Below are 57,671 nucleotides of genomic sequence, written 5' to 3'. Positions count from 1 at the left end.
AGCAGAACAAGAAGCGAAACAAAAAGAATCTGACGAGAAAGGTAGTGACCAATAATGAAACGAGTTGTAGTAGATCCAGTGACCCGTATTGAAGGTCACTTGCGTGTAGAAGTTAGTGTTGATGAAGGAACAGGCCAAGTACAAGATGCCCTATCTAGTGGTACGGCTTGGCGTGGGATTGAATTAGTAGCTAAAAATCGTGACCCTCGAGATGTATGGGCCTTCGTGCAACGCATATGTGGAGTATGTACCTCTACGCATGCCTTAGCAGCTCTTCGTGCTGTAGAAGATGCATTGGGGATTCAAATTCCTAAAAATGCCAATTATATTCGTAATATGATGCATAGTTGTTTAGATGTGCATGACCATATTGTGCATTTCTATCACTTGCATGCCCTTGACTGGGTAAGTCCAGTAGAGGCATTGAAAGCAGATCCTAAGAAAACAGCAGAATTGCAACAACAAGTCTTAGACACATACAATGTGAGTGGATTACAACCAAAAGATTTGGAATCTGGCACATCTGCATACCCTAAGGAGTTCCCTAAAGGAAATGCTACGTATTATGCAGCGATCCAAACAAAAGTGAAAAAAATTGTAGAAAGTGGTCAATTAGGTATTTTCTCCGCCCAATGGTGGGATCACCCAGACTATCAATTATTGCCTCCAGAAGTGCATTTGATGGCCATTTCCCACTATTTGACAATCTTGGATCGTCAACGTGATATTGTGACACCACATGTTATTTTCGGTGGCAAAAACCCACATCCTCATTACATTGTAGGTGGTATGCCTTGCTCTATTTCCATGGATGATATGAATGCACCTGTCAATGCGGCTCGTTTGGCAAGTGTAGATGAATCTATTTCCTTGGCAAAAGATTTGGTGAACTATTTCTATTTACCAGATTTACTAGCTATCGGCCATCTATATGTAAAAGCTGGCATGGTAGACGGCGGCGGATTGGCGAAAAAACGCGTGTTAGCTTATGGTGGCTATCCAGATGATACATTCACTGGCATCAGCAACGGAGATTATTTCAAAAAAGCGCTGGTGCGTGCAAACGGTGTAGTAGAAAACTTTGAGCTTGGCTGGGAAAAAGCAACATTTACAGCACTAGAAGGGGAAGATTTGATGAACCCTGACTTCTTGTCAGAAGAAATCAATCATTCTTGGTTTGAATATCCAAATGGTGAAACATCCTTGCATCCAACAGAAGGTGTGACAAAACCTGCTTTCACAGGTCCTAAAACGGGAACAAATAAAAAATGGGAATTCTTGGATGAAGAGAAAAAATATTCTTGGATTAAATCTCCTACATTCAAAGGAAAAGCCTGCGAAGTGGGCCCATTGGCAAAATATATCGTTGTCTATGTAAAAGTAAAACAAGGCATCATCAAAGACCCAACTTGGGCTGAGAAAATGATGGTGGACCAAATTGATGCTGTATCCAAAGTGCTAGGCGTACCAGCGCATGTGTGGATGTGTTCCACAGTGGGCCGTACCGCAGCTCGTGGTTTAGATGCACAAGTGGCAGCGAATTTGAGCCAACATTTCTACAATCGCTTGATTGAAAATATCAAAACCGGTGATACTGTAGTGGCGGACACGCGTAAATTCGATCCTAATACTTGGCCAAAAGAGGCAAAAGGTGTAGGTGTATTAGATGCACCTCGTGGTGGCTTAGGTCATTGGTGTGTCATCAAAGATGGTCGTGTAGACAATTATCAATGTATCGTACCAACGACTTGGAATGCATGCCCTAAAACGATTGCTGGCGAACATGGTGCATATGAAGCAAATATGATGGATACAAAAGTTAAAATTGCAGATAAACCATTGGAAATTTTAAAAGGGATTCATTCCTTTGACCCTTGCTTAGCATGTGCGACGCACTTGTACAATAAAAAGGGTGAAAAAATAGTGTCTGTCAATACAGATGCCCTATGTAAATAGGAGGAGGCTATCTATGTTACCGTTAAATAAAAAGCCCTATCGCGTATTTAGTTTATGGCTTCGTATTTTCCATTGGACTATGGTGCTCTGTGTAACGGCTCTATTCTGGACTGGCTTGTATATCGGGAATCCAGGATTCCAAGCTACACCAGGTAGTGTGGAACCGACTATTGCTGTAGGCGGTTGGTTCTCTATGGAAATGATTCGTAAGATTCACTTCATTGCAGCCTTTATCTTAATTGCATCTTTTGTATTCCGTATTTACGGAGGCATTCGCTATCGAGGGGATCGCTTATTCCCAAGATTTCATAAAAAAAGTTATTGGGTTGGTATATGGGATACCATGAAGCATTACATGATGTTGCCACAACAACGGGAGCATCGTTTCTTGCGTAATTCTTTAGCGCGTACTAGTTATGTGGGCGTCTATGTAATGATGTTCTTAGAAATTTCTACAGGACTTGCTATGTATGCCCAAGTGTATCCTGATACATGGGTGGCACAAATTTTTAATCCAGTGAACTTATTATTTACGGAATATCAAGTGCATATGATTCATCATTATATTGCTTGGGGATTCTTGTTATTTACAATTATTCACGTATATTTGGCATTCCGTGAAGATGTTATGGAAGAATCTGGAGAAGTATCTAGTATGGTTTCAGGTATGAAATTTTATCCTACAGATCCAGAAGATATAGAGGACTTATATGGACCAAATAAAAAGTAATCCCATTGTATTATTAGGGGTAGGCAATATTTTGCTTACTGATGAGGGATTCGGTGTCCATGTGGTGAACCAATTACAGGAGGATTATGTATTTAATCCTCCTATTACCATTCTAGATGGAGGCACCATGGGCATGGAATTGCTTACGTATATGCGGGGTATGACAAAACTATTATTAGTGGATGCCATCAATGGTGGTGATGTGCCAGGCACAGTATATGAGTTTCCTCATGAGGAAATGAATAGTTATTTTACTGAAGCTATTTCTGTGCATGAAGTGGGGATGCAAGATATTTTACGTATTCGTGCATTACAAGAAGATCCTTTAGAAGATGCCGTTGTCATCGGTGTAGAACCTGAAAGTTTAGAATTAGGCCTTACCTTGAGTGATTCCACACAAGCTGCGGTAGCAGAAGTGAAAGAACGAGTGCTGAGGGTTTTATCTAATTGGCATGTAACAGCTAGTCCTGTGAGTGGAAAAGAAGAATAGACTGCTACATACTATAAACTGTAATAATTTGATAAGGAGATTCTATGCAAAATGAATTTGGCCGTGTAAAAGCGGTGTTTCAAGAATTGAAAAATGCTATGCAGCACTTGCGTCAAACAGGAGAAACCTATACGATTTATGTGGAAAATACAGGTCTCACTATGGAAGAGCAAGTGGAAGTATTGGAAACATTGGGACGTGGTGATGTGACGATCCATCTGAAAGATACAGATCAACCAGTAGAATGGTATGAGTCTACGATTCGTGGTGTATGGATTGGCACCTTCCGTAATGGTCGCGATGAAGCGATACTCTATACGATTGAAGTATGTCGTTACCCAGAGTTAGCAGGCGCTTATGATGAAGATATCATTGGAGGAGAAGCCGATTTACAAGAGTGGATAGAAGCAGCTGACCTATAGTGGGTATGATTGTCTATAATAAATGTTACATATATGGCTGGAAATAACCTATATTTGCTATATCAATAAATCATAGGTAGCACTATTTCCATAAGAAAATATATAAAATAGCATAAATAAAACTCTCTTATTATGATTTAATGAGAGAGTTTTTCAGTTTATAGAGGTATATTTTGTGTGTAAACATAGTAGTTTTTAGTAGGAAATAATGTATTGAGAAGATTAAATATATGTGTATTTTAAATGGTTTATAAAGGGTGGATATTTGTCCATATAAGGAATGAACCATGGGATTTAAGAATACCTTAGAAATAGAGAACTATATGCATTTACCATTAAATGATAATAAATTCTATCATAATAAACAGTTATAGTACCTATTCTTAAAGAATTGAAAAAGATAAGGTAATGGTGATACAATAATACACAAGAGAAAGGTCTCTGTTTTAAGTTGAGGAGGGATTACTTTGCGTAACATTCACGTTGAGAAAGTAACAGAAAAGGTAGCAGAATTATGTATGAATGCAGCATATCATCTTCCAAAAGATATGTATAATGCATTGAAAAAAGGCTATGAGAGTGAGAAATCTCCAGTAGGTAAAGGCGTATTGGATCAAATCATCAAAAATGCGGAAATCGCTGATGCTGAAGATCGTCCAATCTGCCAAGATACTGGTCTTACAATCGTATTCTTAGAAGTTGGTCAAGATGTACACTTCGAAGGTGGAGATCTTGAAGAAGCTATTCAAGCTGGTGTAGCAAAAGGTTATGTGGACGGATATCTTCGTAAATCCGTAGTAGCTGAACCTTTGTTCAACCGTGTAAACACTAAAAATAATACTCCAGCAGTTATTTACACTAAAATTGTTCCAGGCGACAAAGTTGACATTAATGTAGAGTTAAAAGGCTTTGGCTCTGAAAACAAATCTGGCGTAAAAATGTTGGTTCCTGCTGATGGCGTTGAAGGCGTAAAAAAAGCAGTTCTTGAAATCGTTAAAAAAGCTGGCCCTAATCCATGCCCTCCAATGGTACTAGGTATTGGTATCGGTGGTACTATGGACTACGCAGCATTCCTTTCCAAAAAAGCTCTTCTTCGCTCTGTAGAAGAACGTAATGCACATCCTGAATATGCAAAATTGGAAGAAGAAATCAATGCAATGGTTAACAAAACTGGTATCGGACCTCAATTAGGTGGTTCTACAACAGCAGTTTCCGTTAATATCGAGTGGGCAGCAACACATATCGCTGGTCTTCCTGTAGCAGTAACTATCTGCTGCCACGCTAGCCGTCATGCTCACGGTGAAGTTTAAGAGGGGGAATAACCATGGCAGAACAAATTCGTATTCAAACACCTTTAACAGAAGAACAATCCCGTAAATTAAAAGCTGGTGATATGGTTCTTATTTCTGGTAAAATCTACAGTGCTCGTGACGCTGCTCATAAAGTAATGACTGAAGCATTAGCACGTGGCGAAGAATTACCAATCGATTGGCATGACAAAATCGTTTACTATTTAGGACCAAGCCCAGCTAAACCAGGAGATCCAATCGGTTCCGCTGGTCCTACAACATCTGGTCGTATGGATGCTTACACACCAACAATGCTTGATCAAGGTATCAAAGGCATGATCGGTAAAGGTTCCCGTAAACCAGAAGTTATCGAATCTATGAAGAAAAACGGCGTAACTTACTTTGCAGCCGTTGGTGGTGCAGCAGCTTTAATTGCTAAATCCATTAAAAAATATGATGTTATCGCTTATGCTGACTTAGGTCCAGAAGCTTTGGCAGAATTAACAGTAGAAGATTTCCCTGCAATCGTTGTTATCGATAGCGAAGGAAACGATTTCTACGAAATCGGTCAAGCTCCATACCGCGAAGACGTTTAATCACTAAACAATTAAGAGGCTTTCTTTAGAAGGCCTCTTATTTTATTATATATAGGCTAAAGAGGAGAATAAAGATGACAGAATCTAGCTTTTTCATCTTTTATATAAAGAGATTGTGATATAATACAGATAAAGAGATAGTAAAGAGAAAGGAGACGCTATGATAGGACTTTTAGTAAGTGGTATTATTTTGCTCCTCATCGAAATGATGATACCAGGATTTGGTATATTTGGTCTAACAGGCTTGTTGCTATTCCTATGGGGTATCTATGATTGGATGGGAGGAGGACCTATGGCAATAGTTACTGTCACCTCGCTTTCAGTAGTGGGCGTACTATTGTTGTGGTGGATTATCTCTGTATTTCCTAAGACAGCTTTAGGAGAACGATTGACATTGCACCTAACATCTACTAAGGAAAAAGGATATGCTACACATCCAGACCCAAATTGTTGGTTGGGCAAGATTGGATATACAAAAACGGTGTTGCGACCAGCAGGGACCATCGTTGTGGAAGGAACATTCCTCGATGTAGTCACTGATGGTGAATTTTATGAACCAGGCACAGAAGTGGAAATTATTTCTGTTACTGGTGGTCGTATCGTAGTGAGAACTACAAATAGATAGGAGGACATATGGAAACAATTATTGGAACGGTAGGATTTATCATTTTTCCGATTATTCTAATTATCGGCATTTCTTTATTTTTACATTTCGTCCCATTAGGGCTATGGGTATCTGCTCTAGCAGCAGGCGTGAACGTCAGCATTATGACTTTGATTGGTATGCGTCTTCGTCGTGTATCTCCATCTCAAATCGTACTTCCTTTGGTGAAAGCCAATAAAGCTGGCTTAGATGTGACGGTAGATCAATTAGAGGCCCATTATTTAGCGGGTGGTGATGTAGACCGTGTGGTTGATGCATTGATTGCAGCAGAACGTGCTACTATGGAGTTAACATTTGAACGATCTGCAGCCATTGATTTAGCAGGTCGTGACGTATTAGAAGCAGTACAAATGTCGGTCAATCCAAAAGTGATTGAAACGCCGATTATTTCTGCAGTAGCTAAAAATGGTATTGAACTAAAAGTTCGTGCTCGTGTGACAGTGCGTGCTAATATTGATCGTTTAGTTGGTGGCGCTGGAGAAGCAACGATTATTGCCCGTGTTGGGGAAGGTATTGTTACTACTGTAGGTTCTTCTGAAGAGCATACAGACGTGTTGGAAAATCCAGACCATATTTCTCGTACTGTATTGAATAAAGGCTTAGATGCAGGGACAGCTTTTGAAATCTTATCCATTGATATTGCCGACGTAGATGTAGGACGTAATATTGGCGCCCAATTGATGACAGATCAAGCGGAAGCGGACAAAAAAATTGCCCAAGCTCAAGCAGAAAAACGTCGAGCTATGGCGGTGGCACAAGAACAAGAAATGCGTGCCCATACCCAAGAAATGCAAGCAAAGGTAGTAGAAGCTCAAGCGGAAGTACCAAAAGCATTATCTCAAGCGTTACGTGAGGGTAATTTGGGTGTTATGGATTACTATTCGATGAACAATATTATGGCGGACACTAAAATGCGTGAAAGCATTTCTGAAGGTGATTATGCGTCTACCATCGATGGTAAAGGTACACATGAATAAGGTAGAGGAGGTATCCGATTATGGAAATAGGGATACTCATTCTGATTATTTTAGGGTCCTTTATATTTAAAAAAGGAACATCTAACGAGGAATCGTCACAAAAACCAGTTCCGACTAAGGATATGACTTGGGAGGAAATGGAAGAGTATTATGGTATTACACTTTCACGGGACCCGAAGGAATCTGTGAATATGGATCCTGATGTAATGGTGGGAAACACCTCCGAAGGGACTGTGAATACAAGCAATCCAGTGAATGTAGATAGATATGAGAAGCCAGTAGACTCACCGAGATATGACGCAGAGGAAATGCGTGCTACAGTCCATGAACGAATAGAGGATAAACGAAGGAAATCTGCAAACATATCTGTTAACGAGGTAAGGAAAGACAGACCTATTTATTCTGGTACGTCTAAGAAGGAAGCCTTACGATTGGCAGCTAGACATGGAATGGTGTGGTCAATGATTTTAGAAGCACCAAAAGGGGCGCGTATGTTAGGTCGTTATCGTCGATAGTATGTTAGTAGAATCGATAGGTAATACCCAGATATAATGATGTGATTGTACTTATACATCCTCTGTGTAGATTTATTTGCTATCAGATATAGTAATGCATATATTACCTGTAAAAATGAGCTATCAAGTTGGGAATGTCCCTTCATGATAGCTCATTTTGTATATGTTACAAGGAATTTACAGTTACACTCTATACTAAATATTGGGTTATACTAAAACTAGATTCATCAATAGTATTATTAATTGTTTAGATGTATACATAAAAAGCGACTCTACACAGTAGAGTCGCTTGTATTGATTATAAAGTTTTAATATCTGTTTCTGCTAAGGAAGCAACGATGGAATCTGCTAATTCTTCAAACAATGGTAATTGTTCATTGTGTAATGCGCCTTTAATATCTAGTGGAGTACCAACAATTTCCATGTTTTTAAATTCATTTGTAAAGTAATCAACCATGCGTTTCATCGCGCCGGATGCCCAGGAATGGTTACCTACGATAGAAACTTTATGGTTATGGAAGTTTAATGCATGTAACTCATGTAATAAGTTTTCCATAGTCAAGTATAAGCCTAAGTTGTAAGTTGGTGCCATACATACTAAGTGGCTATATTTCCATGCATCAGAAATGATGTAAGATGGATTAGTTTTAGATACATCATAAATACGGATATCTGTTACACCGCGTAAAGATAGCAACTTCGCTAATTGCTGAGCCATTTCAGCAGTGTTACCATACATGGAACCGAAAGCAATGACAACGCCTTTTTTCTCTGCATTGTAAGTGCTCCAATGCATGTATTTACTGATGATATAAGAAATGCTATCAGGAGTTCTCCAAATTGGTCCATGAAGAGGTGCAATGATATTTACATTCAAGGAAGATGCTTTTTTCAATGCATTTTGTACTTGTGCACCATATTTGCCTACGATATTTGTGTAATAACGACGAGCTTCATCTTCGTATACACGATCAAAATCTAATTGATCAGCGAAGATATTGCCGTTGATGGTGCCAAATGTACCAAACGCATCAGCAGAGAATAAAGTGCCTGTTGTTGATTCGTAAGTACAGGTTACTTCTGGCCAGTGAACCATTGGCATGGTGTAGCTGTGAAGCTTATGATGACCAAGATCGATGGTGTCGCCTTCTTTTACTTCGTAGTAGTTGTCAGGAGCTGGACGACCATAGAACTGCTCAAAGAATCGGAAGGTAGTTTTATTGCCGACCATTTTCACATTTGGGTAACGGTCTAGCAATTCTACTAATGTAGCACAATGATCAGGTTCCATGTGATTTACGATTAAATAATCTAACTCACGACCATTTAACAAATGTTCTACATTGTCAAAGAATTCTTGACGAATGCTATCATCTACAGAGTCAACAATACAAGTTTTTTCGTCGTCAATAAAATAGGAATTGTAGCTTACCCCATTTGGAATTGGAAACAAGTTTTCAAAACGTTCTGTACTCCAATCGTTGCTACCAATCCAATAAATATGATCAGTCAATTTTTGTGCGCAATGCATAGTTAAATTCCTTTCATACATACGGGGGGATTGTTATGCCCCAGATTTTCTTATCAAATATATATTACTAGTTTATAAGCTAGAACGCAACCATTTTATATAGTTTTATTACAAATAGATAGATAAAATTCTATTTGTATTTTTGCAGTTTGACAATAGTAATGAATATAGGTAAACTTATAAGTATATATAATAGTAAAGTAATAGTGGAAGTGAATTACTTTCATAGAAAATTTGAGGTTATTTATGTCTGTGTCTGCAGAATTACTGCGTGCCTTTGTGGGAGTAGGATTGCACTTATCTTTTTCCAAGGCAGCGAAAGCGAATGGTGTCTCACAATCGGCCATTAGCCAGAGTATTAAGCAATTAGAAAAAGATTTAGGAATTCCTCTATTTGAAAGGACAACAAAATCAGTAGCTTTTACAAAAGCAGGTCGTGAACTCTTTGAAACAGCTGTAGAAGCATTTTCCATTTTAGACAATGGGATTGTAAAACTACAAGAACGTGTATCTAGGGATTATAAGAGTTTACACTTAGCAGCTACAGATACATTGAGTAAGTATTTTTTGTTACCTACTTTCAAAAGTTGGCAAGAAAAACAGCTAGATATTAGTTTACGTGTTACGAATCGACCATCCCGTGAATGCGTAGGAATGCTTGAATCGGGAGAGGCTCAAATCGCTGTGGTTCATGCCTATGATGGACTCTATGATAATAATCTTTTAGAAATCCTAGATTTAGAGCCTATGCAAGATATATTTGTAGGAGGCACTATATACAAAGATGAGTCGAAGGTTTGGTCCATTGATGAAATTATGGCAGAGCCATTATTATTGCTTACGATGGGGGCGAGCAGTCGTACTTTTTTTGATACGGTTACCTATAATCGATGTACGAGCCCAGCTTTTGAGCTAGGTAGCTTGGATGTACTTATGGATTTGGTTGAAATTAACTTAGGGATTTCTTTAGTGCCAGAATTAGTGGCTAGAGAAAAAATAAAAAAAGGTTCTTTAATCGAATTAAAAACAAACTTACATATTCCAGAGCGTCGTATTGTATTAGTACGATCAAGAATGGATGCATTAACAGAAGGTGTTTCACAATTTATTAATATATTGAAAGACAGAAAACAATAAGGAGGATCATCGTGGAATTATTAAAACAGCGTATTGATGCAGAAGGTATTGTATTAAACAATCGAGTGTTAAAAGTAGATGGATTTTTAAATCATCAAATTGATCCTAAATTGTTTGTTCAAATCGGTAAAGAAATTGCGAAACAATTTGAAGGACGAGGTATTGAACGTATTGTTACGATTGAAGCCTCTGGTATTGCAATCGCATTACAAGTTGCCATTGAATTAGATGTTCCTTTAGTATTTGCGCGCAAGAAAAAATCCATTTTGATGACAGATGATGTATATCACTCTGTGGTATATTCTTATACCAAAGAAGAGAACTATGATGTAACAATCTCCAAAAAATTCTTACCTGCAGGAGAGAAAGTATTAATTATTGATGATTTTTTAGCTAGCGGTGAAGCGGCTATGGGATTAGCTAAGCTTGTAGAAAGCGCAGGAGATACGGTAGAAGGAATTGCTATTGTCATTGAAAAATCATTCCAACCAGGTCGTGAGCGTTTAGAAAAAGCAGGGTATGAAGTACATTCTTTAGTGCGAATTGCACGCTTTGAAAATGATCGTTGTATTTATAAAGAAGATGAATCTTGTTAATCCATTGAAATCATATCTCATTGTGTGTTATCATTATGGTAATGAGTTTTAATTTTAAACGTATTTGGAATGGAGTTAAGACAGTGAACAAAAAAGCAGAATTATTTCAACAGTTTATTGAACAAAATGAATTAACAAATCTTTTTACTCTTCGTGAGATTGAAAATGATCAATATAATACAGCGATATTCGATGCGAGTATTGAGTATAATGATATTGTGTTCCCATTGTTTGTAGTATTGGATGATACGCCATTTGGTTTTGTGCGTTTAGAAATTGCAGGTGGTCGTTTCACTCCAGAACAACGAAAAGCTACAGTGGAAGTGCTAAATCAATTGAATAGTGAATTTAAATGTTTCAAACACTATCTAATGGAAGAAGATGGCTACGAAGCAATTCTTTTAGATGTAAGCTTAATGAGTGGAGATAATTTTGAGCCAGAGTTAGTAGCATATACTATTTTTGAGGTCTTGTATCCACATACACAAAAAGACTTAACTCGTATTATTGCAGCAGTAGAAAGTGTTAAAGTAGAAAATACTGCAGTAGAAGAAACGGCTACTAAAAAAGAAAGTAAACCGCGGAAAACTACAAAATCTAAAAAGGATTAAGACTGATAGAATAAAATTATATGGGCATTGTGACAAGCAATGCCCTTTTTTTTAACGAGGTGATACCTATGAATGAAAAGGCGAGATTATTTGAAAAATTTCTCATTGATGAACAATTGACATGCTTTGAAAAGCGTGAAGTTGGCGATGAAGATCATACGGTTGTATTTAGATCCTATGTACAAACAGAATTAGGAGATATTCCAGTATTTTTATTGTTGGATGATACAATTTATGCTACAATTCGATTATTGATGGGGGCAGGTGTTGTTACTAAGGAAAATCGTCAAGATATTCTGACTTTTATCAATCGTGAGAACAGTACATATAAAAGCTTCAAATATTATATTGAAGAAGATGATGATAGTGTATATTTAGATTGTATTAATCAAAGCGCAAATTCTAATTTTGATCCACGATTGTTATATGTATTGATGACACAGATTGTTGAATACATTCCTGGAAAAATTCAAACTATAGGTGAGGTATTCCGAGTTGAACAATTACCGCCACCAGAACATGCACACGAATAATATAAATAATTTATGAGTAAAAACGATTAAAATAGAATGAAATCTATCAATTCTGATTAAAATATAATCAAAAATACGCATGCGCAGTTGGGATAAACAATTCAATTCGTGTAATACAATTCAAAAATGCTAAAAAACATAGAGAGATACACAATTCGTGAGATGTGGGATAGTGGTTTTCTATAGCATATCTATTGTATCTCATGCTATAATAGAGATAGGTTATTTATACTATAGATTCACGTAGTATAAGGGGTGATACAATGGCATTAGGTGAAAATTTAAGACATGCCCGTAAACGGATTGGGCGGAGTCAATTAGATGTGGCTCGGGATATTGGTATTAGTAATGCTGCCCTGTCAAATTACGAAACAGGATATCGAGAGCCTGATTTGGAAACCTTAAAGCGATTGGCTAATTATTATGATGTAACAATTGATGAATTAGCAGGCAATGCAAGCATGGCTAGAGAAATTCTTTACGATTTGAGTAGCATTGTAAAAAATGGGCGCATCGCACATAATGGTGTAGAATATGTATTAAGTGATTCACAACGATTAAAATTGAGACGCCAAATTGCACATGCATTTGAAATGTTCAATGAAGGAAAATCCAATTGGTAGGATAAACATGTTATTCTAGGAACGTTTGTGGAATAGCATATCATCGTATAGAAAGCGTAGAAGCTCTCGGGTACGTTTGAGAGTGCAAGTTACCGTATCTACAAATAAAAAGCACAGTTCTATGAAAATAGGACTGTCTTTTTTATTGTCCAAAGGAGATGTGATATAATTTACAAAAGAGGTATTTATAACGATGACTAGCAATAGTCAAGAGTGGATAATATAACATAATACTTATAGGGTAGATACATAGGATACATGAAAGTGAGGTAAAAATGAATAAACCAATAGTAGTAGTACCGGGTCTAGTGCGTAAAGATGTAGTCGCTTATTTAAGTGAACATGTGACAGTGCGTCAGTGGACAGAAAAAGAAAAAATGCCAAAAGAGCTGCTAAAAGAATGGCTTCGTGATGCAGATGGATTATGGAGTATTAATCATTTTACTGTGGATGAAGAACTAGTTAAAGATGCGCCAAATTTAAAGGTAATTGCACAGGCTTCTGTGGGCTATGATAATATTGATATCGATGCGTTAACAGCACGTCATATACCTTATGGCAATACACCTGATGTATTAACAGAAACCACAGCTGAGTTAGCATTTACATTGATGGCAGCTGCGAGCCGTAGAATTTATGAAAATGCTCAGTTCGTTAAGGAGGGTAAATGGGTTGAACGTCCTTCAAATATTAAAGGTAAAGACTTAAGCCGTATGACATTAGGCATTATAGGTATGGGTAAAATTGGTGTGTCCGTATCTCGTAGAGCTCGTGCTTTTGGGATGACTGTACAGTATCATAACCGTAATCGTCGCAATGACGATAGTTTACTTATGACAACCTATGTATCACTGGGCAAGTTGCTCACTACTAGTGATATTATTTTAGTAATGGCTCCATTGACAGAGGAAACACATCATTTAATTGATGCAGAAGCTTTTGAAATGATGAAGGAGACGGCTTTATTTGTAAATGTGGGACGTGGAAAAATTGTGGATACAGATGCATTAGTGCACGCATTAGAAACGGGTCAAATCGATTACGCGGCTCTAGATGTGGTAGATCCAGAACCAATTGGGGCAGACCATCCATTACTTAAAACTGGTAAATGCCTAGTGGTACCTCATATTGGGTCTTTCACTGATCGCACTCGTAAAGAGATGGCTATGCTGACAGCTAATAATCTGATTGCTGGTGTACATGGTAAACCATTGTTGACCTGTGTCAATGAAAGCGTTAATTACCAATCCATCGAGAAATAAATGGTAGAGAGAGCTGATATGAAAATTGCTGGTTTCATTCATAAGAAAACGGTGAAACATAGCTGTTCCTGTGGTATAATAAAGAGAATGTGCAGAACGTGCACTTGTGTATAATCAATCTAAGAGAGGAAGAATCACATGGAATCGAAAGAGACGATGATGAGTACAGAAGAAACAACGCCTCAAACTGTTAATTTTATTGAAGCGATTATTAATACAGACAATGAAGAAAATACCTATGGAAAACGTGTTCATACGCGATTCCCACCTGAGCCAAATGGGTATTTGCATATTGGACATGCAAAATCTATTTGTCTTAACTTTGGTCTTGGCAAATCGTATCATGGCTTAACAAACTTGCGTTTTGATGATACAAATCCTGTGAAAGAAGATGTGGAATATGTAGAATCCATTGAAGAAGATGTAAAATGGTTAGGCTTTGAATGGTATGGGGATGTACATTATGCATCTGACTATTTTGGTAAATTATATGAATATGCCCAAGTATTGATCAAAAAAGGTAAAGCCTATGTAGATGATCAAACACCAGAAGAAATCCGTGCTACTCGTGGTGATTTTACAACTCCTGGCACGAATAGTCCTTATCGTGACCGTAGCGTGGAAGAAAACTTACGTCTTTTTGAAGAAATGAAAGCGGGCAAATATAAGGATGGAGAAAAAGTATTACGTGCCAAAATTGATATGGCAGACCCTAATATCGTAATGCGAGATCCTGTATTGTATCGTATTTTACATGCTGACCATCATCGTACAGGTTCTGAATGGAATATTTACCCTATGTATGACTATGCCCATCCAGTATCTGATGCGATTGAACGTATTACCCATTCTGTATGTACCTTAGAATTTGAAGTGCATCGACCACTCTATAATTGGGTGTTGGAAGATTGGGAAGATACAGAAAAACCAAAACAGATTGAATTTGCTCGCTTAAATGTGACGAATATGGTCATGAGTAAACGTAAATTGCGTCAATTAGTTGAGTTAAATCTTGTAAGTGGTTGGGATGATCCTCGTATGCCAACGATTTCTGGTTTACGTCGTCGTGGTTATACCCCAGAGTCCATTCGGGATTTCTGTGAACGTATTGGTGTAGCCAAAGCAGATAGCATGGTAGAAGTAGGTCTATTAGAGTTCTGTATCCGTGAAGATTTGAAATTAAAAGCGCCACGGTATATGGCAGTACTAGACCCAGTAAAAGTTGTCATCACAAATTATCCAGAAGGGCAAACGGAGACATTAGTGATCGAGAACAATACAGAAAATGAAGCAATGGGCACACGTGAAGTGACATTTGGTCGAGAAGTGTACATTGAGCGTGGTGATTTTATGGAAGAGCCAGTGAAAAAATTCTTCCGTTTAGCACCTGGCAAAGAAGTACGCTTAAAAGGTGCCTACATCATTGAATGTCAATCTGTATTAAAGGATGACAATGGCAATATCACTGAAATCCATTGTACCTATGATCCAACTACAAAATCTGGAACAGGCTGTCAAAAGAAAGTAAAAGGTATCTTACATTGGGTAGAAGCCTCTACAGCGGTAGATATGGAAGTGCGCTTATACGATTATTTATTATCTGCAGAAGATGACGAATCGGCAGATAAGGATTTCTTACAACAGTTGAATCCAAACTCCTTAGAAGTAAAATCTGCTAAAGGTGAAGCAGCATTCCATAATACACAAGTGGGTGATCATTATCATTTCTTGCGCACCGGTTATTTTGTAACAGATAAGGATAGCACGCCAGACCATATTGTGATGAATCGAACTGTAGGTATGCGTGATACCTGGGCGAAAATGCAAAAGAAACAAGGTTAGGCGGATATAATGAATAGAAAAATAACATATTTTGTATGGCTATGTACGCTTGTGTGTATGCTAGTTGGCAGCAAGATTGGTGTGGAAGCATCCAATACGGTATCAGATAGATGGCCGGCTACTATGCTTGTGCAAGCAGGGAGTAGTGCTAGTATTATTTCTAGTGGTATGCCACAGTCATTGGAAGAGGGACTACGACAAATTGGTATTGATACAAGTGAGTCCTACATGCTGATGGATAAACAAAATAACAATTATTACTATGCCCGTTATGGTGAAGGCACCTTGCTATATGGATTTGGTCCTAAGCAAGGTGGTTGGAATCCTACATCAGCCCCTGTAGGGTTTAAATATACAGTCGCTATGATTCAGGACTATGATTCATATGTAAAAGAACACCCTGAATCATTCCAAGTGATTGTCCCATTTCGAGAAGTAAGAAAACATGTATATGCAGGTGAAATCATTGTAAATACATGGTTTAAGCAAGTGGAATATCCTATGTATCTGCAAATTACATTCTTGTCAGATAGTACAGGAGCCCCACGAGTGAAATATGTCATGACGAATGTGCAAGATGCAGCACTGAGAAAACAATTACAGTATTTATTATAAAGAAAAGTTGCAAACTTTGAAGAATAGTATTGACTATGAGTAGTATGAAATACCTATCTTTCAAAGAGTGCAACTTTTTTGCTTTAAATGAAAAAACTTCTCATGCTTATTGACATATAGTAGGATTATTTGTATTAAAATAATAGAAATAATTTTCATTATTTTGATTCATCTTTCGAGATGATATATATCCGGATTATCTATTTGCTGTGAGAGCAAGTGTTCTCCCCAAAATAAGTAAAAAGGCAGGTACAACAAATGGAATCCATCGAGCAGATTATCGGTTACCATTGTGCGCCCGCGATTCGAGGTATTAAAGTGGCAAATCTTGTTGCTTTACCTCAGCATTTAGGGGCTAAGATGGTAGAAAAAACACATGAGTATAATGATAAATTTAATCAAAAAGGTCTATTCTTTTATGAATTGTGCCATTGTGATAAACGAAAATTATTACTCGTATTTCGTGAACGTATGCTTGAGGACTATTTGCGACAACCTGAGGTGCTAGCATTTTTACAAAATTATGGATATGAATCCTATGAAACTTTGGCAGATTGGTTATTACATTTGCGTGATCGTATTGAAATGAGCGACGTATTTCCTCATGAAATCGGTGTGTTTTTAGGATATCCATTAGAAGATGTAAAAGCGTTTATCCAATTCCGCGGAGCAGGCTATAAAGTCTGTGGCGACTGGAAGGTGTATGGAAATCAAGCGTCAGCTATGCACGCATTTCATTGTTTTCGAATGTGTCGTGACTATTGTCATGCACAGTTGAATAAAGGAAAATCTTTAGAGTCTTTGGTTGCCGTAACGGCATGCTAGGAGGTAACATTATGATCGCTGTAATTTATTGGTCTGGAACAGGTAATACAGCTGCAATGGCAGAAGCTGTAGGTAAAGGCATCGCTGATGCTGGTCAAGAAGTGGTAGTAAAATCCGTTTCTGAAATCACTGCTGATGAAGCTGCTAATTATGAAAAATTAGCATTAGGTTGCGCTGACATGGGTGCTGAAGAATTGGAAGACGGTGAATTTGCACCATTCTATGAAGCATTAGAACCTAAATTGGCAGGTAAAAAAGTAGTATTGTTTGGCTCCTATGGTTGGGGTGGCTCTTGGTTAGATGACTGGGCTGGTCGCGTAGAAGGCGCGAATGGCGTTGTAGTTGACAAATTACCAGTTATGGGAGAACCTGATGATTCTGGTAAAGAACAATGTGAAGCATTAGGAAAAGCATTAGTAAACGCATAAGCCAACTATACGGCATATGATAACTCAATATACTAGCTCTTAATCATAAGAGGTGGATAGTACATCTATTCACCTCTTATTTTATTTTTGCAACCCTATTGCTAATTCGGAATCACTCACACATTGACCGTGCACGTTAAACTTTACTATAATAAAGAAATAGTTATAGTTATTAGTATAGGAGGTATTGTATGCAAGTATTACAAAACTGGAAATTACATGCATTGGCTCTTGTGATTACCATCATTGCAGAAATGATCGGAATCCAACGATTTGGAGCTGTGGTATTCTTACCACTTCTCTACGCGTTGATTATGGGTTTGTTTGTATCCATTCCATCATTCAAAATTTTAACAGTAGAAACCATGGAAAAATCAGCGGATTATCTTGGGATTGCAGTGATGCTCTTAATGGTTAAAGTAGGCTTAGGGATTGGTCCTAATTTAGAAATTCTTTCTACTGCTGGGTTGGCTCTTATGTTACAAGAGTTAGGCCATTTCTTTGGTACTATTTTATTCGGCTTGCCAGTGGCATTATTAGTAGGAATGCGCCGTGAAGCGGTGGGTGCTTGTTACTCTGTAGACCGGGAACCTAATGTAGCGATTATCATTGATAAATTTGGCTTTAGCTCTCCTGAAGGCCGTGGCGTTATGGGCATGTATATTTGTGGCGTATTGATTGGTGCTATGTGGGCGTCTGTACTAGCAGGATTTTTTGCTCAAATGGGTTGGTTCCATCCACTGGCCTTGGCTATGGGTGCGGGTGTAGGTAGTGCTAGTATGATGGCTGCTTCTACTGCCCCTATCATTGCAGTATATCCAGAATATGAAGCTCAAATTGCAGCTTTAGCAGGGGCAGCGAATTTGCTGACTACTGTACTAGGCGTTTACTTTGGTATTTTCGTATCTTTGCCTGTGATGGAAAAAACATATAATTTCTTTACAGGTCGTACACGTGAACAAGATTTGGCAGAGGAGGGACAATAAGATGACTATGAGTGAAAAAATTACACAATTTGTCATTGTTATATGCATTGCAGCTATTATGACTGCTCTGGGTAATATCATTGATGGCAAGCATCTATTGGGCCCAAGCCTTGTAGGGGTCTTTGTGATTGCTGGGTTAGCAATTATTGGTGCGATTATTTCCTATTTGCCATTAGCTAATCGATTCCCTATGGTCTTCTGGGTGTCTTTAGTAGGTGTCATTGCCTCCTTGCCAATCATGCCAGGGCAAGCATGGATTATTGCACAAACAAAAGAAGTAACATTCTTGGCTACAACCACACCAGTATTAGCCTATGCAGGTCTCTCCTTGGGAAAAGACTTAGGAGCATTCCGTCGTCTATCTTGGAGAATTATTCCAGTAGCCTTAGCGGTAACGGCAGGTACCTTTATTTGTGCTGCTGCAGTAGCTCATTTTGTATTACATATGCAAGGTGTGATTTAAACTTGAATATAACCATATAGGTTATAGTTGAACCGAATGAAAGAGAGTTGAGGATTTTCTATCAACTCTCTTTTTGATTTCATGGTACAATAGAGTTCAAGAGTTATACATAGATATCTTTTAGTGAAAGGTATTTTCATACAATGTAAAAGGAGACCGATTATGTTAACGAAAGAAGAAGTAAAACAACGTGTATGTGATGCCATTGTGGCAGGTCAAGGTCGATTGCGTGCATTAGCTAGCGCCATTATGGATGAACCAGAATTGGGCTATAAAGAGCATAAAACATCTCAAAAAGTACAAGATATGTTTACAGAGCTAGGGATTCCTTTTACGACTGGTCATGCTATTACAGGTGTGAAAGGTCGTTTGCATGGTGGTAAATCTAAAAAAACTGTCGCCATGATCGGTGAATTGGATGCCATCGTATGTCACCGTCATCCAAAGGCAGATCCTATGACAGGGGCAGCCCATTGTTGTGGACATAATGTGCAAATTGCCAATTTATTTGCAGTAGCCATGGGCTTACAAGCGGAAGGCGTTATGGAAGCTCTTGGTGGGGATGTAGTTTTATTTGCTGTGCCAGCAGAAGAGATGATTGAAGTGGATTATCGCAATACATTGCGTGAAAAAGGAACGATTAAATACTTAGGTGGTAAACAACAGCTGATTTATGAAGGAGCTTTTGATGATATCCATATGGCTATGCAAATGCATGTGGAAACAGCGGACACACCTACGGGAGAAATGAACTTAGGTAGTACCTCCAATGGATTTGTGGCAAAACTGATTGAATACCATGGTAAAATTGCCCATGCAGCGGCATCTCCTCATGAAGGGATTAACGCATTAAATGCAGCTTTGATGGGGGTGATGGGAGTACATGCTATTCGTGAGACTTTCAAAGAGAGCGATTATTTCCGTTTCCATCCTATCATTAATCAAGGGGGAACCTTGGTCAACTGTGTACCAGATTATGTGCAAGTTGAAAGCTATGTGCGTGCTTCTAATGTACAAGCTATTGTGGATGGGAATCAACGTGTCAATCGTGCCTTGAAAGCTGGCGGAGATGCAGTGGGGGCTACTTGTGTGATTCATGATCTACCGGGCTATTTACCGATGCGTGATAATCCAGATATGAACAGTTTATTGCGGTCTAACTCAGAACCGCTATTTGGTACAGACAATGTACGTCAACGGGTGCATATGACAGCAAGTACTGACATGGGCGATGTATCCCATTTAATGCCTGTTATCCACCCTTGGGTGGGATGTATTGAAGGGGTGCTCCATAGTGCGGAATATAATATTACCGTACCAGATGTAGCCTATATTAAAACGGCTCAAGCCTTAGCCATGACTATTGTTGATTTATTATATGATGAGGCACAGGTTGCGGAAGAAATTTTAGAAAACTTTGAAGCTCCTTTAACAAAAGAAACGTATATTGGATTGTTAGATTCTATTGCCAGTGGAAAATAGTAAAAATTCTCATATCTAAAATAGTCGATGTATGATATACTATATACAAAGAATAAAGATTATCCATTGGTTTAGAAAGGATGACGTAAATGAAACAATATGATGTAATCGTAATTGGTACTGGTGGTGCTAGCTTAGTAGCTGATGCGGCATTAAAAGCAGGTAAACGTGTAGCTGTTATTGAAAAAACAGGATTTGGTGGTACTTGTTTAACACGTGGCTGTATTCCAACAAAAGTAATGGTTACGGCAGCAGATGTGGTACATGAAAGCCATGGTTGGAAAAAAATTGGTGTAGAAACTGCCACACCGACTCTTAACTGGGATGTAGTGAGTGAACGGGTTTGGAAAGCTATCAATAAAAGCAAAGGGGTTAAAGAGTTCTATGAAAGCTTTGATAATGCTGATGTATACCATGGAGCAGCTACATTTGTAAGTGATAAAGTATTATATGTAACATTGCAAGATGGTACAAAAACAGAAGAAATTACAGCACCTACTATTATCATTGGCACAGGCGGTCATTCTAAAGTGAACCATGTAGATGGCTTAGAAGAAGCAGGATACATTACCAGTGAGAAATTCTTTGGCAATGAATATCCAAAAGTACCATATAAACGACTAGCTGTATTTGGTGGTGGTCCTATTGGTACAGAATTTGCAGGCGTTTTTGCCGCAGCAGGTACGGAAGTGACGTTAATCCAGCGCAATGTGCGTTTGTTACCAAAAGAAGATGAAGCTATTTCTGCTCATATTTTAGAAGAAATGAAAGCCATTGGAGTGAACGTATTAACAGATACTGTATGTGATAATGTACGTGTGGATAATGGTGATAAAGTAATCACTGTGAAAAACCGTACTACAGGTGAAGTATCTGAAATCCGTGTAGATGAAATTTTGGTGGCTACTGGGATTGCTCCGTCTGTAGAAGATTTGCACCTAGAAAATACTCATATTGAGCAATTACCAGGTGGCTGGATTAAAACTAATGAATTTTTAGAAACATCTGTAGAAGGTGTCTATGCATTAGGTGATGTGAATGGTAATGCAGCCTTCCGTCATCGTGCCAACTATGAAGGGGATATTATCTCTCATAATTTATATCGTGCTACATCTCCAACAGACTATCGTTGGGCACGCTATGATTTGATTCCTATGGTGACGTTCACGTATCCAGAAGTAGGTCGTGTTGGTATGACTGAAGCAGAAGCCAAAGAGGCTGGTTATGATGTAGGGATTGGTATCAACCATTATTCTAACTCTGCTAAAGGTATGGCTCTTGGTATTGACAAAGGTGATGTACATGATGGATTTATCAAGGTAGTGGTAGATAAAGCTACGAATCGTCTATTAGGGGCTCATATCGTGGGACCACAAGCATCGATCTTGTTCCAACCATATGTACATTTAATGAATAGTGGTGAAGTGAAATTAGTTCCTGTTCATGAAGAAATCGGTTCTAATACAACGAAAGAACTACGTGCACAAGGTTTGACACGGTACTTGGATCCACAATCTGTTATCTCCATTGGCGAGGCTATGGCTCCACATCCAACATTGTCAGAAGTGTCTATGTGGACGCAAGTATTCTACGAACATAAATGGTAATCTATTAATAAGATATTTACTAAAAACTGTAGTGATGGGAATACTATCACTGCAGTTTTTTTGCTCTACTGCATAGTTATAATTGATATTGCTTACAGTACCTATAATCAGAATATGTTTATTCTGTATAGGCAGATATGAGTATGATGTGCTAGTAATGCTAGAGGTGTAATATAGTATAAAAAATATAGCCTACCTTATTGTATGAGTATATGACATAGGTTATAACTATTTTGAAATCAAAGATTCTCAATTAAAATTATAGTTGATAATAGTTAAATAATGGTATATAATGAGAAAGTAAATGAGAATAAAAAGCTACCTCTGTGATATAGCAGATTAGAATGGGGTAGAATTGTGAGTATATGTTAAATAGATAAAAGAGGTGTAGTATGACAGAAGTATTAATCCGTTTATTTGTAAAAAATAAAGATGAAGTCAAAGATACTAATGTACGCCAACAATATGGGATTATGGCGAGTATCACCGGTATTGTGGTAAATGTGTTAGTTTGTTTAGGGGAGTTAATCATTGGTTTTCTTATCGGCTCCATTGCCATGATTAGTGATGCTATCCATAATGTGGCTGATGCAGGGGGATCTTTAGTATCCTTTTTGAGTTTTAAATTATCTGGCCGTAAAGCAGATGCAGAGCATCCATACGGACATGGTCGAATGGAATATCTATTATCCATTGGTTTTTCTATTTTACTGTTTGTTGTAGCGGCTCAATTAGGTATTGAAGCGGTAGAGCACATTATGAATCCCGAGGTAGTAGAGTTTTCCATGTCTGCTTTGGCTGTAATGTTGGGTGCTATGGCTTTAAAGATTTGGTTATCCTTCTTTTTGCGTTCCATTGGTAATCGTATTGATTCTCCTATCTTGCGTGCCAATGGGAAAGAAGCTTTATCCGATGTATGGGCGACGGCAGCGATTGCTATTGGATTATTGTTGGGCGGTATATTCCAATTGAGCGTTGATGGGTATTTAGGCTTAATTGTGGCACTCATCATTGCCAAAGCTGGTTTTGAAGTGCTGAAAGAAGCGACAGATCGTTTATTAGGATTTGAACCTACTGCAGACCGTGTACAAGAGATTATTAATTTTGTAGAATCTAAGGCTGGTATTTTAGGAACTCATGATTTAATGATTCATGATTATGGTCCAGGCCACGAGTATGCTTCTATCCACGTAGAAGTAGATGCGAAACAAGATGCGATGACCATCCATAATATGATTGATCGTGTAGAACGACAAGCTTTGAAAGAATTACAGTTAAAATTGACCATTCATATGGATCCAATCGTTGTTAATGAGCAAACCCTAGCTTTGCAACAACGTTTAGTGGCAGTGATTCAAGCCTATGATGACAGTTTTTCTTTATACGATATTCGAATTGATATGGAACATAGAAAGATTAGTTTTGACGTACAAGTACCGCATGATGTGAAATATACGAAAGAGGAACTTTCACAAAAATTAAGCCAATTAGTAGAAGCGGTACTGCCAACATTCGTAGTGAAACCGAATGTAGTACACGGATACACTGGGGTATAAGAGGAAGTATATTATTCAGTTTGCTTTACAATATAAGTAATGACACAAATAAGAAAGGACTGGTACAGATCGTACCAGTCCTTTTTAGGGCTTACTTTCATAAGCCATATGTAATTATAAATTCTATTGGGCATCCCATACCAAAGAACAAATAGACCTTTCAAACAGTATGTGTGAAGTATACGTTTATACTTTGTCCGTTGGGTAGCCGTGACGCGCATAATCTACAGCTGCTGTAAATAAGATATCTGTAGAAGAGTTTAATGCTGTTTCGGTGGAGTCTTGGATAACGCCGATGATGAAACCAACACCTACCACTTGCATAGCTACATCATTGGAAATACCGAATAGGGAACAAGCTAATGGAATCAATAAGAGTGAACCACCAGCTACACCGGAGGCACCGCAAGCGGAGATGGTAGCGATAATGCTAAGTAAGATTGCTGTCGCTAGATCTACTTGAATACCCAATGTAGATACAGCTGCCAATGCCATAACAGTGATGGTAATAGCTGCACCGCCCATGTTGATAGTAGCGCCTAATGGAATGGAAATGGAATAGGTATCAGGTGTAATGCCTAAACGTTTTGCTAAATCCATGTTAACTGGAATGTTCGCAGCGGAACTACGAGTGAAGAAGGCTGTAACACCAGATTCACGAAGACAGCGGAATACCAATGGATATGGATTACGTTTCATAACGATAGCTACGATCAATGGATTGATGATGAGCGCTACCGCAAACATACATCCTAATAGGACTAATAACAATTTACCGTAAGTCAGTAAAGCGCCTAACCCATTTTCACCGATAGATTGAGCTACTAAGCCCATGATACCAAGAGGAGCAAATTTAATAATCCATTGTACAGCCAATGTAATCGCATCAGAGATGGAAGCCATCACATCTTTTGTTTCATTTGCTGCATGACGAAGAGCGAAACCAAATAGTAAAGCCCAACCAAGAATGCCGATATAGTTACCACTTAAAATGGCTTTCACAGGATTTTCTACAATATTAGTTAATAAAGTAGAAAGTACTGCAGTAATACCACTAGGAGGTGCTGTATCAGCTGGAGACGCTGTTAATAGCAAAGTCGTAGGGAATAAGAAACTACCTGCTACGGCGATAGCTGCAGATGCAAATGTGCCGATTAAGTACAATACGATGATGGAACGCATACCAGTTTTTTGACCGGAACGATGACGGCTGACTGCTGCGATGACTAAGAAAAATACTAATACAGGTGCTACACCTTTTAATGCACCTACGAAGATGGTACCTAATAAAGATAACTTCACAGCATTTTCTGGAGACCATACGGCAATACCAGTGCCGATTAAGAGACCTATGCAGATTTGCTGGATGAGGCTAAATCTATTGATGAATTGAAATAATGCCCTCATAGAAAACTCCTTATACTTATAAATACTTAAAATCGAGTACAAATATCTACTCATAAAAGACATAAAGACATTATAAACGGAATATATACTTTTGGCAAGAGAAAAAAATCACAAATTATGGAATATCCTCATCCATTCGTGTATAATGAATAACAGTATAAATAACTGGAGGTATATTGTGGAATTTAAAACACATGAAGATAAAAAAGCTTACGTGCAAGATGTATTCTCTCATATTGCGAAGCATTATGATGTGATGAATACATTATTGAGTTTTAACCAAGATGCACGGTGGCGTAGATTTGCTATAGAACAATTAGAATTAACGGAAGGTATGCTACTAGCGGATATTGCTTGTGGTACTTGTATGTTAACAAAAACAGCATTACAAGAAATTCCGTCTTTACATGTGGAAGGACTTGATTTTAGTCCTGAAATGTTAGCGGTGGGACAAAATCGATTAGAGAAAGAAGGGTATACAGATCGAGTGACCTTGACCCAAGGGGATGCTATGGATTTACCTTATGATAGCAATACCTTTGATGGTGCTGTATCTGGTTTTGCTTTGCGCAATGTGCCAAGCATTGAACAAACGATTCGTGAAATGAAACGTGTTGTTAAACCAGGTGGCAAAGTAGTTACTTTGGAATTGGCAAAGCCTACTATGTTTGGGTTTAAACAAGCCTATTATATATACTTTGAAAAGATTCTGCCTGTGTTGGGGAAATTGAGCCGAGATCAATCATCTTATGCATGGCTGCCAGAATCATTGCGCCGTTATGTGGGGCAAGAAGGTGTTCTTCAAATTTTTAAAGATGTGGGGCTACAAGATGCTAAGTATTTTGAACTTACAGGTGGCATTGTAGCAGTCCATGTGGGCACCGTACCAGAAGAATAGAAAAAAGCTGTCATACACAACGAGGTGATGACAGCTTTTTATTTGTTTTATTCGTGGCCAAAACGATTTGGACTTTTTAATGTTTCTTCATAGATGTGGTTCACAATCTTCCAATTCACAATGGTGAAGAAGGCATCAATATAGGTTTGACGGTTAGATGAGGGATACATGTAATCCCACATATTGATGCCTAAAATGGCAGTTTGCATATCCATAATTGGATTGTTTTGTTCTTTTGTGGACGTAATAGAAAGGGTATTGTCTGGGTTGATGACAAGCCAAGTCCAACCATTACCAATATGGGCGTGAGCCTCCTTCGTAAACTGCTGTTGGAATGTTTCGAAGGACCCAAAAGAGCGGTTGATAGCATCTTTGATTGGTCCGTTGATGGTACTTGTATTAGGGCTTGTCAACGTGTGCAAAAATAAGGTTAGATTCTTATAGGCTCCACCATAACGCTGAATATCTTGTCGAATTTCTTGTGGTACATGGCTTAGGCCTCCTAACAGACAGTCAATATGACCAAAGCGAAGGTCAGGACACTCTTCAACTAGTTCATTAAGTGAAGATATGGCATGGCTGTACACCTGGGTATACAAAAATGTGAGTGTTTCTCTGCTGATAATCGGTTCTAAGGCATGGTCAGGGTAAGGCAGTGCTTCTAATTCAAAATACTTCATGGTCACCTCCACAGTAAAACGATAATGATAGATATTATCATAGTTACTCTTATGGTACTTGATGGATTGATAAAAGTCAAGACATATACTTTGATGGATAGAATATAATATAATAGACTAAATGAATATACAATTGCTCATTGAATAAAAGAGGTACAATCTGTATAATAGGGATATAGAATGAAATACTGAAAGGAGCTTTTATATGAAAAAACAAAGTAAACGTTGGATAGCAGGAGCTGCCATATTAGGTGTTATTGCATTGGGGCAAACTGCGTATGCAGCACAAGACCCATTGATGTTGCCAGTACAAGAAGGGGTAGCTGTGATAGCTGATATGCAATCTGGTGTTTCTGTACAAAGTCCAAATTGGGAAGTAAAACAAGTAGTCAATACATTTGCAAACTATGGACAAGCACATAGTAAACAATTATTTGAATTACAAACAAACCAAGTTGTTTCTGCTGGCCAGTTGGATGTAAAGAATGCTCTGTATTATATGAATGTACGTAAAAACTTTTATATCGATAGCCATCGCTGGAAACAAGATAGCTATGGCACAACAGTATTGAATAGCCTATATATGGATTATCAAAACTATTTAAATGGACATCGCTTTGTAGCTGGTGATCAAGTGGAAACTTATAAAGCTGAGTTTTTAGGCATATTAGCACGTCATGCTGAAAAAGTACAAAATGATGAATTGCGTACATATATGAATGAGATGGTTATTTTCGGCTTAGAACAAGCTATGAAAGATCATAATCCAACTGTAAAAGGATATAAAGCTAAATAAGATATAGCCTACTCTTGATGAGTAGGCTATCTTTTTGACAAATTATATAAGTTATGATTTAATATAAAAGTATTATAATTAGCATAACTTCTTAATAAAATGTATTGAAGAATGGAGAAATGGCATGAGTGAAAGTGCTAAACAGGTGCATCCTGTTGATGAAATCTTACCCCTACCTAAGTTGTTTTCCTATGGTTTACAACATGTATTGGCTATGTATGCAGGGGCTGTAGCCGTTCCTATCATTCTGGCGAATGCCTTAGGTTTATCTACTCCAGATTTGATTCGCCTCATAAATGCTGACCTATTTGCTTGTGGTATTGCTACGTTGATTCAAACCATAGGGATAGGACCAGTGGGTGCGCGAATTCCGATGATTCAAGGAGTTACTTTTGCCTCTGTAGCACCTATGATTATTATAGGAACAGAACATGGTTTACCAGCTGTGTATGGAGCTATTATAGTGGCGGGGATATTTACCTTTTTCATCGCCCCTTATTTTAGTCGTCTCATTCGATTGTTTCCACCAGTGGTAACGGGGACTATCGTTACGATTATCGGCATTAGTTTGATGCCTGTCGCGATTATGTGGATTGCCGGCGTATCTCCAGAAGATCCTAATTACGCAAGTTCCACAAATTTATGGTTGGCAGGATTAACATTGCTCATTGTAGTCTTAGTAAATCGTTTTACTACAGGATTTTTAAGTAATTTGTCAGTTCTTATTGGCTTATTAGGTGGTACTATGATTGCGTATGCCTTAGGGGAAGTGAATTTTATTGAGGTGACTCAGTCGGATTGGTTAGGCTTAGTGACACCGCTTGCATTCGGTATGCCTACCTTCGATATAAGCTCCATTATCGCTATGCTTGTAGTTATGTCTGTATGTATGGTAGAGACTACAGGAGATGCCATTGCCATAGGTGAAATTGTAGATAAAAAAGTGGATAAGAAAACATTAAGTTCTTGTTTACAAGCGGATGGATTATCTACATGCATAGGTGGTTTTTTAAATAGTTTTCCTTATACAGCTTTTGCTCAAAATATTGGATTAATTGCAGTGACTAATGTGAAAAGCCGTTTCGTAGTAGCTACATCTGGTATGATTTTGATGGTCTTAGGACTGTTTCCTAAATTAGCAGCCGTAGTGGCATCCATTCCTAGCCCAGTGCTTGGAGGTGCAGGGATTGCCATGTTTGGCATGATTATTGCTAGCGGCATTCGCTCTTTGGGAAAGGTAGATTACGAAAATAATCATAATTTGATGATTGTAGCATTGAGTATTGGTGTGGCTATGATTCCTATTGGAGCTCCACAGTTTTATCATAACTTTCCACCAGCTGCGAAGATTATTTTTGAAAGTGGTATTACCTTTGGTAGTATTTTGGCGGTCGTATTAAATATGGTTTTTAATGGTTTAGGTCAGAGGGATATAAAAAGATAATTAGTTTAAAGAATATAAAATAAAGAGTACGTCTTTAGAAATGCAAACATATGGATTGCTTTCTGGAAGGGCGTGCTTTTTGTTATAGATTTACTATACAAACGTGATATAATAGAAACTATATAGGTAATTTTAAATATAATAATCTAAGGAGATATAATGGACGCAAAAATTATTGCTATTTCAATTAGCAGAGCAAAAGGACAAAAGAAAACAAACATCCCTGAAGCGGAGTTAGTAGTAAATCATGGTATTGAAGGAGATGCTCATGCAGGCCCATGGCATCGTCAATTGAGCTTGCTTGGTATTGAAAGTATCGAATTAATGCGTAAAAGCGGTGCTGATGTGAACCCTGGTGATTTTGCAGAAAATATTACTGTAGAAGGCTTGACTTTATTTCAATTGCCAGTGGGTACTAAATTAGCCTTAGGTAAGACTATCGTAGAGGTTACACAAATCGGCAAAGAGTGTCATCAAGGTTGTGAAATTATGCAACAAGTAGGAAGTTGCATTATGCCTACGCAAGGGATATTTGGCCGTGTGCTAGAAGGCGGAAAGATTCAAGTAGGTGATGCAGTACGTATTGTTGAGGAGCCAGTCAATGCGTGATAGCCAAGGGCGTGTCATTGAGTATGCACGTATCTCCTTAACGGAAGCGTGTAATTTTTGTTGTGCCTATTGTCGGCCTCAGGAGATTACAGAAGCTATGGCGCCTGTGTTGCCGCCAAGCTTTTGGTTGCCTTTGTTAGAGGCATTGCACTTAGGAGGCATCAAAGCTTTGCGCTTAACTGGGGGAGAACCATTATTGTATCCACATTTATATGAGTTGTTAGAGCGTATACAAGAGAGCCAATGGTTTTCCGATATTTCTATGACTACCAATGGTAGTCTATTAGAAACTCAGGCGAAACGTTTATTTACAGCAGGGGTACAGCGATTAAATATTAGTTTAGACTCTGTGGAAGAAGAGGGTTTTGCCAAAGCTGTAGGTCGCAATGGACAATTAGCTGGTGTGCTTCGTGGTATAGAAGCTGCAAAAACTGCAGGCTTTCAAAACATAAAGATTAATACTGTAGTGCAAGCGCCATTTTCTGACAAAGAAGTGGAAACCTTGTTGCATTATGGAAAAGAGTGGGATGTGGTCTGGCGATTTATTGAATATATGCCATTCCAAGGGAAACAAAGTCATGTGCCAACCTTTGGAGAGTGGAAGGAGCAGATTGAACGCATTGTGGGATCTGAGTTAACTCCAGTCACAGACCGATTGGGATTTGGACCAGCTCAATACTTCCAATTGCCAGATGGACAACGAATTGGCTTTATTTTTCCTTTGTCCAATCAATATTGTTCTTCTTGCAATCGCATTCGTTTCACTGCAGATGGATCGCTACGCTTATGTTTGTTGCGTGATGAAGATTTAGACTTGCGTGGACTTATACAAAATGGCGGTACACCACAAACTATATTGCATTGCATTGAAGAGGCATTACAAGGTCGATACGCGAGTCATGATGGAAATTCCATTGAAAAAGTGGAACGTCCTATGTGGCGTATCGGAGGTTAGGAGTTATGATGAAAGTAGAATCTTTTGGACACTTACAAACAGGCCAAGAGGCTCATGTATATACAATAGAAAATGAAGTACTACGAGTACAAATCAGTAATTATGGTGCCACCATTGTCGCTGTTTATGATAAAGTGTTGCAGCGCCATTTAGCATTGGGTTATGATTCTGCACAAGACTATGAAACAAAGCATGGACAACTGGGTGCTACCGTAGGCCGTGTGGCGAATCGTATTGCCAATGCAGCCTATACGTGGAATGGTACAGTTCATCAACTAACAGCTAACAATGGACCCAACTTATTGCATAGTGGGAAAGGAAATATTGGGCATCGTCTATGGGATGCAGTGGAGGAAAATTGTTCTGATACAGTGGTATATCTCTCTCATTCTATTACTTCTGAAGAAGATGGATTTCCAGGTGATTTCTATGTAGAAGCGGTATTCAGATTGGTAGAGCAGACGTTAGTAGTCACGTATGTGTACACAACCTCTGAAGATTCCTTTGTGAACTTAACGAATCATGTATACTTTAATCTGCATGGAGAAGGTGACTTATCGAACCATGTATTAGAATTAGGAGCCCATCAGTATATGCCATTTGGAGACCATCAAATCCCGCAATTGGAACCAGCATCAGTGGATGGAACACCATTTGATTTTAGAAATGGTATGGATCTACAAAAGGCATTGGACTATTATGCTGATGATCTAAGTCAATATAAGGGATATGACCATGATTTTGTAACGGCTCCAGTAGAGGGAAGTAAAACAGTAGATTCTGTTGTGCCTTTTGCGGTGTTACAAGGTAAGGATGTGACAGCGGTATTCCATACAGATGCGCCACACTTTCAGGTATATACAGGAAATTGGTTGGATGAAGATGGCCGAGAACGTCATTATGGCAGTCATGCAGGCATTGCCATTGAGCCACAATTTGTGCCGAATGATATCAATATGAATGGTGAAAGCAAGACTAAAGCAGATACAGTCTATGAAAGAACAATTGCCTATTCATTCTATCATCGATAGGCGTATTTAATAGTAAGGAGACAAGGGTCGAATGAAATCATTTATTTACCATAACCCAACCAAAATAGTGTTTGGCAAAGACTGTGTGAAGGAATCACTAGCAGCTGAATTAAGTCACTACGGAACACGAGTGCTACTTACTTATGGTGGAGGTAGTATTAAAAAGAATGGTATTTATCATACGGTAAAAGAAGCCTTACAACAAGCTGGTAAGGAAGTGTTTGAGTTAAGTGGGATTATGTCAAATCCACGAACTACGAAAGTGCGTGAAGGGATTGCTTTATGCAAAGAACATAATATTGATTTTATTCTAGCCGTCGGTGGTGGTTCTGTTATTGATTGCACTAAATTCATTGCAGGTGGTGCTACCTTACCAGATACGGTTGACTTTTGGCAAACTTTCTTTTTAGACCATCAGCCTGTGATGGAGGCATTGCCATTTGGTGTAGTATTAACTATGGCAGCTACTGGCAGTGAAATGAATAATGGCGGTGTTATTACAGATTGGGAAACACAGAAAAAATTAAGCGGTTATGGACCGGCTTTGTTTCCACAATTTTCTATGTTAGACCCTACCTATACCTACACGTTACCGCGAGAGCAAGTTGCCTATGGCATCGTAGATATGTTGTCCCATTTATTGGAACAATATGTATCTACACCTGATGATGATAATGTGACAGATTCTGCCATCGAGGGAATTTTTAAAAATATCGTGCGCAATGGCAGGAAATCCATGGAATACTTAGAAGATTATGAAGCTCGTTCTAACATTATGTGGGGTGCTACCTTAGCCTTGAATCGTTCCTTAGGATTAGGCAAAGATCAAGACTGGATGACGCATGCCTTAGAGCACGCCCTGTCAGCTTTTTATGATATTCCTCATGGCGCAGGTCTGGCGATTATGCATCCAGCGTATTTGCGTTGGATTTTGCCCAATGCTACAGCGCGGTTGATGCGTTTTGCTAAGGAAGTGTGGGGCATTGAACAAGGCACTATGAGTGATACAGACTATGCATTAGCTGGTATCGAAGCCTTAGAAACATATTTCAAAGAAATAGGTGCGCCATCTACTTTGGAAGAAGTAGGGATTCCAAAAGAATCCTTATCGGATATTGCTAATAGTTGTGTTCGTTATCCTACAGCATATAGTAATCTTACACCTAAGGATGCGTTAGCTATCTATGAAAGTGTCTATAAAAAATAGGGTAAACTCCATGTGTGTCGTACAAGTATAGGCTTTCACATTGACATTTACAAGAGAAGTCAGTATAATTATAGCTATTGTTAATAAGAAATTTAAGTAACTTTTTCATAAGGGAGGCAGTGTCATGTGGCACTGTTTTCTGTATATGAGGAATAGAAATGGAGAGACATACATGGCAGAGGTAAAAGAAACCTTACTTACAGCCGAAGGGTTGAAGAAGCTGGAAGAAGAATTAAATTATTATAAATCTGTACGTCGAATCGAAGTGGCAGAGCGTATTAAAATTGCTATTTCCTACGGTGATATTTCAGAGAACTCTGAATATGATGATGCGAAAAACGAACAAGCTTTCATCGAAGGTCACATTATTGAATTGGAAAATAAAATTAATACAGCTAAAATCATTGATGAAAATGTAAAAGGCGATACAGTGACAGTAGGTAGTAAAGTAACTTTGTTAGACGAAGAGTTTAATGAAGAATTAGACTACACTATTGTAGGTTCTTCTGAAGCAGATCCTTTCAACAATCGTATTTCTAATGAATCCCCTGTAGGCGTGGCGATTTTAGGAAAAGCGAAAGGTGACAAAGTAGAAGTGAATACACCAGATGGTATGGTGAGTTTCAAAATATTAAGCATTCAATAAGGGTAAAGAAGTATAAGGAGGCCCCTCATGAGCGAAGAAAAACATGTGCCAGAACAATTGGATTTAAACGATCAAATGTTGGTACGCCGCGAAAAGTTGGCGCAATATGAAGAGGATAATATCTATCCATTTGGACAACGATTTGTTGTTCAACATAAGGCACTCCAAATTAAGGATGAATTCCGTGATTTTGATGGTCAACCAGTAGTGATTGCTGGTCGATTGATGACAATTCGTTCTCATGGTAAAACAGCCTTCGCTAATTTGCGCGATTTATCTGGCGATATTCAAGTATACTTCCGTAAAGATGTTATGGGAGAAGAGGATTACAAATATGTAAAAATGCTTGATATGGGAGATATTGTAGGTATCGAGGGCCATGTGTTTAAAACACAAAAAGGCGAAATTACAGTGAAAGTCAACAAATTGACTTTATTGTCTAAATCCCTTCGTCCATTACCAGAAAAATGGCATGGGTTGAAAGATACAGAACTTCGCTATCGCCAACGCTATGTGGATTTAATTGTAAATCCAAGCGTTCGTGATACATTTGTAAAACGTACGAAAATCGTAGCGAAAATTAGAGAGTATTTAAACAGCAAGCAATTCATGGAAGTAGAAACTCCTATGATGCATGCTATTCCGGGCGGTGCGGCAGCACGCCCATTCATTACGCATCATAATGCCTTAGACATTGATATCTATATGCGTATTTCCCCTGAATTATACTTAAAACGTTTGATCGTTGGCGGTTTAGAGCGCGTATATGAAATTAACCGTTCTTTCCGTAATGAAGGCGTATCTATTCGTCATAATCCAGAATTTACTATGATGGAATCCTACCAGGCCTATGGTAACTTTGAAGATGCTATTGCATTGACAGAAGGGGTTGTTTCCTACTGTGCACAAGAAGTACTTGGTACAACAAAAATTAACTACCAAGGCATGGATATTGATTTGACTCCACCATGGAATCGCATCACTATGCAAGAAGGTATTAAACAATACACTGGGGAAGACTTTGATGCTATTGAAACCTTGAGTGAAGCACGTGCAATTGCAGATCGCTTAAATGTAGAATATGGTGAAGCCGATGGTATTGGTAAAATCATGAATTTGTGTTTTGAAGAATATGTAGAAGAAAACTTGATGCAACCAACTGTAGTATATGGACATCCAGTTGAAATTTCCCCACTAGCAAAACAAAATCGTGAGAAACCATTGACTACAGAACGTTTTGAAATCTTTATTTATGGTCGTGAATTGGCAAATGGCTATTCCGAGTTAAATGACCCAATCGATCAAAAACAACGTTTTGAAAATCAATTAAAAGAACGTGAAGCGGGTGATGATGAAGCCCATCGTATGGATGAAGACTTTGTCACAGCTTTGGAATACGGTTTGCCGCCAACTGCAGGTTTGGGTATCGGTATCGACCGTCTAGTCATGTTCTTAACGGACTCTGCATCCATTCGTGATGTATTGTTATTCCCTCTCATGAAACCAGAAGCGGTGAAAGTAGAAGAGGAAGAAACAGCAGAAGAATAATATATGTATACGCACAGGATGTTGTGAGGTGCGTAGATGGACAGCGACTAAACAGAAATGAGTTTGGTCGCTGTTTTGTTATCCTTTCAGAGATGGAGAAAGGGTAAGGGGAAATTGCCCAAGTAAATGCCTATTAAGGTAGAAAAGTAATAGCAAATGTGCTAATATTAAAGGTAGATTAATTAAGTACTTAAATGAATTCTATGAGGTCATGATTATGTTGGATTTAAAATTTGTCCGTGAGAATATTGAAACGGTACAAGAAAACTTAGATCGTCGTCATACAACAGGCGACCTAGCTAGCTTTGTGAAGTTCTACGATGAAAGACGCGCTATCATCCAAGAAGTAGAACAATTGAAAGCAGTGCGTAATGCAGTAACGGCAGAAATCAGCCAATTAAAACGCAATAAAGAAAATGCAGATGATAAAATTGCAGAAATGCAACGTGTAGGTGATGAAATCGGTGCATTGGATACTAAATTGCGTGACGTGGAAACAGAATTACAACAAGTGGCTTTGATGTTACCTAATATGTGTGATGCTTCTGTACCAGTAGGGGCTGATGAAAACGAAAATATCGAACAACGCCGTTGGGGTACACCTCGCTCTTTCGACTTTGACGTAAAAGCGCATTGGGATCTAGGAGAATCCTTAGGAATTTTAGATTTTGAAAGAGCTGCTAAAGAAAGTGGTGCTCGTTTCACTATTTACAAAGGGATTGGTGCACGATTAGAACGGGCATTGATTAACTTTATGTTAGATATGCATGGTAGTGCTGGCTTCACAGAAATGATGACGCCTTACATTGTCACTCGTGAAACCTTGACGAATACAGGTCAGTTGCCAAAATTTGCTGAAGATATGTATAAAGTGGAAGGGGAAAATTACTTCCTCATTCCGACCGCAGAAGTTACATTGACAAACTATCATGCCAATGAAATTTTGACAGCTGATGAATTGCCTAAATATTATACAGCATTTACGGCTTGTTTCCGTGCCGAAGCAGGTTCTGCTGGCCGTGATACACGTGGCTTAATCCGCCAGCATCAATTTAATAAAGTAGAATTAGTGAAATTTGCAAAACCAGAAGAATCTTTTGCAGAATTAGAAACGTTAACAGCGCAAGCAGAAAGTATTTTGCAAGCGTTAGAATTACCACATCGTGTTATTACATTGTGCACAGGTGATATGGGATTTGGTTCTGCTAAAACGTACGATATCGAAGTTTGGATGCCAAGCCAAGGGGTATATCGTGAAATTTCTTCTTGCTCAAACATGACGGATTTCCAAGCACGTCGTGGTAATATTAAATTCCGTCGTGAACAAAAAGGTAAACCAGAATTTGTACATACATTAAATGGATCTGGTTTAGCTGTAGGTCGTACAGTGGCTGCGATTTTGGAAAATAATCAAGAAGCAGATGGCTCTGTACGCATTCCAACAGCGCTTCAACCATATATGGGTGGTTTAACTCATATTCATCCAGAGGCTTAGAAAGGAGTCCGCTATGAAATTCTTCATTGATACAGCTAATTTTGATGATATTAAAGCAGCCTATGAAATGGGCTTTATTGCAGGGGTAACAACAAACCCGTCTTTAATCGTGAAAGAAAAACGTGACTTACACGAAGTGATTCAACAAATTGCTGATCTTGTAGAGGGACCAGTGAGTGCAGAGGTCATTGCTACAACAGCACCAGAAATGGTGAAAGAAGCCCATGAATTAATTAAGTTGGGTGATAATGTAGTGATTAAAGTGCCAATGACAGCAGAGGGGTTAAAAGCAGTAGCTGTGCTTTCTAAAGAGGGAATTAAAACGAATGTAACATTGATTTTCTCTGCTAACCAAGCATTATTGGCAGCTCGTGCAGGTGCTACCTATGTAAGCCCTTTCGTTGGTCGTGTAGATGATATTTCTATGGACGGAATCCAATTAATCGAAGACATTGCTGAAATTTTTATGATTCATAATATTTCAACAGAAATCATTGCAGCTAGCGTTCGTACGCCAATGCATATGACACAATGTGCCAAAGCAGGTGCACATATTGCTACAGTGCCGTTTAATGTGTTACAACAATCCTTGAAACATCCATTAACAGATGCAGGATTAGCACGTTTTCTAGCGGATTGGGAAGCAGCCAATAAATAGTAGACATAAGTGGGAGGATCAAAATGGATCGCACATTAGCCTTAGAGTTTGTTCGTGTTACAGAAGCAGCGGCATTAAAAAGTGGTCGTTTATGTGGTCGTGGAGCCAAAGATGCAGCGGATCAATTAGCTGTTGATGGTATGCGCCAAACCTTCGATACAGTACCAATTTCTGGTACCGTTGTGATTGGAGAAGGTGAAATTGATGAAGCGCCAATGTTGTACATTGGTGAACGTGTTGGGGCAGGCGGAGAAGAAGTAGATATCGCCGTAGACCCTATTGAAGGCACGAATCTAATTGCAAAAGGTCAAAATGGTGCCATTGCTGTATTGGCCATTGCACCAAAAGGCGGTTTATTGCATGCTCCAGATATGTATATGGAAAAATTGTGTGTAGGACCACGCGCCAAAGGTGTGATCGACTTGAATGAATCCATGACTGAAAATTTGCGCCGTGTAGCTGCTAAAATGGAACGTGCTATTGATGATTTAACAGTAGTTATGTTGGATCGTGAACGTCATCAAGGTTTGATGGATGAATGTCGTGCTGCAGGGGCTCGGATTCGTTTGATCACGGACGGTGATGTGAACCCAGCTATGGAATGTGGGTTAGAAGGTTCTGGCATTCATATGGTTGTGGGTACTGGTGGAGCTCCAGAAGGGGTATTAGCAGCAGCTGCTTTAAAATGTACAGGTGGCGATATGCAAGCTCGTTTAAAACCAGCTACAGATGAAGAAATTCGTCGTTGTCATGAAATGGGAATCACTGATTTGAACAAAGTATTGACCATTGATGACTTAGTAAGTGGTGATGATGTTATCTTCTCCGCTACAGCCATCACAGAAGGAAATGTATTATCTTCTCTTAAATACTTCCCAGGTGGTGCTCGTACTCACTCCGTAGTGATGCGCTATAAAACAGGAACTGTTCGTTTTGTAGATACTATCCATCGATTGGATAAGAAGCTTTCTATGAAAGTGAAATAAATAGTATACATCTATTCTAGGAAAGGCCGTCATAAGACGGTCTTTTTCTTGCGCATAAAGGAAAGATTTAGTATACTAGAGTATGAATGTTTGTCAGTCAAAACATGTTTGAAAGGTGATGAGGTATCACCATTGAACGATAACAATAGATAAGATTAGGAGGAATTCAGTTGGAAAAGCTTATTATTCAAGGAGGTACGCCTCTACAAGGTCGTATTCGTGTAAGTAGTGCAAAAAATGCGGTACTACCAATTATTGCGGCGACTTTATTAGCGTCTACTCCAAGCACCCTGCTTGAAATTCCAGATTTGGAAGATGTTCATACTATTTGTGATGTGATTGCATCCCTTGGTGTGAAAGTAACAAAAGATGGAGAAAATATTACTTTTGATGCGTCTACTATTTCTGCTACAGAGGCGCCTTATGATTTAGTGCGTCGTATGCGTGCATCCTTTTTGGTGATGGGACCTTTATTGGCGCGCAAAGGGGAAGCTCGTATTGCCTTACCAGGTGGTTGTGCTATTGGCAGTCGTCCTATTGATTTGCATTTAAAAGCCTTTGAAGCACTAGGTGCGACTATCACTATGGGAGAAGGTTTTGTAGAAGCAAAGGCTCCAGAAGGATTAAAAGGTAATTTAATTTATTTAGATTTCCCAAGTGTAGGGGCCACTGAAAATGTAATTATGGCAGCGACTTTTGCAGAAGGGAAAACAATCATTGAAAATGCTGCAGAAGAACCAGAAATTGTTGATTTAGCTACCTTCTTAAATAGTATGGGTGCTAATATTCGCGGTGCTGGTACAGATGTGATTCGTATTGAAGGCGTCAAAGAATTAAAAGGTGCTGTGCATACAGTGATTCCAGACCGCATTGAAGCGGGTACTTATTTAATTGCTGCAGCTATGGCTGGTGGCGATGTATATGTAGAAAATGCCCTTTCGGAGCATTTAAAGCCAGTGGTAGCTAAGTTAAAAGAAGCTGGTGTTACGGTAGAAGAAGATATTGATGGTATTCGTGTTATCAGTAATGGACAGTTGAAAGCAACATCTATTAAAACCTTGCCATACCCTGGATTCCCTACAGATATGCAGGCTCAATTTATGGCTATGACGACGATTGCCAAAGGTACAAGTACTGTGATGGAAACAGTCTTTGAAAATCGTTTTATGCATGTGGATGAGTTGAAAAAAATGGGTGCTTCCATTGAGGTAGATGATCGTAAAGCTATCGTAACCGGTGTTGAACAATTGGTAGGTGCTGAAGTAGAAGCGACTGATTTACGTTGTGGTGCGGCTCTTGTGTGCGCAGGCTTAGCTGCTTCTGGGGTGACCAAAGTGGGGCAATTGACTCATATTGATCGTGGCTATGATAATTTAGTTACAAAATTAAAAGGAATAGGTGCTAACATTGTTCGGGTGGACGAGTAAGCCAAAACAGCCTCAAACTAGAGAGGATAGACGGAAACAACGTCGTGTACGTAGAAAACCAATAGGAACGACTACCAAGCAAACGTCCTTTAAGCGAGAAAGTCGCTCCCTATCATTTCTTGAAAAAATGAGCCTTTTATGGACTACTGATATTGGTATCGATTTGGGTACCACTAACGTAGTGATGTATGTCAAAGGCCGAGGTATAGTTTTAGATGAGCCAGGATTTGTGGCTTGTGATACAAATACTAGAGAAGTGATTGCCGTAGGTCATGAAGCGCGAGCTATTTTAGGTAGAACTCCAGAGGGCATTGAAGTGATTCAGCCCTTAAAAGGGGGAGTTATTGCCGATTATGATACAACCGCTTATATGTTGCGTTACTTTATTCGTCGTGTAGTGCTTGTATCTGGGCTAATTCGATCCCGTATGATTGCTTGTGTTCCCTCCAGTATTACACCCGTGGAAAAGCGGGCTGTTTTAGAAGTGCTCTTACAAGCAGGAGCTCGTAAAATAGTGCTTATGGAAGAACCCCTAGCAGCCGCTATTGGCACTGGCTTAGATAAGGCTGAACAAGTGGGCGCTATGGTGGTCGATATAGGCGGTGGTACCACAGATATTGCTGTCATTTGTGATTCTGGCGTGGTAGTCAGTGAAAGTTTACGCATCGGTAGCGATACCTTTGATGAAGCGTTACTACAATACATGAAGCGGAAGAAAAAGCTTCTTATAGGTCCCTTGACAGCAGAAGATCTAAAAATTGAAGTGGGTACCGTAGATCCAAGATCTGGAGAGGAACGTGCTATCGTTAGAGGTCGGCACAGTGTGACAGGATTACCGCGTGCTGTGGAAATTACCTCAAAAGATATGAAGTTTGCTTTGGATAGACCTGTGCAAGATATTATTGAAGGGATTATTGGTATTTTAGAAAAAACACCGCCAGAGTTATTAGCGCAAATTAATGATCATGGTATTATCTTGACCGGAGGAGGCTCTTTGCTTCGTGGCTTAGATCGTATGATTACAGAAAAAACAGGGCGTCCCGCCTATGTAGTGGAACATCCTCGATATTCAGTGATATTAGGAACGGGAAAGGCCCTATCAGAGTTGAATCATTTGCGTGATACATTAGAAGAATTGAGGTAGTAATTTCTTACATTCATGATTTTTTCATATACTGGGTATAAGATATAGATGGTAATACCTAATGTGAATAGGCATACCATTTTACTAGGCATTTATTGTTCTTACTCTTGAAAATATGATATACTGTACATGGAAGAAAGATGTAGGAGGTGTATATATATGAAAAAAGTTTTTCTATATAGTTTGGGGGCATTATTAGCAGCATTATTTGTGACAGCTACGGCAGAAGCCGCACCAGTGAATCATGAAACTGTGTTATCTGGTGAGGTAGTGTCCATAGTTAGTGTGGGTACATCTGTAAAAGAAGGAGACCCATTATTAACCGTGCAAACATTAGGTGGTCCTATGGTGGCATCTCGTGCTACAGTGAATGGCGTGGTACAAACAGTATCTGTAGAGCCAGGAGCTGCGGTAGAACGAGGTCAAATTATAACAGTAATCAATAATTAATAATCAATAAGAAGAGGCGATATAGATGCAATTCCATCGTTTTTGGCGTCGGTACAATAAGAGTGTGCTGGCGCTCTTATTGTGTGGAGCTACTTTTACAAGTGCCCAGGCAATAGAATTTATGAAAGTAGAAGATTTACATCGTGGTATGGTAGGCCATGCGGATACGGTGGTGCAAGGTGATAGGATTGATTCATTCCAAGTCGAAGTTTTGGGTGTAATGAAGCAACGCGGTCCTTCAGGGGATTTAATCTTGGTAAAAGTATCAGGTCCAGTCATTGATGCATCTGGTGGCATTGTTCATGGTATGAGTGGTAGCCCCGTATACATTGATGGAAAATTAGTAGGTGCCGTTGCCTATGGCTGGGGATTTACAGATGGTACTTTGGGGATGTTGACCCCTATCGACCAAATGGTAAAACTATGGGATGAGAAATACCAGAAAGATTTACCTAACCCTTGGAAGGACAACCAGCTGATACCCTTAGGAACTCCACTGATGGCAGATGGCTATGATGAAGCTTCTTTGTCGTATCTAGGGACAAAGTTTAAAGACTTTGGCTATAAAGGATATGCTACGGCTAGTGATAGTACTGATGATATTGTGAAACCAATGGTGCCTGGTGGCTCTATTGCGGCGTTACTGGTAAAAGGTGATTTGAAGATGGGCGCCGTGGGGACTGTTACCTATGTAGATAAGGATAAAGTAGTTGCCTTTGGACACCCATTTGATAAACGTGGCTCTACAGGTTATTTCATGAATAACTCCAGTATTTTTACAGTAGTAAAAAGTATAGATTCTGGTTTTAAATTGGGGTCCTTAGGGCGAGAAGTAGGTGTTATCACAGAAGATCGCGGGGCAGGTATTGCTGGTACCGTTGGGGTATTTGGAAAAGGTGTTCCTGTGCGTATGCAACTTCGTGATTTAGATCGTGGGGTAGAGCGAAATGCGGCGGTCACGGTTGTGGAATCTTCTAAACTAACGCCGACCTTGGTGGCGACCTCCGTATATAGCCTGCTGAACAAAACGCTAGACCGTGTAGGTGGTGGTACAGCTAAGATCAATATTAAGATTACACCTGTAGATCCTAAATTACCTACCTTAGAACGACGGAATATGGTGTACTCCAGTAGCTCAGTATCTGAAAAATCTATCGATGAATTATTCGATATTGTAGAAAGTTTAATGAATAATGCTTTCAAAGACTATGAAATCCGTGATATTCAAGTAGATGTACAAGTGGAAGAAGCAAAACGTACAGCTACGATCATCGATGCTAGTGCAGACCAAGTCATTGTATCTCCTGGGGACAACATTGTGATTACTGCCAATTTACAAGCCTACCGCGAAGGAAAGATTCAACGAGAAATTATCTTTAAAGTGCCAGAAGATCAAAAGCTAGGAACCTATACACTTGAAGTGCGTGGTGGTGGCGTGATTCCATTGCCATACTTGTTTGAAAAACAAAAATATAATTTGACAGATGAAATTGTAGAGCGATTGAAAGTGCATAAAAACTTTGATGAATATTTCAAAGATCTCAGTGAAGATGATCAGAATAACCAAATTGTAGCAGAGTTTTTAGCCGATGATATCAGTATGGTGGAAGAGTCTGGGGACAAGGCGAAAAAGCAACGCCTAGAAGCAGACGAGGAAGATGTGGACGATGATGAGTTGCCAAATGGAGGCAAACATAAAAAAGGTTTGAAAGCCTCTGATGATGACGAAAAAGAAAACAATGAAGCATCACGAGTGGTAGTAGATTATGTTGTCTTAGGTGATGGACAGTTTACGGTACAAGTGGTAGATAAAAAAGATCGAGACCATTTGCGTAAACAGCGGATCAAAGAAAAACTTTCAAATTTAAAAGAGAAAGTAAAAGCAGAAGAGTCAGACCAAAAGAAAAATAAATAGTCTTATCCGAAGAGAGCAGGAAGTGATATAGCATCATTTCCTGCTTTTATTTTGAAAACTCCGATGGTACTACTGCACATTCAAAGAGTTTTGTGATATACTGAAGATTGATACAAATACTCAGGAGGAACTATGATTTGGTTAACATGGATTGGTAAGCAAATGATCTTTTTCCTATCCCAGATAGGTGAGGCCATGTTGTTACTATGGAGAACCATAGGACAATTACCAAAAATAAATTGGAAACTCACAATCGAACAAATGGCACACTTAGGGGTGTATTCCTTGCCGATTTTATCATTAACTATGTTTTTTGCAGGCGCTGTGATGACATTGCAAATGGCAGATGTATTGATACACTATGGTGCACAGGGAACTGTGGGTGGTATTATGGCCATTGCTATGGGGCGCGAATTAGGCCCAGTTTTAGTTGGCGTTGTATTAGCAGGTCGTGTGGGTGCAGCTATTACGGCAGAGTTAGGAACTATGAAAGTAACAGAGCAAATCGATGCCTTAAAGGTCATGGCGGTTAACCCCATTGGGTATCTTGTAGTACCTCGTGTTGTAGCATGTATGATTATGGTGCCAATCTTGACATTTTATGGTGTTCTTATCGGTACAGGTGGGGGATACTTGGTAGCTACCATAGTGAAAGGACTAGCCGGTTCTACCTATTTAGACTCCATTCAAATTTTTGCGATCCTATCTGATTTGACGTACGGACTCATTAAATCTTGTGTGTTCGGAGCGGTTATTGCCCTAGTTGGATCTTATAAAGGCATGTACACAGATATGGGGGCAACTGCTGTTGGCTATGCTACTACTAGCTCTGTAGTAACCAGTATCATTTTAGTCTTTATATTAAATTACTTTTTATCAGTCTTATTATTCTAGGAGGACCTATGATTGAATTACAAAACGTGGTCCTAGCCTATGAGAATAGAATTATTTTAGACCATGTAGATTTAACTATCCATGATGGAGAAACTCTAGCTATTTTAGGAGGCTCTGGAGCGGGCAAAAGTACTTTGCTTAAATTGATTATCGGTCTTTTACGGCCTACCAGTGGTACTATTTTAGTAGATGATGTAGATATTACGAAAATCGATGAGAATGAATTCGATCGGTTGCGACAAACTATGGGGATGGTCTTTCAATACTCTGCGTTATTTGATTCTATGAGTGTAGGAGAGAATGTAGCCTTTGGACTACGCCAACATACGACGATGAGCGAAGAGGAGATTCAACGTACTGTAGCTAGAAAGCTACGTATGGTAGGATTGCCAAAGACTGAACAGTACATGCCTAGTGAACTATCAGGGGGGATGAAAAAACGGATTAGCTTGGCTCGTGCTATTGCTTTAGATCCTAAAATCATTCTATATGATGAACCGACATCAGGATTGGATCCGATTACATCGGGCACCATTAGTCGTTTAATACGGAGCATGCAATCTCATTTGCAATGTAGTTCTATCGTGGTCACTCACGATATGAACTCAGCCTTTTTTGTGGCAGACCGCATTGCCTTACTAGATAAAGGAAAGTTTATTGAAGTATCACCAACAGAAGAGTTTAGACATTCTAAGAATCCGAAGGTACAACAATTTATAGAGGGTCGTAAATCTGTGAAAACAGAGATACAAGAAGAAGGAGATATACCATGAAGTGGACAACAGAGGCGAAGGTAGGTCTATTTACCGTAGTGGGGGTAGTCCTATTTGCTGTGTGTATTGTATTTTTAGGACGATTTGATATATTTGCAGCTCCTACTATGCATATTGCTGGGAATTTTCAATCTGTAACGGGGTTGAAAGAAGGCAATACTGTGCGCTTTTCAGGGGTGAAAGTAGGGAAAGTCAAATCTATGCAAGTCACTGACAAAGGGATTACGGTGGCTATGGACATCGACAAGGATGTAAAAATTCCGACAGACTCTGCTTTTACCATGGAAAGTGATGGTATTTTAGGGGATAAATTCATCCAAATTACGCCAGGCCGTAGTACTTTGTATTTAGATGATGGTGCTTTCATTACAGGGGATGGAAAAAGTGAAATCGATAAAACCATGGCGCAAGCTACGAAATTGATGGAAGCGGCCACCACTACATTGCAATCCATGAATGGCATCATTGGTGATGAAAAAACACAAAGCGCTTTACGCAATGCCTTACAATCGACAGAGTTAATTGCTCAAAATACAGCAAATTTGACGGCTCAAATGAATGCTATGTTAGCGAATAATAGTGACAATATTTCAGCTTTAACAGCGAATATGGTAGGCATTACACGAAATATGGAATCCTTGACAAATCAAATGGATACGAATATGAAACAATTTAATGCAGATGGTCAAGCAGGAACAGAAATGCGTCAAATTGTGAATAATTTGAAAACTACTACAGATAGTATTTCAAAAATGGCAGGCGCTATGGAAGGAGTTGTAACAGACCCTAAGAGCGCTGCGGATATTAAGGAAACTTTGCATAATACAGCACAATTAACGACTAAGCTAAATCGTCTTACCGGTGGGGACGTGAAAGCAGGTTCGGATGGAAAAAAGTCGGATCTTAAGACGCAGATAGGAGCAGAGGTATTGTACAATCCAGAGGATAAAAAAGCTCGTACTGATGCAGATGTGCGCCTTATGACGAAGGATTCTATCTATACCTTAGGGATTTCCAATATAGGTAATGGTTCGAATGTGGACCTTACCTATGGAAAACGAGTGCTAGATCAAGTATACCTACGAGGTGGTTTATTTGATGGAAAACTAGGCGTAGGAGCCGATGTGGGATTTGGAAAACCAGTTTCACTATCTGGAGCTCTATTCGATATCCGCCATGGTTCCTATCGGATTCGTTCAGATGTTCAATTATGGAAAGATACTTATGTGGTAGGTCAATGGACTTGGTATGGACATGACCATAACCGTGTGAATTATTTTGGGCTAAGAAAGACATTTTAGGAGGACCCAATGAATACAAAAATAATGACAGTAGCAGCGATGTTAGCAGCCTATGCATGTACAGTAGGAGCAGCGGCACCGCAAACAGATACAGTAAAATTAGTACATTTTCAAGAAAAAGCAACTGCGCAAGCAGCAATGATGACAAAGGCATATAAAAACCAAGCACAGACAAACAGTCAATCTGTGTCTATTACATTGCCACAATCCATTGCATTAGCATTGCAAAATAATAGAACCTTACATCAATCTCAATGGGATTATGAAGCGGCAATAGCACAAGTAGGAGTTGCGACTAGCGGTAGGAATCCAGTAGTGACGTATAATTATAGCGCTAACCATACAGGAAATGAAGTGAACGGTGTTAGTAAAACTGGAAATGCCTTTTCGCATCAATTAGGTGTGGGAGTATCTGTATTTAATCGTGCTTTGGATGCACAAATTGAAGCAGCTAAATATAGTCGTGATGGCAGTGGCGCAGCATTAACGGAAGCCGCACAAACAGCTAAATTAACGGCAGCAACTAATTATTTGTCCCTTATCATGTCTCGTAATAAGGTAAATGTAGCAGAACAAACAGTCCGTGATTACGAAGAACATTTAAAAAATGCTAACTTACAATATCAAGTAGGTATTGTATCTAAATCTGATGTACTGGCTACGAATACACGATTAGCGAATGCAAAAACTGCTTTAGTAGAAGCGAAAAACGCTGCTAATTTAGCAGAGGCAAAGTTCAATAATCATGTAGGATTGCCTGTATCTACACCAATCGTAACAGCAGACAAAGAATTAAGCTATGCACCATATGGTATTTCATTGGAATCTGCAAAATCTTATGGAGTAGCACATCGTGGTGCCATTGTACAAGCGGCAATGGCAGTGAAAGCAGCCGAAGAAAATGTAGGCCTTGCAGATGCTTCTGATATTCCAGTGGTGAAAGCCAATGCTAGCCGACGCATGAATGGTGCACATTGGGCTGGTAACGATAGCAAAGACTGGTCCGTAGGCGCTACCTTATCTTGGAATGTATGGGATGGGGGCCAATCAAAAGCTAATGTAAGTGCTGCTAAAGCAAAGTTAGAAAAAGCGAAAGAAGCCTATGCACAAACGATTGATACGGTAGAGTTACAAGTGCAAGAGGCGTACTTAAATTTAAAAGCAGCAGAACAAAAAATTAAAAGTACTCATGCTGCAGTAGAAGCAGGACAGGAAGATTTCCGCATTAAAACATTGCGTTACCGTTCTGGAGTAGGCACAAATGTGGATGTGCTTGATGCAGAAACGGCGTTAGCCACAGCTCGTAATAATTATGTAGATGCTCTATATAACTATAACTTAAGCATGGCTACCTTAGAAAAGGCAATGGGTATTTCTGTAGAAGCCACAGTGGGTAGTGGCGCAATGATTGTGAATCAAGGATAGTGGTCATACCGATATGAGGTGAATCATGAAGAGGAAACACTGGATACTAGGTATCGTACTCGGTGGATGTGTAGCAGGCGTTGGATTCGGCTTACAACCATTGAGTGAAACCTATGTAGGGCCTTATGTGCAAGAACAATTACATACAGCACTGAATGGAACTGTTTCCTATTCAACATTTCACATTGGTTGGGATGGTTCTGTTCAAATGAAGGATCTTATCGTAGACGATGCGAAAGGGCAACGTGTGCTTACCGCAGATGCATTGACGATATCCATTCAATGGCTTAAGGTATTGCAATATCCTTTTGGACAGGTATCGCCAGATGCCTTAATCGGTACGATTACTGTCAGCTCACCGCATGTCAATGTGGTACAAGATGAACAGGGGCAATGGAATGTACTACAATTGCTTAAGGAACGAGAGTCGGATAGTCCTAGTCAATTTAGTGGATTGTTGCGGCTAGAGAATGGGTCTATATCCTTATTCTTGCCTCATGCAGAACCGTTGCTCTTATCGGATGTGAATATGACCGTCCTAGGTGATGGTGGACATATGCTAGATGGAGTCGTGGATGCCCAATTAGGAAAGGATCATATTCATTCCAACATACAATGGGCGTTGGATGACAGTGGTAATCGATCATTCTATGTGGAAACACCACATTTAGATATAGCTCCTATTATAAATCGAATCTCTTTACCAACTGCAGTAAGTCCTATCAGTGGTGAGCTGACAGATGTAGCATTGACAGTCACACAACGTGGTGGTTTCTGGTATGGGGAAGGGGGACTTTCCTTCCAAAATGTAGGAACGACGCTTCAAGGTTATCGGTTAACATCTGGGAAGGGGACACTTCAAATCCATGGAGATGTGCTGTTCTTGGATGGAATTGAAGCGAATGTGAATGACGAGCACCTTCGTGTGAGTGGCACTGTACACCATGTCTTTGATGAGGATCCTACATTACATGTCAGCGTAGGATTGAAAGAGTGGAATCTAGCCTCGTTTGGTCAATTGCCACTGACAGGGACTATTACGGCAGAGGCATTGTTAACAGGACCTGTATCGAATGTAAAAGCTAGTGGCGATGTAGAGGTACGAGATCTTGCCTATGAAGGAATCACAGTCAATCGTGGAAAAGCTCATCTTTCCTATGGAGATCAAGTGATTCATGTAGGAGATGCAGAACTGAGTACGCAAGGTGGAACTGTAACTGGTACTGGCTCGTATCATATAGATACAAAAGATTTCTTTGCACAGCTAAACTTACAAAATGTGTCTTTATATGGGCTGCCTCTTGGAGGACAATCCTCTGTGCAGGGATCTGTCAGCGGTGATTTGACTGTGGAAGGACAGGGAGGTGCTATTTCAAATGTAGTGGGCTCTGTAAGGGGACGTCAAATTGGGTATAAATCTATCTTAGTGGATACTTTGGATGCTAGTGTATCTTGGGATGGTACACAACTAGTAGTACCTTATATGAATGGTAACTGGAGTAGGGGGACATTCACCGGTAGTGGTCGCTTAGGAAATGGAACATTTGGACTTAGCCTATACGGTACTCATATCGGACTAGAACAATTTAATGGATGGTCACCTAAACCTTTGGGAGGCACTGTATCCATGGAAGCAAACTTGCAGGGATCCCTAGAGAACCCTACAGGGACTGTTACCATTGCGGGAGATACACTTTCTTATGGTGTAACACAGTTTGACCGTATGTTTGTGAAAGCAAATATAGAGGATAAAAAACTGCATATCCTTGACGGTGATTTAGAATATAAAAAAAGTATCTATGATGTGCGAGGAACTATCAATTTAGATGGAGGCCAAGATGTGGATATCAAAGGCTCTGCGAAGGATGTACGTATTGAAGACATATTGCCAAACTTTACAGATATTCCTATGACGGGATGGATTCACACAGATGTACATATAGAAGGTACCTTACAGCGTCCTAAAGTAAATGGATATGTGAAAGCCTGGGATGGCTCTATATATGGAAAACTGTTTGAATCTATTGAAGGATATTATGCATATAAGGATGGGCACTTACATTTACCAAGGTTGGACATTACTAGCTATGGTTCCTCTATTGTGGTGGATGGGGATATACAAAACAAACAGTTAGATATTAATTTTGTAGGTGATGCGGTGCCAATTGAACCCTTTATTCGGGATGCGGGTCTCAACATGGTTGGCTATGTAGGCGCAGAAGGACATCTAGGTGGAACTGTGGATGCACCTATCTTTGAGGGCGTGGTACAGTCAGATGTTATGCAGGTGAAGGATACTACATTGCATGATATTACGGGTGCTGTGTACATTACGCCGAAAGTGGTACATCTGCAAGAGTTGACTTTCACGGGCAGCGGCACTAGTCAATATGAAGTAAAAGGTGGAGTTCAACTGGATGAATCGAAACGCTTATTTGGTTATGTTCGTGTACGAGATGGAGAATTGCAACAGTTATTAGCATTAAGTAATGCAAATGTACCAGATGTAAATGGCAAGTTGCAGGCGACCATTGATTTAGGTGGTACTAGTGACAGCCCAAGGTTAGATGTAAAAGGATCTCTCGAAAATACAACTATTCGTGATGAAGTAGTGGGAACTGCTACACTGGATGTGGGCTATGGTGGACGTACCATTGATATCCGTACGTTTAATTTACCTATTAAAGAAGGGCTTATTGCTGGTAAGGGTAAAGCTGATTTAGATGGGATTACAGATATTCAGTTAGTAGCATCAAAAGTGCCTGTTGGAACTATCTTGCCTTTAGTAACATCAGATATCAATGGACAAGGGAACTGGAACTTTATTATTAATGTACAGGGCCCTACGAAATCTCCAAAGGTAGAGTTTTCTAGTGAAATAGAACAAGCTGTCATCAATGGTATAAGCTTGGATCAGTTAAGCATCTTAGGCAATATGGAAGACCAAGTGGTATCGATTCAACAAGGGATGATTAAGAAAGCGGATTTTTCTATTAAAGTGCGTGGTAAATTACCTTTAAGTGCATTGGTAACCAATGAATATGTGTCTGATGATGCGAGTAAGCAATTTGATGTTTATGTGGATATGAATGAAGCAAACTTGTCAGTACTTCCATTGATGTTTAAAGAGGTACAGTCTGGAGAAGGGGCTATTCGTGGTATTGTTCATGTAACAGGAAACTCTGCGAATGTATTAGCTGATGGTACGATAGATTTAGCGAACGGATCTATGCAGCTCAAATCCTTAAAGAAACCATTGACGCAGTTAAAGGGACAGCTATTATTCCGTGGTAATCATGTTGATATTACAGGAAGTACTACCATGGGGAAAGGTAATGCTGGCGTATCTGGAAATATAGGATGGACAGGTTCTCGAATTACTTCTTATGATGGTGCATTACAAATGAAAGGTATAGAAATTGGTCATGAATTTTATACCGGCCCATTGGAAGGCGAATTGTATATGATCAATAGAAATGATTTGCCAACCTTAGTAGGCGTCATCAACCTTCATGATGTGGTAGGATCTATACCTTTATCCTTTAGTAGTTCAGAGACATCGATTCCATTGGGACTAGATGTAACTATCAATGCTAAAAACAATGTGAGATTATATAATCCATTGCTTTATGATATGTACTTACAAGGGCAGGTAAAATTTGAAGGTACCTTAGGAGAACCAAAGGCAAGTGGCAAGTTATCTGTGAATAAAGGGCATGTAAAATATTTGAAAAATCGCTTTAAAATTACTGAAGGGCAAGCTAAGTTTGTCACAGGTAGTGTGATTCCTGAACTGAATGTACGAAGTATGGCGAATGTAAAGAACTATCGTGTATCCTTGCAAGCAGAAGGACCTGCTACACAGATGAGATTAAAACTGACTTCGGAACCTAATTTATCGGAACGTCAAATTATTTCTTTGTTGACTTTTGGACGTAATGTAGGTAATGCCAGTGGTGTTACATCGGATGATGCGAATGCATTGCTTACCTCTAGTTTACAGTCCTTGGCTTTTGGGTATATTGAAGATGTGTTGCAAGATACATTGGGCTTAGATTTGGTGAATATTACTACAGGCTCTTTGGATGGAAAAGACTCTCGTGATTTCCAAGAGAAAAATAACTTTAATGTGACCATAGGTAAATATGTAGTGCCAGATTTGATGATTACCTTAACTAGAGGGCTAAAAAACGATCATCTATCATATGGTTTTCAGTATGATATCAATCGTAATGTCAGTGCTACAGGATGGTTTAATAATGAAAATAAACGCTATTTAGGGGCGCAGTGGCGCTATCGATTCTAAAGGAGGTGAAGGTATGCTTAATGATTATATTGCCAGTGTGGATAAAATTGAATTATTGTCATGGGAAGAAGAACAACAGCTTTGGAAATCCTATGAAGAACATGAAGATATGCAGGCTCGCATGACGATCATAGAGCATTACCAACCATTAGTATTGAAAGAAGCCAATGCATATCAATCCTCTAAGATAGATATGATGGATTGCATTCAAGAGGGAACGATTGGCCTAATTGAGGCAGTAGAGCGCTATGACTCCCAAAAAGGAGTAGCTTTTTCCCTCTATGCAGTGCATCGTATTCGTGGACGCATATTAGACTATCTTCGCAAAGAAGGTAAGGAAGGCATTGTGTTACAAACTGAATCAGAAGATGGAGAAACTTGGTGGGAACAACTGCCTGCAGAGGGACCTTCTACAGAAATTGTTTGCGAGGAACGCATGTATGGGGATATGGTAACCTCTGCCATGAAACAGTTGCCTTTAGCGGAGCAACATGTAGTGGAAGAAGTGTATTACAAAGATCACAGTGTAGCATCTATTGCAGACACAATGGAGTGCAGTCATAGTTATATTCATCGATTGCGAAGAAAAGGATTAGCTCGGCTCAAAGGTTTGTTAGAAACGGCCAAAGAGACATGGGATAAAAGTTGATTCTATTGTTCAAGTCTTAAGAGCATATACATAGTACTACTCAATGGCCAGTTCTCGGACAGGGTGCAGAGAGTAGTACTTTTTTTATAGGGAATTAATTACATCGAAAAAAATCGCTTGACAGATATATAGTTTGGAGTTACTATATTTGTATTATACATATAGAACAGTGATGCGAAGGACATGACCCTAACCATCTATACTTTCAGAGAAAGATACCTTGGCTGTGAGTATCTAGTGTAGACTTAGACGTTACCACCTTCAAACTGGTTTGGTGAAGGCTTAGCTTGTAATCAAATCCGTGTGGACCCGTTATCGTCCGTAAGAGTGAGTCCTATCAATAGGGACTAACTAGGGTGGAACCGCGAAGATCTTCGTCCCTTGTGTGGGAGAAGGTCTTTTTTTGTTGGTAAAAAGTATTGCCATCCCCAATGGCATAGTAGTATTAGACCTAGGGAGGTAACCTATGAGTGAAGTAAATATCATTTTACCTGATGGAAGTTCTAAAGCTTTTGCAGCTGGAACTACATTGGGTGAAGCAGTAAAACAAATTTCAAACAGCTTAGCAAAAAAAGTATTAGCCGCTGATGTAAATGGAGAATTAACAGACCTTCGTGAAGTATTGGTGGAAGGTTCTAAGGTAAGCTTTTTAACATTTGCAGAAGATGGTGGTAAACATGCATTCCGTCATACTGCATCTCATGTGATGGCGCAAGCAGTAAAACGTTTGTGGCCTGATGCGCAATTGGCCATTGGACCAGCTATCGAGAACGGTTTCTACTATGACATCGATATAGAACATAAATTAGTGCCAGAAGATTTACCGAAAATCGAAGCGGAAATGAGCCGTATTGTAAAAGAAAACTTACCTATCGAAAAAGTATTGATGGAACGCCAAGAGGCACTAGATTTCTTCGCAGCTAAACATGAAAATTATAAAGTAGAGTTAATCAATGATTTACCTGCTGATGCAGTGATTTCTGCGTACAAACAAGGAGACTTCACTGACCTTTGTGCAGGCCCACACTTGGCAAGCACTGGTAAAGTGAAAGCTTTCAAATTACAAAGTATTGCAGGTGCCTACTGGCGTGGCGATGAAAAAAATAAAATGTTGCAACGTATTTATGGTACTGCTTTTGAAAAGAAAGAAGAACTAGAGGAATACTTACACTTATTAGAAGAAGCAGCTCGTCGTGATCATCGTAAATTAGGCAAAGAGCTTGGCTTATTCGTTATCAAAGAAGAAGGACCAGGATTCCCATTCTTCTTGCCAAAAGGTATGGCAGTACGCAATGCCTTAGAAGATTTCTGGCGTGAAGTACATCATGACTATGATTATGAAGAAGTTCGTACCCCAATTATCTTAAGCCAACATTTGTGGGAAACATCTGGTCACTGGTTCCATTACCGTGAAAATATGTACACAACACAAATCGATGGAGCAGAATATGCAATTAAACCAATGAACTGCCCAGGCGGTATCTTGGTGTATGCAAACGATATGCATTCCTATCGTGATTTGCCAATTCGTATGGCAGAACTTGGTTTGGTACATCGTCACGAATTGAGCGGTGCTTTACATGGTTTATTCCGTGTACGTAGCTTTACACAAGATGATGCCCATGTATTCATGACTCCATCTCAAATTAAAGAAGAGTTAATGAGCGTTATCGACTTATTCGGCCGTATCTACTCTCAATTTGGCTTGTCCTATCATGTAGAGTTAAGTACAAAACCAGAAGGCGCTATTGGCGACGATGCCATTTGGGAATTAGCGACAGAAGCATTGCGTGAAGCGATTGAAGCAAAAGGTATTCCATATCGTATCAACGAAGGTGATGGTGCGTTCTATGGCCCTAAACTAGATTTCCATATTCGCGATTCTATCGGCCGTACATGGCAATGTGGTACTATCCAATTGGATATGAACTTGCCAGAACGTTTTAACTTGGAATATATCGCAGAAGATGGTCAAAAACATCGTCCAATCATGATTCACCGTGCATGCTTTGGTTCTATGGAACGTTTCATTGGTATCTTGATTGAACACTTTGCAGGGGCGTTCCCAACTTGGATGGCACCAGTACAAGTGAAAATCCTTCCAATCAGTGAAAAACATGTCGAATATGCTGAAAAATTACGCAAAGCATTTAAAGATGCCTATGTGCGTGTGGAACTAGATGATCGCAGCGAAAAGATCGGTTACAAAATCCGTCAAGCACAAATGGAAAAAGTATCCTACATGCTTGTGGTAGGTGACAAAGAAGTGGAAGAAGGAAAAGTAGCTGTTCGTAAACGTGGTGTTGGTGAACAAGGGGCGATTCCTTGGGAAGAATTCTTGGCAAATATCCAACAAGAAATTAAAGATCGTGCATAATCACTAAAATAAACAGGATAGTATGGAGGCACTTTGCGTGAATCTGATACATGGATCCTAGTGGATTTTTGATGATATAAGTATTGTGTATACATATGAAAAGCATCTTCACAAGAAGGTGCTTTTCATCATATAATACAATTAGAAAGAAATTGGTCTTTCCTTTTCTAGTATTCCGAGTAGAGGTGATGGAATCATGATTACATTTGACGATGCAGAAAAGCAAAAATTAAGTCCTGAGGATTTAAAAAAATTAAAGAAGCATAATGATATCAATGAATGGCCGTGTCCATTATCAGATGATATGAAAAAGCAAATGCATGATAGCTTTAAAGTTGTGCCTAAGAAAAAATAAGAAAAAGCCGTAGCGACTGAGGATTGTGTTCGCTACGGCTTTTTTTGAAAAAAGAAGAAACGCCATACATCGGATGACGTTTCTCGTAGGGGTGATATTTATATAGTAAGTAGTATGTATAACATGCATCATTAGATGTGTATGTGAATGCATATATTTTGGCAATCAGATAGTTGTATCAAGAGATATAGATCCTATTGCAGATAGAATACTACATTTGCTGTTTTGTTGGCGGACATATCTCCCTTCTCTATAGGTGTAGAGCTAGATAAATCCATAGATTTTACTGCAAGCATAGCATATCTAGGGTTTACCTCCATAGTTTGTGTGCGTGTAGTTCCTAAGCTTGCGGATTTAACAGGACCTAGTTCACGGCCAAGAGATTTTGCAATCACTTCCGCTTGGTGGCGTGCATCACTAATAGCAGATGCAGATAATTGATCTTCTATCTCTTGGGATACATCGGTTTGGAAGGTAAGGGAATTGATATCAGAAGCGCCACTAGCAATAGCTGCGTCGATGGCTTTTCCAATAGAGGATGTGTCATACACCCTTACAACAACAGTGTTGTTTACATTATAGCCATTTAATTTTGAGTTCCCATCAATGTAATCGTAATTAGGGTTGATAGTAATGTTAGATGTTTGGATATTATTTCTAGATACGCCTAAATGTTGTAGGGATGAGATAAGTTTAGACATAATCGCATCATTTTGAGATTTTGCAGATTGAACAGACGTATTTTTGCTAGATACCCCAAGGTTAAGTAATGCATAGGATGGTGCCACTTGGCGAACAGCTTGGCCTGTGACGGATATTTCTCCAGCGGACATATTTGCAGTCATATCTGCAGCCATAGTGCCCACTGTGGCAGATGTCATCAGTGCGCCGATAGTGAAAGCTTTCAAAAGCAATGAATGTTTCATAAAATCGTCCTTTCTATATGATGTACCTGTTGACAAAGAAAAAATAAGTACCCTACAATGGTATATATACAGTACATCTAGTATTTGTTATTATACTACATAAACTATGTGAAAGTATGATGAAGGTTAGGAGTAAAACTATGAACCCTATTGATATTATGTTAGATCATAAAAGTATTCGACAATATAAACCGATGCGAGTATCTCCGCAACATTTAAGTATTTTGTTAGATGTAGCGAAACGGACTGCTACAAGCATGGGGATGCAAACATTCAGTATCATCCGTATTGTAAAGCCAGAAATTAAAGAAGCCATTGCAGCGGTATGCAAACAAGAGTATGTGAAAGGTATGCCTGAATTGTTTGTATTTGTGGTGGATGCATATCGAAATGCACAAATTATGAAAGAAAAAGGACTGGATCTTGATACAGCAAATGATGCAGATCGATTCTTCCAAGGGTGGACAGATGCCTGTTTAGCGGCACAAAATATGGTGACTGCAGCAGAGCTAGCAGGATATGGTACAGTATATTTGGGAAGTATCTTAAACGATGCAGAAAAAATGATTGAAATTTTGAACCTACCTGAATTAACATTCCCTGTAGTAGGACTTGGACTGGGTATGGCAGACCAAAAACCAGCATTGAAACCACGCATGCCAAGAGAAGCAAATGTATTTGATGATGAATATAGTACGTTTGATAATTATCATGAGCTATTAGAAGATTATGATGAAGAAATGAATCAATACTATGATCTTCGTAGTCCTAATTATCCCTTGCCTAAATTTACAGACCAAGTAGTGGGGCGATTACAAATGAAGGATGAGAAGCGCAGTGCCTTGGTGGAAATTGCAAAAACTCAAGGGTTTCACTTGTAATGCTATTCTGCCTTGTGGCGTTTTTGCGATGTAATGAAAGAAAAGACCGCAATACACCTTCTCAGAAACGGTATTTCATAATGTATCGTCATTTGTAACGCTATGTAGCCTGTGGCTAATTAAACTTAATAAGATAAATTGAAGAGCACGGTATACTCCTCACAAACGGTATTTCATAATGTTTATTCGGAGCACACCGTGCTCTTCTTGTATATGTGTAATTTAGATAGTAAAAACGCCACAAAGCTACTACAAATAACTGCATTCCTCTAGGAAAGGTTTGTGAGTGGTTGTTCGGAGGTTTACCGTGCTCTTCATAAATTTGCATGAATAATTTAATAACACTGCCACAAGGCGCTCTACGCATGACTGCATTCTAGGGTGGGGGTGCTGTGCTCTTATGATGTTTGAGGAATTTAGGTAGTAAGGAATTCCACAAACTATTCTATGTATAACTACGTTACTCAGAAGAAATATAAGTATTGCTGGCACATGGTGTTATAAATCCGATTATAATTAGAAGCAGGAGGTGTACATTATGCTTTAGCTTAGATATACTTAATTTAGTTGTTTTAAGTAGGCTAGATTATATAGGGTGAATTCTATAGAAAACATATATGAAAAATACTAAAAAGTAGGGTTGCAAATTATTGGTAAATAGCATATAATACTTTTAGTGCTTGAGACACAAGCACTTTTAATTTTCTTACAGCTTAGTAACTAAGAAAATTAAAAAGATTAAAAATAACTGT

Annotated in this window: 54 protein-coding genes (1 of these 54 running past the window's edge); 50 read left to right on the top strand and 4 right to left on the bottom strand. The window is 39.1% G+C overall.

The genetic code is table 11. The annotated features are described in order from the left end of the window. The 10 genes from EO119_RS03590 to EO119_RS03545 all read left to right on the top strand — a co-directional run. Positions 1 to 55, top strand: partial view of a hydrogenase small subunit gene (locus tag EO119_RS03590; protein ID WP_126940718.1) — the final stretch only. Its footprint begins 1,088 nt before the window's first position; only the last 55 of its 1,143 coding nucleotides appear in the window; the start codon falls outside the window, past its left edge; it ends in the stop codon at positions 53 to 55. Further along, entirely contained in the window at positions 55 to 1,956 is a 1,902-nt protein-coding gene (locus EO119_RS03585) for a nickel-dependent hydrogenase large subunit (RefSeq protein ID WP_126940717.1), read from the top strand. The genes EO119_RS03590 and EO119_RS03585 overlap by 1 nt, the downstream gene beginning before the upstream one ends. A gap of 13 nt (positions 1,957 to 1,969) precedes the next feature. Then, complete coding sequence (gene cybH, locus EO119_RS03580) at positions 1,970 to 2,686, top strand: Ni/Fe-hydrogenase, b-type cytochrome subunit (RefSeq protein ID WP_062401398.1); 717 nt, start codon at positions 1,970 to 1,972, stop codon at positions 2,684 to 2,686. Next, a complete protein-coding gene (locus EO119_RS03575) occupies positions 2,667 to 3,176 on the top strand; it encodes a HyaD/HybD family hydrogenase maturation endopeptidase (RefSeq protein ID WP_062401400.1) in 510 nt (169 codons plus the stop codon). Before cybH ends, EO119_RS03575 begins: the two co-directional genes overlap by 20 nt. Before the next feature lie 44 nt (positions 3,177 to 3,220). Then, on the top strand, positions 3,221 to 3,598 hold the full coding sequence (locus EO119_RS03570) for a hydrogenase expression/formation C-terminal domain-containing protein (protein WP_062401403.1): 378 nt from the start codon (positions 3,221 to 3,223) through the stop codon (positions 3,596 to 3,598). A gap of 467 nt (positions 3,599 to 4,065) precedes the next feature. Beyond that, on the top strand, positions 4,066 to 4,908 hold the full coding sequence (locus tag EO119_RS03565) for a fumarate hydratase (RefSeq protein WP_009353063.1): 843 nt from the start codon (positions 4,066 to 4,068) through the stop codon (positions 4,906 to 4,908). 14 nt (positions 4,909 to 4,922) lie between these two features. After that, positions 4,923 to 5,483, top strand: coding sequence for a Fe-S-containing hydro-lyase (locus tag EO119_RS03560; RefSeq protein ID WP_009353067.1), 561 nt, complete (start codon positions 4,923 to 4,925; stop codon positions 5,481 to 5,483). A 160-nt stretch (positions 5,484 to 5,643) separates the two neighbouring features. Further along, positions 5,644 to 6,108, top strand: coding sequence for an NfeD family protein (locus EO119_RS03555; RefSeq protein ID WP_062401404.1), 465 nt, complete (start codon positions 5,644 to 5,646; stop codon positions 6,106 to 6,108). An 8-nt stretch (positions 6,109 to 6,116) separates the two neighbouring features. Then, positions 6,117 to 7,124 (top strand): flotillin-like protein FloA, encoded by a 1,008-nt coding sequence (gene floA / locus EO119_RS03550; RefSeq protein ID WP_009353112.1) that lies wholly within the window; start codon positions 6,117 to 6,119, stop codon positions 7,122 to 7,124. Between the two features lie 20 nt (positions 7,125 to 7,144). Next, the gene (locus tag EO119_RS03545; protein ID WP_126940716.1) at positions 7,145 to 7,639 is read left to right on the top strand and encodes a hypothetical protein; all 495 of its coding nucleotides are present in this window, start codon (positions 7,145 to 7,147) and stop codon (positions 7,637 to 7,639) included. A gap of 298 nt (positions 7,640 to 7,937) precedes the next feature. On the opposite strand, the gene EO119_RS03540 is transcribed toward EO119_RS03545, so the two are convergent. Further along, positions 7,938 to 9,170: an FprA family A-type flavoprotein gene (locus EO119_RS03540; protein ID WP_126940715.1), complete on the bottom strand. Its 1,233-nt coding sequence runs from the start codon at positions 9,168 to 9,170 to the stop codon at positions 7,938 to 7,940. 246 nt (positions 9,171 to 9,416) lie between these two features. Here EO119_RS03540 and EO119_RS03535 point away from each other — a divergent pair, with 246 nt between their 5' ends. The 15 genes from EO119_RS03535 to EO119_RS03465 all read left to right on the top strand — a co-directional run bounded on the left by EO119_RS03535 (position 9,417) and on the right by EO119_RS03465 (position 23,736). Beyond that, positions 9,417 to 10,307, top strand: coding sequence for a LysR family transcriptional regulator (locus tag EO119_RS03535; protein WP_126940714.1), 891 nt, complete (start codon positions 9,417 to 9,419; stop codon positions 10,305 to 10,307). A gap of 11 nt (positions 10,308 to 10,318) precedes the next feature. Beyond that, on the top strand, positions 10,319 to 10,903 hold the full coding sequence (locus tag EO119_RS03530; protein WP_009353068.1) for a xanthine phosphoribosyltransferase: 585 nt from the start codon (positions 10,319 to 10,321) through the stop codon (positions 10,901 to 10,903). An 83-nt stretch (positions 10,904 to 10,986) separates the two neighbouring features. Further along, positions 10,987 to 11,514, top strand: coding sequence for a hypothetical protein (locus tag EO119_RS03525; protein ID WP_009353096.1), 528 nt, complete (start codon positions 10,987 to 10,989; stop codon positions 11,512 to 11,514). A gap of 68 nt (positions 11,515 to 11,582) precedes the next feature. Beyond that, positions 11,583 to 12,047 carry a hypothetical protein gene (locus tag EO119_RS03520; RefSeq protein ID WP_009353098.1) on the top strand — a complete coding sequence of 155 codons (465 nt, stop codon included), beginning with the start codon at positions 11,583 to 11,585 and terminating at the stop codon, positions 12,045 to 12,047. Between the two features lie 263 nt (positions 12,048 to 12,310). Beyond that, a complete protein-coding gene (locus tag EO119_RS03515; protein ID WP_009353094.1) occupies positions 12,311 to 12,670 on the top strand; it encodes a helix-turn-helix domain-containing protein in 360 nt (119 codons plus the stop codon). Positions 12,671 to 12,945: 275 nt separating this feature from the next. After that, on the top strand, positions 12,946 to 13,932 hold the full coding sequence (locus EO119_RS03510; RefSeq protein WP_126940713.1) for a D-glycerate dehydrogenase: 987 nt from the start codon (positions 12,946 to 12,948) through the stop codon (positions 13,930 to 13,932). A gap of 138 nt (positions 13,933 to 14,070) precedes the next feature. Further along, positions 14,071 to 15,774, top strand: a complete 1,704-nt coding sequence (locus tag EO119_RS03505; protein WP_126940712.1) for a glutamine--tRNA ligase/YqeY domain fusion protein — start codon at positions 14,071 to 14,073, stop codon at positions 15,772 to 15,774. Between the two features lie 9 nt (positions 15,775 to 15,783). After that, positions 15,784 to 16,389: a hypothetical protein gene (locus EO119_RS03500; protein ID WP_126940711.1), complete on the top strand. Its 606-nt coding sequence runs from the start codon at positions 15,784 to 15,786 to the stop codon at positions 16,387 to 16,389. A 258-nt stretch (positions 16,390 to 16,647) separates the two neighbouring features. Further along, positions 16,648 to 17,214 (top strand): DUF3793 family protein, encoded by a 567-nt coding sequence (locus tag EO119_RS03495; RefSeq protein WP_126940710.1) that lies wholly within the window; start codon positions 16,648 to 16,650, stop codon positions 17,212 to 17,214. Positions 17,215 to 17,225: 11 nt separating this feature from the next. Beyond that, positions 17,226 to 17,642 carry a flavodoxin domain-containing protein gene (locus tag EO119_RS03490; RefSeq protein WP_009353092.1) on the top strand — a complete coding sequence of 139 codons (417 nt, stop codon included), beginning with the start codon at positions 17,226 to 17,228 and terminating at the stop codon, positions 17,640 to 17,642. A gap of 191 nt (positions 17,643 to 17,833) precedes the next feature. Further along, on the top strand, positions 17,834 to 18,628 hold the full coding sequence (locus EO119_RS03485; RefSeq protein ID WP_009353070.1) for a DUF3100 domain-containing protein: 795 nt from the start codon (positions 17,834 to 17,836) through the stop codon (positions 18,626 to 18,628). Between the two features lies 1 nt (position 18,629). Then, positions 18,630 to 19,091, top strand: coding sequence for a hypothetical protein (locus EO119_RS03480; protein ID WP_038144458.1), 462 nt, complete (start codon positions 18,630 to 18,632; stop codon positions 19,089 to 19,091). A 162-nt stretch (positions 19,092 to 19,253) separates the two neighbouring features. Then, entirely contained in the window at positions 19,254 to 20,573 is a 1,320-nt protein-coding gene (locus tag EO119_RS03475) for an amidohydrolase (protein ID WP_126940709.1), read from the top strand. Positions 20,574 to 20,662: 89 nt separating this feature from the next. Next, positions 20,663 to 22,180 (top strand): NAD(P)/FAD-dependent oxidoreductase, encoded by a 1,518-nt coding sequence (locus tag EO119_RS03470; RefSeq protein ID WP_126940708.1) that lies wholly within the window; start codon positions 20,663 to 20,665, stop codon positions 22,178 to 22,180. Positions 22,181 to 22,572: 392 nt separating this feature from the next. Beyond that, positions 22,573 to 23,736 carry a cation diffusion facilitator family transporter gene (locus tag EO119_RS03465; RefSeq protein ID WP_240632816.1) on the top strand — a complete coding sequence of 388 codons (1,164 nt, stop codon included), beginning with the start codon at positions 22,573 to 22,575 and terminating at the stop codon, positions 23,734 to 23,736. A gap of 186 nt (positions 23,737 to 23,922) precedes the next feature. On the opposite strand, the gene sstT is transcribed toward EO119_RS03465, so the two are convergent. Continuing rightward, complete coding sequence (gene sstT / locus EO119_RS03460) at positions 23,923 to 25,143, bottom strand: serine/threonine transporter SstT (RefSeq protein ID WP_009353062.1); 1,221 nt, start codon at positions 25,141 to 25,143, stop codon at positions 23,923 to 23,925. 178 nt (positions 25,144 to 25,321) lie between these two features. On the opposite strand from sstT, the gene EO119_RS03455 reads away from it, so the two are divergent. Then, on the top strand, positions 25,322 to 26,041 hold the full coding sequence (locus tag EO119_RS03455) for a ubiquinone/menaquinone biosynthesis methyltransferase (RefSeq protein ID WP_240632815.1): 720 nt from the start codon (positions 25,322 to 25,324) through the stop codon (positions 26,039 to 26,041). A gap of 47 nt (positions 26,042 to 26,088) precedes the next feature. Here the strand turns inward: EO119_RS03455 and EO119_RS03450 are convergent, their stop codons facing one another. Further along, positions 26,089 to 26,721 carry a superoxide dismutase gene (locus EO119_RS03450; protein ID WP_126940706.1) on the bottom strand — a complete coding sequence of 211 codons (633 nt, stop codon included), beginning with the start codon at positions 26,719 to 26,721 and terminating at the stop codon, positions 26,089 to 26,091. A 205-nt stretch (positions 26,722 to 26,926) separates the two neighbouring features. Here EO119_RS03450 and EO119_RS03445 point away from each other — a divergent pair, with 205 nt between their 5' ends. The 23 genes from EO119_RS03445 to EO119_RS08110 all read left to right on the top strand — a co-directional run bounded on the left by EO119_RS03445 (position 26,927) and on the right by EO119_RS08110 (position 55,112). Then, on the top strand, positions 26,927 to 27,517 hold the full coding sequence (locus tag EO119_RS03445; protein WP_126940705.1) for a hypothetical protein: 591 nt from the start codon (positions 26,927 to 26,929) through the stop codon (positions 27,515 to 27,517). 124 nt (positions 27,518 to 27,641) lie between these two features. Then, positions 27,642 to 28,961, top strand: a complete 1,320-nt coding sequence (locus tag EO119_RS03440; protein ID WP_126940704.1) for a nucleobase:cation symporter-2 family protein — start codon at positions 27,642 to 27,644, stop codon at positions 28,959 to 28,961. 156 nt (positions 28,962 to 29,117) lie between these two features. Further along, entirely contained in the window at positions 29,118 to 29,570 is a 453-nt protein-coding gene (locus tag EO119_RS03435; RefSeq protein ID WP_038144922.1) for an MOSC domain-containing protein, read from the top strand. Continuing rightward, positions 29,563 to 30,525 carry a GTP 3',8-cyclase MoaA gene (locus EO119_RS03430; RefSeq protein ID WP_126940703.1) on the top strand — a complete coding sequence of 321 codons (963 nt, stop codon included), beginning with the start codon at positions 29,563 to 29,565 and terminating at the stop codon, positions 30,523 to 30,525. Before EO119_RS03435 ends, EO119_RS03430 begins: the two co-directional genes overlap by 8 nt. 8 nt (positions 30,526 to 30,533) lie before the next feature. Then, positions 30,534 to 31,556, top strand: a complete 1,023-nt coding sequence (locus tag EO119_RS03425) for an aldose epimerase family protein (protein WP_164725670.1) — start codon at positions 30,534 to 30,536, stop codon at positions 31,554 to 31,556. Positions 31,557 to 31,587: 31 nt separating this feature from the next. Then, positions 31,588 to 32,763, top strand: coding sequence for an iron-containing alcohol dehydrogenase (locus tag EO119_RS03420; RefSeq protein WP_126940701.1), 1,176 nt, complete (start codon positions 31,588 to 31,590; stop codon positions 32,761 to 32,763). 172 nt (positions 32,764 to 32,935) lie between these two features. After that, positions 32,936 to 33,409, top strand: a complete 474-nt coding sequence (gene greA, locus EO119_RS03415) for a transcription elongation factor GreA (RefSeq protein ID WP_062401428.1) — start codon at positions 32,936 to 32,938, stop codon at positions 33,407 to 33,409. 27 nt (positions 33,410 to 33,436) lie between these two features. Continuing rightward, a complete protein-coding gene (lysS, locus tag EO119_RS03410; protein ID WP_009353797.1) occupies positions 33,437 to 34,957 on the top strand; it encodes a lysine--tRNA ligase in 1,521 nt (506 codons plus the stop codon). A gap of 217 nt (positions 34,958 to 35,174) precedes the next feature. Continuing rightward, the gene (gene serS, locus EO119_RS03405; RefSeq protein ID WP_126940700.1) at positions 35,175 to 36,452 is read left to right on the top strand and encodes a serine--tRNA ligase; all 1,278 of its coding nucleotides are present in this window, start codon (positions 35,175 to 35,177) and stop codon (positions 36,450 to 36,452) included. A 13-nt stretch (positions 36,453 to 36,465) separates the two neighbouring features. Continuing rightward, positions 36,466 to 37,110 carry a fructose-6-phosphate aldolase gene (fsa, locus tag EO119_RS03400; RefSeq protein WP_009353803.1) on the top strand — a complete coding sequence of 215 codons (645 nt, stop codon included), beginning with the start codon at positions 36,466 to 36,468 and terminating at the stop codon, positions 37,108 to 37,110. A 23-nt stretch (positions 37,111 to 37,133) separates the two neighbouring features. Beyond that, positions 37,134 to 38,096: a class II fructose-bisphosphatase gene (gene glpX / locus EO119_RS03395; RefSeq protein WP_009353805.1), complete on the top strand. Its 963-nt coding sequence runs from the start codon at positions 37,134 to 37,136 to the stop codon at positions 38,094 to 38,096. A 170-nt stretch (positions 38,097 to 38,266) separates the two neighbouring features. After that, the gene (murA, locus tag EO119_RS03390) at positions 38,267 to 39,523 is read left to right on the top strand and encodes a UDP-N-acetylglucosamine 1-carboxyvinyltransferase (RefSeq protein ID WP_009353806.1); all 1,257 of its coding nucleotides are present in this window, start codon (positions 38,267 to 38,269) and stop codon (positions 39,521 to 39,523) included. After that, positions 39,495 to 40,667, top strand: coding sequence for a rod shape-determining protein (locus tag EO119_RS03385; RefSeq protein WP_126940699.1), 1,173 nt, complete (start codon positions 39,495 to 39,497; stop codon positions 40,665 to 40,667). Before murA ends, EO119_RS03385 begins: the two co-directional genes overlap by 29 nt. 159 nt (positions 40,668 to 40,826) lie before the next feature. Next, positions 40,827 to 41,117, top strand: coding sequence for a DUF2118 domain-containing protein (locus EO119_RS03380; protein WP_126940698.1), 291 nt, complete (start codon positions 40,827 to 40,829; stop codon positions 41,115 to 41,117). A gap of 25 nt (positions 41,118 to 41,142) precedes the next feature. Continuing rightward, positions 41,143 to 43,032 carry a SpoIVB peptidase S55 domain-containing protein gene (locus EO119_RS03375; protein ID WP_126940697.1) on the top strand — a complete coding sequence of 630 codons (1,890 nt, stop codon included), beginning with the start codon at positions 41,143 to 41,145 and terminating at the stop codon, positions 43,030 to 43,032. 132 nt (positions 43,033 to 43,164) lie between these two features. Further along, positions 43,165 to 43,926, top strand: coding sequence for an ABC transporter permease (locus tag EO119_RS03370; RefSeq protein WP_009353821.1), 762 nt, complete (start codon positions 43,165 to 43,167; stop codon positions 43,924 to 43,926). An 8-nt stretch (positions 43,927 to 43,934) separates the two neighbouring features. Next, on the top strand, positions 43,935 to 44,699 hold the full coding sequence (locus tag EO119_RS03365; RefSeq protein WP_009353808.1) for an ABC transporter ATP-binding protein: 765 nt from the start codon (positions 43,935 to 43,937) through the stop codon (positions 44,697 to 44,699). Continuing rightward, complete coding sequence (locus tag EO119_RS03360) at positions 44,696 to 46,000, top strand: MlaD family protein (protein WP_009353814.1); 1,305 nt, start codon at positions 44,696 to 44,698, stop codon at positions 45,998 to 46,000. The genes EO119_RS03365 and EO119_RS03360 overlap by 4 nt, the downstream gene beginning before the upstream one ends. Before the next feature lie 9 nt (positions 46,001 to 46,009). Next, a complete protein-coding gene (locus EO119_RS03355) occupies positions 46,010 to 47,425 on the top strand; it encodes a TolC family protein (protein WP_126940696.1) in 1,416 nt (471 codons plus the stop codon). Between the two features lie 25 nt (positions 47,426 to 47,450). Next, positions 47,451 to 51,731 (top strand): translocation/assembly module TamB domain-containing protein, encoded by a 4,281-nt coding sequence (locus tag EO119_RS03350; protein ID WP_126940695.1) that lies wholly within the window; start codon positions 47,451 to 47,453, stop codon positions 51,729 to 51,731. 13 nt (positions 51,732 to 51,744) lie between these two features. After that, positions 51,745 to 52,380, top strand: coding sequence for a sigma-70 family RNA polymerase sigma factor (locus EO119_RS03345; RefSeq protein WP_126940694.1), 636 nt, complete (start codon positions 51,745 to 51,747; stop codon positions 52,378 to 52,380). Positions 52,381 to 52,846: 466 nt separating this feature from the next. After that, positions 52,847 to 54,757 (top strand): threonine--tRNA ligase, encoded by a 1,911-nt coding sequence (thrS, locus tag EO119_RS03340; RefSeq protein ID WP_126940693.1) that lies wholly within the window; start codon positions 52,847 to 52,849, stop codon positions 54,755 to 54,757. A 196-nt stretch (positions 54,758 to 54,953) separates the two neighbouring features. Continuing rightward, positions 54,954 to 55,112: a hypothetical protein gene (locus EO119_RS08110; RefSeq protein WP_009353813.1), complete on the top strand. Its 159-nt coding sequence runs from the start codon at positions 54,954 to 54,956 to the stop codon at positions 55,110 to 55,112. Between the two features lie 194 nt (positions 55,113 to 55,306). On the opposite strand, the gene EO119_RS03335 is transcribed toward EO119_RS08110, so the two are convergent. Further along, on the bottom strand, positions 55,307 to 56,038 hold the full coding sequence (locus EO119_RS03335) for an SIMPL domain-containing protein (protein ID WP_126940692.1): 732 nt from the start codon (positions 56,036 to 56,038) through the stop codon (positions 55,307 to 55,309). Positions 56,039 to 56,178: 140 nt separating this feature from the next. Between EO119_RS03335 and EO119_RS03330 the strand changes: the two genes are divergently transcribed. Beyond that, positions 56,179 to 56,919 (top strand): NADPH-dependent oxidoreductase, encoded by a 741-nt coding sequence (locus tag EO119_RS03330; RefSeq protein ID WP_126940691.1) that lies wholly within the window; start codon positions 56,179 to 56,181, stop codon positions 56,917 to 56,919. The last annotated feature ends 752 nt before the right edge of the window (positions 56,920 to 57,671 follow it).

It is taken from the genome of Veillonella sp. CNR 79/14 (genome assembly GCF_003992185.1).
Classification (GTDB): domain Bacteria; phylum Bacillota; class Negativicutes; order Veillonellales; family Veillonellaceae; genus F0422.
The sequence above is the reverse complement of the archived record's forward strand: the minus strand, read 5'-3'. Positions and strand labels throughout refer to the sequence as shown.

Bases quoted from the DNA above. Each gene is read 5' to 3' on its own strand.
- sstT (WP_009353062.1), bottom strand. From the start codon at position 25,143: ATGAGGGCATTATTTCAATTCATCAATAGATTTAGCCTCATCCAGCAA.
- EO119_RS03505 (WP_126940712.1), top strand. From the start codon at position 14,071: ATGGAATCGAAAGAGACGATGATGAGTACAGAAGAAACAACGCCTCAA.
- EO119_RS03425 (WP_164725670.1), top strand. From the start codon at position 30,534: ATGAAAGTAGAATCTTTTGGACACTTACAAACAGGCCAAGAGGCTCAT.
- EO119_RS03570 (WP_062401403.1), top strand. From the start codon at position 3,221: ATGCAAAATGAATTTGGCCGTGTAAAAGCGGTGTTTCAAGAATTGAAA.
- EO119_RS03360 (WP_009353814.1), top strand. From the start codon at position 44,696: ATGAAGTGGACAACAGAGGCGAAGGTAGGTCTATTTACCGTAGTGGGG.
- glpX (WP_009353805.1), top strand. From the start codon at position 37,134: ATGGATCGCACATTAGCCTTAGAGTTTGTTCGTGTTACAGAAGCAGCG.
- EO119_RS03430 (WP_126940703.1), top strand. From the start codon at position 29,563: ATGCGTGATAGCCAAGGGCGTGTCATTGAGTATGCACGTATCTCCTTA.
- EO119_RS03575 (WP_062401400.1), top strand. From the start codon at position 2,667: ATGGACCAAATAAAAAGTAATCCCATTGTATTATTAGGGGTAGGCAAT.
- EO119_RS03375 (WP_126940697.1), top strand. From the start codon at position 41,143: ATGCAATTCCATCGTTTTTGGCGTCGGTACAATAAGAGTGTGCTGGCG.
- EO119_RS03490 (WP_009353092.1), top strand. From the start codon at position 17,226: ATGATCGCTGTAATTTATTGGTCTGGAACAGGTAATACAGCTGCAATG.
- EO119_RS03515 (WP_009353094.1), top strand. From the start codon at position 12,311: ATGGCATTAGGTGAAAATTTAAGACATGCCCGTAAACGGATTGGGCGG.
- serS (WP_126940700.1), top strand. From the start codon at position 35,175: ATGTTGGATTTAAAATTTGTCCGTGAGAATATTGAAACGGTACAAGAA.
- lysS (WP_009353797.1), top strand. From the start codon at position 33,437: ATGAGCGAAGAAAAACATGTGCCAGAACAATTGGATTTAAACGATCAA.
- EO119_RS03330 (WP_126940691.1), top strand. From the start codon at position 56,179: ATGAACCCTATTGATATTATGTTAGATCATAAAAGTATTCGACAATAT.
- EO119_RS03545 (WP_126940716.1), top strand. From the start codon at position 7,145: ATGGAAATAGGGATACTCATTCTGATTATTTTAGGGTCCTTTATATTT.
- floA (WP_009353112.1), top strand. From the start codon at position 6,117: ATGGAAACAATTATTGGAACGGTAGGATTTATCATTTTTCCGATTATT.
- EO119_RS03355 (WP_126940696.1), top strand. From the start codon at position 46,010: ATGAATACAAAAATAATGACAGTAGCAGCGATGTTAGCAGCCTATGCA.
- greA (WP_062401428.1), top strand. From the start codon at position 32,936: ATGGCAGAGGTAAAAGAAACCTTACTTACAGCCGAAGGGTTGAAGAAG.
- EO119_RS03440 (WP_126940704.1), top strand. From the start codon at position 27,642: ATGAGTGAAAGTGCTAAACAGGTGCATCCTGTTGATGAAATCTTACCC.
- EO119_RS03510 (WP_126940713.1), top strand. From the start codon at position 12,946: ATGAATAAACCAATAGTAGTAGTACCGGGTCTAGTGCGTAAAGATGTA.
- EO119_RS03475 (WP_126940709.1), top strand. From the start codon at position 19,254: ATGTTAACGAAAGAAGAAGTAAAACAACGTGTATGTGATGCCATTGTG.
- EO119_RS03465 (WP_240632816.1), top strand. From the start codon at position 22,573: ATGACAGAAGTATTAATCCGTTTATTTGTAAAAAATAAAGATGAAGTC.
- EO119_RS03555 (WP_062401404.1), top strand. From the start codon at position 5,644: ATGATAGGACTTTTAGTAAGTGGTATTATTTTGCTCCTCATCGAAATG.
- EO119_RS03535 (WP_126940714.1), top strand. From the start codon at position 9,417: ATGTCTGTGTCTGCAGAATTACTGCGTGCCTTTGTGGGAGTAGGATTG.
- EO119_RS03335 (WP_126940692.1), bottom strand. From the start codon at position 56,038: ATGAAACATTCATTGCTTTTGAAAGCTTTCACTATCGGCGCACTGATG.
- EO119_RS03350 (WP_126940695.1), top strand. From the start codon at position 47,451: ATGAAGAGGAAACACTGGATACTAGGTATCGTACTCGGTGGATGTGTA.
- EO119_RS03585 (WP_126940717.1), top strand. From the start codon at position 55: ATGAAACGAGTTGTAGTAGATCCAGTGACCCGTATTGAAGGTCACTTG.
- EO119_RS03450 (WP_126940706.1), bottom strand. From the start codon at position 26,721: ATGAAGTATTTTGAATTAGAAGCACTGCCTTACCCTGACCATGCCTTA.
- fsa (WP_009353803.1), top strand. From the start codon at position 36,466: ATGAAATTCTTCATTGATACAGCTAATTTTGATGATATTAAAGCAGCC.
- EO119_RS08110 (WP_009353813.1), top strand. From the start codon at position 54,954: ATGATTACATTTGACGATGCAGAAAAGCAAAAATTAAGTCCTGAGGAT.
- thrS (WP_126940693.1), top strand. From the start codon at position 52,847: ATGAGTGAAGTAAATATCATTTTACCTGATGGAAGTTCTAAAGCTTTT.
- EO119_RS03495 (WP_126940710.1), top strand. From the start codon at position 16,648: ATGGAATCCATCGAGCAGATTATCGGTTACCATTGTGCGCCCGCGATT.
- EO119_RS03485 (WP_009353070.1), top strand. From the start codon at position 17,834: ATGCAAGTATTACAAAACTGGAAATTACATGCATTGGCTCTTGTGATT.
- EO119_RS03370 (WP_009353821.1), top strand. From the start codon at position 43,165: ATGATTTGGTTAACATGGATTGGTAAGCAAATGATCTTTTTCCTATCC.
- EO119_RS03365 (WP_009353808.1), top strand. From the start codon at position 43,935: ATGATTGAATTACAAAACGTGGTCCTAGCCTATGAGAATAGAATTATT.
- cybH (WP_062401398.1), top strand. From the start codon at position 1,970: ATGTTACCGTTAAATAAAAAGCCCTATCGCGTATTTAGTTTATGGCTT.
- EO119_RS03345 (WP_126940694.1), top strand. From the start codon at position 51,745: ATGCTTAATGATTATATTGCCAGTGTGGATAAAATTGAATTATTGTCA.
- EO119_RS03560 (WP_009353067.1), top strand. From the start codon at position 4,923: ATGGCAGAACAAATTCGTATTCAAACACCTTTAACAGAAGAACAATCC.
- EO119_RS03445 (WP_126940705.1), top strand. From the start codon at position 26,927: ATGAAAAAACAAAGTAAACGTTGGATAGCAGGAGCTGCCATATTAGGT.
- EO119_RS03420 (WP_126940701.1), top strand. From the start codon at position 31,588: ATGAAATCATTTATTTACCATAACCCAACCAAAATAGTGTTTGGCAAA.
- EO119_RS03470 (WP_126940708.1), top strand. From the start codon at position 20,663: ATGAAACAATATGATGTAATCGTAATTGGTACTGGTGGTGCTAGCTTA.
- EO119_RS03480 (WP_038144458.1), top strand. From the start codon at position 18,630: ATGACTATGAGTGAAAAAATTACACAATTTGTCATTGTTATATGCATT.
- EO119_RS03500 (WP_126940711.1), top strand. From the start codon at position 15,784: ATGAATAGAAAAATAACATATTTTGTATGGCTATGTACGCTTGTGTGT.
- EO119_RS03380 (WP_126940698.1), top strand. From the start codon at position 40,827: ATGAAAAAAGTTTTTCTATATAGTTTGGGGGCATTATTAGCAGCATTA.
- EO119_RS03540 (WP_126940715.1), bottom strand. From the start codon at position 9,170: ATGCATTGCGCACAAAAATTGACTGATCATATTTATTGGATTGGTAGC.
- EO119_RS03520 (WP_009353098.1), top strand. From the start codon at position 11,583: ATGAATGAAAAGGCGAGATTATTTGAAAAATTTCTCATTGATGAACAA.